The sequence below is a fragment of the Pseudoalteromonas sp. J2K-J599 genome, from assembly GCF_059295115.2.
The window spans coordinates 2,422,205-2,479,875 of the sequence record NZ_CM200271.1 but is presented as its reverse complement, the minus strand read 5'-3'; the positions used below and the strand labels follow the sequence as shown (position 1 = coordinate 2,479,875).

The window sequence follows — 57,671 nt, the reverse complement described above, 5'->3', positions numbered from 1 at the left end:
GTGCTGACTTATTAGCATCTAGCAGCGAAAGTGCTAAATTAGATGCACAAGTTTTACTTCTTCATATACTTCAAAAACCTCGCAGTTACCTTTTTACTTGGCCAGAACATGTGCTTAGTGATGAGCAACAATCGCAATTTAATGTATTTATCCAAAGACGTTTAAAAGGTGAGCCCGTAGCCCATATAACTGGGCTGCGTGAATTTTGGAGCTTATCGCTTGAAGTTAACGCAACGACCCTAATACCTCGACCAGATACTGAAACATTAGTCGAGCAAGCACTTGAAATAGCGCTACCCGCTACAGCAAAGGTGCTTGATTTAGGCACTGGTACTGGTGCAATAGCGTTGGCACTGGGTAGTGAAATGCCTAGTTGGCAAATTACTGCAGTAGATAGAGTAAGCGATGCAGTTGCACTTGCTACACGTAACCAGCAGCGATTAGCGATTAATAATGTACATGTTAAACAAAGTAACTGGTTTAGTGAGTTGCATGGCGAAAAATTCAATTTAATTGTCACGAACCCTCCTTATATAGAAAGTAGCGATATACATTTAAATCAGGGTGATGTGCGCTTTGAGCCTTTATCGGCATTAGTGGCTGATGATTGCGGAATGTCTGATATTAAACAAATAATTACACAATCACGTGACTATTTGTCATCTAATGGCTATCTTTTAATAGAACACGGTTTTGAGCAAGGTGAAGCTGTACGTCATTTTTTTGAAAAAATGGCGTTTGTTAATATTAAAACAGTGAAAGACCTTGGTAACAATGACCGTGTAACACTTGCACTGTGGCCCTAGAGAATAATAATTGCCTACTAGTGCGTTAAATAATGCCATGAAGGAATTTCGACTATGATGGGTGATTTTTTATTTTCAGATGAACCAGAAGAAACAATCGATGAGATTGAACACGGTACCTGGAAAGTATTAATCGTTGATGATGAACCTGAAGTACATGCTGTTACAAAACTAGCACTGAGTGATTTTGAATTTCAAAATAAACGCTTAGAGTTTATTAGTGCCTACTCAGGTGCTGAAGCGAAAGAGCTCATAAAAGAGCATCCAGATGCCGCTATTGTGCTACTTGACGTGGTAATGGAAACCGACGACGCTGGTTTGCAGGTTGCTAAGTTTATTCGTGAAGAAGCTAAAAATAATCATATACGGATTATTTTAAGAACAGGCCAACCTGGCCAGGCACCTGAACGTCAAGTCATTATTAATTATGATATTAACGATTACAAATCGAAAACGGAGCTAACGGCTCAAAAATTATTTACTGTTATTATGTCGAGCCTACGCTCGTATCGGGATATTATTTCGATTGAGCAGTCACGCGAAGGGCTTGAGAAAATAATTATAGCGTCTCGTGATATTTTTTCTGCGCATTCAATAGAGCACTTTATTGAAGGCGTTATGCAGCAATTAACATCTTTATTGGGTATTGCTGATCAAGCTATGTATGCCACCACTTTAGTTGCACAAAATCCAGAACATGAAAAAAATAAAAAACTAATAGTTTGCTCTGGCACTGGCGATTTTGAAAAAAGTGAAGGTAAAGAGCTTGATGAGGTATTACAAGCTGAGCAGTTAAGTGCGTGTCATCAGGCGCTTAATGATAAAAGTATCATTTATAAAGATAATTACTTATTTGCGTACTGCAGTAGTGAGTACAATCATAATTCAATGCTGTTCATATCAGGTGTCCCAAAGGATTTAACGGATACTCAGCGTCATTTAATCAAAATATTTTCTCAAAATGTGCAACTTGCCTTTGAAAATGTGCAGCTTCAGTCTGAAATAGAAGCGACACAACAAGAGCTTGTTTATAGGTTAAGTGAAGCAGTAGAGCAGCGCTCAACCGAGACAGGTAATCATGTTAAACGTGTAGCACATATTTGTCATATTTTAGCTGAGGGCTATGGTTTATCTAAACATGATGCAGATTTAGTAAGGTTGGCGTCTCCTCTTCATGATGTAGGTAAAGTGGGTATTCCTGATGCGATTTTAAACAAACCAGCAAAGTTAGAACCTCAAGAATGGGAAGTGATGAAAACCCATACTGATAAAGGCTATACTATTTTAAAAGACTCTCCCCATGAAATTGTGAGTACAGGTGCAATTATTGCAAAAGAGCATCATGAAAAATGGGATGGGTCTGGTTACCCACAAGGTCTAAGCGGAAACGCAATTAATGTATTTGGTCGCATAGTCGCACTTGCTGATGTATACGATGCACTTCGCCATAAACGGTGTTATAAAGAGCCTTGGACATTACAAAATGTGGTTGATGAAATTAATGCTGAAAAAGGCACACATTTTGAACCAAAAATGGTTGAAGTATTTAACGAAAAGCTTGATGAGTTAGAGGCGGTTCTTAGCCGTTTTCCTGATTAAATTTTTATAAAACAGAAGTACAGGGGCATATGGATTATTTAGCAGTAAAGCACTCGCACATGGCAATTGCGATGTTAAGTGTAATATTATTTTATGTTTGCGCTTTTTCGCGAATGGGCAGTGGTAAATTAGCAAAAAATAAAGCGGTAATGATTGGTAGTCACAGTATAGATACTTTATTGTTAGTGTCTGCACTTACGCTTATATTTATGGCTAAAATTAATCCGTTTGAACAATATTGGCTATTAGAAAAAATAGTTTTAGTGGTTATATACATTGGTATTGGGGCTAAAAGCGCCAGACAAACTAAAATGGCGGCTAAAGTTTCTTACGTTTTAGTTAACACTGCTGTTATTTTAGCGATAGGTTATTTAGCGACGTCTAAATCAGCTTTTTTGCTTTAAGTAATACCTGACTATTTGAGCTTTATAGTTGTTTTGTAAAGCTCAAATACAACTCCCTCTCAGAAAATATTCAAATACACCTCTATATTGGTATATAGCTTTAAAGTTAGGTAAACTACGCCTTCGTTTTCTAAAATGTTGCAGTATTAATGACTACCCTCGGGTTTGACGAACACGATGAATCTTATCTTGATGATGCTTACGATGAATTTACACCTCCAGCGATTTACCGCTGTATTAAAGCAGAGTCAAAGTGGGACCCTCAGATAGATTTAACACCATGTTATGAAACTTTAACTGACTTTGAACAGCAAATTTCAGCGCTGTGTTTAAAAGTGAGTGATGAGCACGATCGCCTCGAAAAATTATTAGATATGTTTTACAGTGATTGGCTATTTAGTGCATCAGGTTTAAAAGTGCCTGAATATAAATTAAATACATTAAGCTATACGCTTTCTATGCGCAGTGGTTCACCTACAACACTGGCAATTATACTTTGTCATTTTTTACAACAAGCTAACTGTGACGCGAACCTTAGTCTTACCCAAGGTGATGTTGGCGTACATGTGGCGATTAGTGATGAAGAAGGCTACATAATAGAGCCAAGCAGTGGACAACAAAGTTGGTATATTATCCCTGAAAACGCAGATGAAGATGATGGTCAAGAGCAAGAGCCACTAGAACTGATTTTTGATGACGAAGTATATAAGTTATTTTTAGCTCAGCAAAAATGGTCTTTCATTAGCGAAAATAAATTTGGTCATGCTTTAACCTGTGTAGAGATGCTAATGGAGTTAATAGGCGACGACCCGTATGAGAGACGCGACAGAGGTTACTTATTAAATCAGCTCGGTTGCCCTAAAATGGCACGTGATGATTTACAGTTTTTTGTAGATGAGTGTCCGGACGATCCTGCAATAGAGATTATTCAACACCAAATAGAAGAACTAGAAGATAATAATAAAACGCACCATTAAGAATAGGAATAATTATGGTTGAAACTCAAAGCGCATTAATTACAAATGATGCCGTTGTGCTTGGTTTGCTTGCTATTATTTTGGGGTTTATTTTTAAAACCTCAAACAGTGAGCGTCCAGCTTTAAAACGATTTTATAAATACGTACCTGCTTTATTGCTGTGTTACTTTTTACCTTCGTTATTAAATACCTTTGGTATTGTAGATGGTAATAAATCTAATGTTTATTATGTGGCTTCGCGCTACTTACTACCTGCCTGTTTGATACTACTTACCATTAGTATTGATTTAAAAGCGATTATTAACTTAGGACCTAAAGCACTTATTATGTTTTTAGTGGGTACTTTAGGCATTGTTATTGGTGGGCCATTAGCTATTTTAGTAGTGAGCGCATTTGACCCAAGTATTGTTGGTGGGCATGGACCAGATGCCGTATGGCGCGGTATGACAACTGTTGCAGGTAGCTGGATTGGCGGTGGTGCTAACCAAGCATCAATGAAAGAAATGTTTGAAGTTGGTGGTGATATATTTTCTGTAATGATTACAGTCGATGTAATTGTCGCTAATATTTGGATGGCTGTTTTATTGTTAATGGCAGCAAATCATAAAAAGATTGATGCAGCGACGGGTGCTGATACAAGCGCAATTGAAGATTTGAAAAAGCGTGTGGAAGAATATCATGCAGAACATGCACGCATTCCAACTCTTAATGATTACATGACGCTGATTGCAATTGCATTTGGTATAACTGGCTTAGCACACTTTTGCGCTGACTTTTTGGGGCCGTACTTTGGCACTACTTATGAATGGGCAAAAGAATACAGCTTAAACAGTAAATTCTTTTGGCTAATTGTTATATCAACAACGATTGGTATAGGCTTATCGTTTACTAAAGTGAGGCAAATAGAAGCGTTTGGCGCTTCAAAAGTAGCTTCTAGCTTTTTGTATATTTTGGTTGCATCGATTGGTTTACACATGAATGTAACCGCTATTTTCAATAACCCTGGGCTATTTTTAGTGGGTGCAATTTGGATGTTAGTGCATGCAAGCATCATGTTAATTGTGGCTAAACTGATTAAAGCACCGTTATTTTATATGGCTGTGGGTTCTCAGGCTAATGTGGGCGGCGCAGCGTCAGCACCTGTTGTAGCATCAGCGTTTCATCCGTCATTAGCGCCTGTTGGTGTCTTGTTAGCTGTACTGGGCTACGGTGTGGGTACTTATATGGCTTATATTTGTGGATTAATGATGCAAGCAGTTGCACCTTAAGGAATTTAAATGAAAGACCAAATTATTAAAATTAATGAAATTGAACTTGCAAACAATAAACCGTTTGTATTGTTTGGTGGTATTAACGTATTAGAATCTCGCGATTTAGCAATGCGTGTTGCAGAGCATTACGTAGAAGTTACGACGAAACTAAATATTCCTTATGTATTTAAGGCCTCATTTGATAAAGCTAATCGCTCTTCAATCAATTCGTACCGTGGTCCAGGTATGGAAGAAGGTTTAAAAATATTCGAAGAAATTAAAAACACGTTTAAAATTCCACTAATTACTGACGTACATGAACCGCATCAGGCTGCACCTGTTGCAGAAGTTGTTGATGTAATTCAGTTACCTGCTTTTTTAGCGCGTCAAACAGATTTAGTTGTGGCGATGGCTAAAACAGGTGCAATTATTAATGTGAAAAAACCACAGTTTTTAGCGCCACATGAAATGCGTCATATCATTACTAAATTTAATGAAGCTGGTAATAACAACGTAGCTCTTTGTGAGCGTGGTTCTAGCTTTGGTTACAACAACCTTGTGGTTGATATGCTGGGTATGGATGACATGAAGGCAATGGCACCTGTTATTTTTGATGCAACACATGCGTTACAACGCCCTGGTGGACGAGCTGACTCTGCTGATGGTCGTCGTGCACAAGCTGCAGAGCTTGCTCGAAGTGGCATGGCGCTAGGTATTGCAGGTTTATTTATTGAGGCGCATCCAAATCCTAACGAAGCTAAATGTGATGGCCCATGTGCGCTAGCGCTTAGTAAGTTAGAAGGCTACTTAACGCAAATGAAAGCGGTTGATGATTTAATTAAAAGCTTTGCCCCACTTGATACAAGTGCAAGCGATTTATAATTAAGCATGATGTTTATTAAAAGGCGACTCAGGTCGCTTTTTTTATGCCTTTAATATACACAAACTTATATGATGTATATAATCTCACGCATAAGAAAAACTAATTCTAAGCTTGGTTATTATGTCAAGACGGGTACCTCCATTAAACGCATTAAAAGCCTTTGAAGCGGCTGCTCGCCATTTAAGTTTTACAAAAGCAGCAGAAGAGCTCTATGTAACGCAGGCGGCAGTAAGTCATCAAATAAAAACACTTGAAGAGCATTTAGGTTTGAAGCTGTTTTTACGTAAAAACCGCTCTTTATTATTAACTGAAGAAGGCCAAGGCTATTTTTTAGATATTAAAGAGATTTTTACTCAGCTTATTGATGCAACTGAAAAGCTATTAGCTCGTGGCGCTAAGGGCTCCCTAACGGTAAGCCTAACCCCAAGTTTTGCTATTCAGTGGTTAGTGCCTCGTTTGAGTTTGTTTAATGAGTTACATCCAGAGATAGATGTGCGAATAAAAGCTCAGGACCAAGATGAAAACTCACTCACTGATGACGTAGATATTGCTATTTATTATGGAAGGGGTCATTGGAATGGCGTACAAGCGTACAAGCTTCATACCGAATATTTAGTACCACTTTGTAGTCCTATGTTATTAAGCGGGTTAAAGCCGCTTGATCAACCTAGTGATTTAGCGCATCACACACTATTACACGACACTACACGTAAAAACTGGAAAACGTGGATGAAAACCGCAGGCGTGCGTAACATCCAGGTAAATCAAGGGCCTATATTTAGCCACTCCTCTATGGTGTTACAAGCAGCGGTACATGGACAAGGTGTGGCAATTGGCAATAGTGTATTAGCTAAACCCGACATAGACGCAGGGCGTTTGGTAATTCCGTTTAATCATAGCCTAGAGAGTAAAAATGCGTATTACTTAGTGCTTCGTGAGTCGCAAACAGAGCTTGGTAAAATAGTTTCGTTTAAAGAGTGGATGCTGAGCTTAGTAGAGCATGAGCAAGAACATGAGTATTAATAATGATTGAATGGTTTAAAAGCACGGAGCAACCTGCAATAGCACAGTTTATATTTGCACATGGCGCAGGTGCTGGTAGCGATTCTGACTTTATGCAGCACATGGCAAAATTAATAAGCGAGCAGGGTGTTGATGTTGGTTTATTTGATTTTGAATATATGCAAATCGCTAAACAAACTAATAAACGCAGGCCTCCTGAGCGAGCACCAAAGTTACTTATTTATTATGAACGAGTGCTAACGAATGCGCAGCCAGATTTACCGTTGTTTATAGGTGGTAAATCGATGGGCGGTCGCATGGCATCAATGCTTGCATGTAGTACAGAGCAAAGCCTTTCAGGTGTTATAGCATTTGGTTATCCATTTCATCCGCCGGGTAAGCCAGAAAAATTACGCACCGATCATTTTGCTGATATTGTTTGCCCTTTTTTAGTATTACAGGGCGAGCGAGATACATTTGGTACACGTGAAGAACTTCTTACTATGAAAATGCCAAAGCAGCCTTTGTTTACTTGGCTGAGTGATGGCGATCATTCATTAAAACCACGTAAAAAAAGTGGCGTAACTGAGCTGCAAAATAGAGAAACAGCAGCGTTAAGTGCCGTTGAATTTATTAAGCAACAAATTGAGATACGTTAAGACTTGAGCAGGGGGTTAGATGATTAAATTATTTTTAATGACCGGTAGTATTTTTTGTATGCTTTCGGTGATGTTAGGTGCATTTGCTGCCCATGGTTTAAAAAGCCGCTTATCGGAGTATTCATTAGGCGTTTTTAAAACGGCTGCTGAGTATCAAATGGTACATGGACTTGCACTTATTGCGGTGGCTATTTTAATTAAATGGGGCATAAACCTGAGTTGGGCTGGTGGCTTTTTTATAATGGGCACACTACTTTTTAGTGGTAGTTTATATTTACTCGCTCTAACAGGAATGAAGTGGCTTGGGCCTATAACACCGCTTGGTGGGCTGTGCTTTATTATTGGTTGGATTGTTATTTTAGTGCAAGTTGCACGATTTAAGTTTTAAAGAGTTTAAGGGTTAATATGTCTAGTGTTGTGATTTTTTGTCGTAGTGGTTTTGAAAACGATGCCGCTGCTGAAATAACGTTTCATGCTGCAGAGCAAGGTTTTGCAGGGTATGTAAAAGCAAAACCAAATACAGGTTATGTTGTTTACGAATGTTTTGAAGCGCATCACAGCGACGAAATAATCAAAAAAGTTGATTTTAAAAACATGGTGTTTGCACGTCAATGGTTTGCCGGCACATTACTTGAAAACATGCCAGTAGAGGACCGTGTGAGCGCAGTAGTTGAAGCTGCTAAAGATTTTACATTATGCTCAGAACTGCGCGTTGAAACGCCAGACACAAACGAAGGCAAAGAGCTTTTAACGTTCTGTAAAAAAATCTCAACACCGCTTAAAAAAGCCCTCGAAAAACAAAATACTGTACTACGTGAGCCAAAAGCAAATCGCCCAGTAATGCATGTCATGTTTTTAACAAACAATACGGCTTATGTTGGTTACTCGTATAGCTTTAATAATTCTCCATTTTTCATGGGTATTTTGCGCCTTCGTATGCCAAGCGATGCACCGAGTCGCTCAACGTTAAAACTCGATGAAGCATTTAACGTATTTATACCTGAGCAACAACGCGAGTCACGCGTAGCTGCCGGTATGCGCAGTGTTGATTTAGGTGCATGCCCAGGTGGTTGGACTTATCAGCTTGTACGCCGTGGTATGTTTGTAAGTGCGATTGATAACGGCCCAATGAATGACGATTTAATGCAAACTGGGCAAGTTAAACATTTTAGAGCCGACGGTTTTAAATATCGCCCAGAAAAAAGAAATATTACTTGGTTAGTGTGCGATATGGTGGAAAAACCGACCAAAGTGACTACGCTAATGATTGACTGGGCAGTAAATGCATACGCAAAAGAGTTTATATTTAACTTAAAGCTGCCTATGAAAAAACGCTTTGATAGTGTTTATGAATGTCTTTCGATGATCAGAAAAGAGCTTGAGAAACAAGGTATCAATTACGAGTTGCAAGCTAAACATCTATATCATGATCGTGAGGAAATAACCGTTCATTTAAACGTTACTAAGGTGCCACAAAATTTGTATAGTTAATATGTAGAGGCTAAAAGTGGTAAAAAACAATATTAATAAATGGCTAAGTTTACTTTTTTTATCACTTTTAATCACAGGTTGTGGCGGGGGAGGCGAAAGTAGTGATACAACTACGCCCTCTGGTAACGCTGCGCCCAGTGTTACGCTTTCAGTTAGCAGTAACGTTATTACTTCTAATCAATCATTTACTATTACAGCGCTTGCAAGAGATAGCGACGGACAAATTGCCAGCTATCAATGGCAACAACTTAGCGGGCCCGAGTTTACGTTTACCTCTAACGGTAACACGCTTACAGCCACTGCACCTAGTGTAACAACCGATACGACCTTTAGCTTTTCGGTTACAGTTACTGACAACTCAGGTGCTACTGCACAACAAGTTTTTTCAGGCACTATCACCTCTCAAAATAATGCTCCTACAGTTAATATAACAGGCCCAAGTAGTGCACTTGCCAGCACACAAGTTAGTTTAGTTGCTAACGCTCAAGATACAGATGGCACTATAAGTAATATTAATTGGATTCAGTCTGCTGGGGACAACGTTGAGTTTTCACAAACTGATGGAGTCCTTAGTTTTACCGCCCCTAATGTATCTGAAAATACAACACTAGGTTTTAGCGTAACCGTAACTGACAATGCAGGTAAAAGCGCTCAAGCGAGTAAAACGGTTTTAATTAATCAAGTAAATAGCGCGCCAACAGTCATTGTTACAGGCCCTGAAGAAGCTGAAAAAGGTGACAGTGTAACCTTAGTTGCAGATGCACAAGACAGCGATGGTAGTATTAATAGCATAACTTGGCAGCAAATAAGTGGTCCTGTAGTTGAACTTACTCAAACACAAACAAGCATTAGCTTTAATGCGCCCACTGTTTCACAAAATACCAATGTTACATTTGTGGTTACTGTAACCGATGACGATAACGCTACAAATAGCGCTCAAAAAACAGTTGTAGTATTAGCACCAAACAATCCACCAACTGCAGATGATGTAAGTATTAGCGTGCAATATAATCAAGCCACAGAATTTAGTTTAGTAGTTAACGATGCCGATAACGATACCGTTCAGATTGATTTTGGTGATGATTTAAATGGTGCACAAATTAGTGTTATTGATGCACAAGCCTTACTTTTTAGCTACACGCCTCCTGCAAACAGTATCACTTCACAAAGCTATACGTTAACTGCGTCTGATTCAAAAGACACAACCGAATTTACCCTGAATATTACTGTGGTTGATTCAACGCCCGCTACAATTAGTAATGTAACACCCCAAAGTAATAATGACCCAGTTCTTGTAGATAGCCCTGTTAGTATTACATTTTCAGATATTATGCTAACGAGCACTTTAGCAGTTAATTCTAGTAGTGGTGCTTGTACAGGAAGTGTACAAGTGTCAGCAGATGATTTTACTACTTGCTTGGCCTTAAATATTGAAAGTTTGTCGGGTACTACTAGTGACACAAGTACTTATTTTCATACTGTAAATGTAAGCGCAAGCTTTAATGAAGATACCCAATATATTGTCCGTGTTACAGCTGATTTAACTAATTTTGATGATACGGCCATTGAAACGCAAACAGCTACTTCTTTTACTACCTCTAGCCAAGATATAAAAATAACGGAAGTTTCTTCTGTGCAATTTAGTAACGACTTACCTTGGATTGAAATTTATAACGGCACAGGGGCTGCTGTAAACTTACAGAGTTATTCGCTTAAATCCCGCAGTATTAATATGATTAATAGCTCGACTAGTGCGCAGACAACTTTTTCACTGCCCAATAAAGAGCTTGAAAATGGTGAGTACCTTATTTTACAAAGTAAGTTTGGAGATGATTTTTTAGTAAATGCGTCAGTTAACAACCCTAAAATAGCGCTTGTAGGTAATGCTAGTGATGAAATTAGACCTTATTGGTACATAAACGGTTTTGTAGAATTACTTAATAGTGCAGGTACACAAACAATCGACTTTGTAAAATTTGGTAACTCAGTACAAGAACCAGTAACGCCATCACAATGGCAAGGTAGTAACGCAGAGCAAATCATCTCCGAGCAAGGAGGCAGCTTAAAGCGCGATCTTAATGCGAAAGACACTAATCAAAGTACTGATTGGAGTTATTCTGTGTTTAACACACCCGCTGGGCCAAACAATATCAATTGCACAATAGATGATGATGAGGATGGTATTCCTGATTGCGCTGAGCAACAGGGTACAACATTCGCGGGTTTACCACTTTATGAGTGGGGGGCGCGTACCGCACAAAAAGATATATTTATTGAAGTTGATTATATGGACAGCAGTGATGTAGGTATTACTCCACATCGAACAGCACTTGAAAAAGTAGCCACTGTTTTTGCAGAAAAAGGCTATACAGTCCACTTTGACGTAGGTGATTTGTTTGATCAAAATACAAATACAGCACCGCAAAACTTTGATTTAGGTGGCGGAGATCTTGTCCCTTTTAATAGCTATACCCCGTTTGAATACGATTTAAGTAGCCCTAATTTATTTGCTTATAAAATGGAATATAGCGATATAACTCGCAGGCCCATTTTCCATTATTTATTAATGGCAAGTAGTGGTAACGAAGACGGTAGTATTAGTGGTTCGGGTATTGCTGAGATAAGCGGTAATGATTTAATGGTAACTATGGGGGGCTGGGGTTTAACGCTTGATACGCAAGTAGCAACCAATGTAACTTATAATTATCAAGCATCAACAATATTTCATGAGTTAGGTCATAACTTAGGTTTATACCATGGCGGTGATGAAGAAGTTAATTTTAAGCCTAATCATTTAAGCTCTATGAATTATTTATATCAATTAGCGGGTTTATCAACAATAGGTAATAACGAAGGCGATCGCTACTATGAGCGTTTTTACCCAGGCAATGCTAGTTGCGATATTGCACCAAATACTAATAGTCATTTAGGCTCTACGGATGATTTTATTATTGATTATTCAAATGGTAGTTCAGCAGATTTAAATGAAAGCACCATACTTGAAGTACAGGGGTTAAATAGAAATAGCTCACTACCAGTTGATTTTAATTGTAATGCAATTAACACCGAAAGCTTAACCAGCTTTGATACTAACCAAGATAATACAATATCAATACTGAGTGATGTAGATGAGTGGAGCATGCTTAATTTACAGTTTTATATGCAAAGTGCAGGTAATCGATTTGGCGTGCCAAATACAAATAACAGTAAGGTGCATAATTTACAAAGCTCGCCTGCTAATATTGAAACGCTGCCCAGTTATATAAAAGAAGCACAGCCAAGTAGTGCAATTATTGCTGAGTTAAAAGCAATTAAAGAGCAATAGTATGAAGCCAATGCTAAGCACTAAGTTTATTATCTTGAGTAGTTTTTTTAGCTTACTAATAGCGTGTAGCGATACTAACAATGCACGTGAGTGGTTACTAAAAAATGATAATTTGTATTATAAAAATACAGCTGTTGACTGGCGAATTGAATCAGTAAAGGGCTGTAATACATGCGTTATAAGCCAAGATGTTGTTTATCAGCCTGAAGGTATTAGTCGTTATAATACGTTAATGCAGAGCCAGAATTGGGTCGCGGTACATGAACTAAGTAAAATCAATGTCATTCGTTTAAAGATGCCAGACCAAACACCTTATTTATACGTAGAGCGTGTAAAAGGTCAAATACTAAAGCTGTTTGATCAGCAGCAAAACTACAGTATAAAAATTGGTGAAGTTACAGCCGTTAATATTAATAATCAGCGCTTTAGTATTTTGATTAAAAAATTTGAAGAAGTAGATAAACAAAGCGATGCATTACCAAGGCGTGCATCGCTTGAGTTTATTGCTTTAAAAATAGATTAAAAAGCACCTTAGGTGCTTTTTAATCTAGAATGCGGTGTCCTTCGGATATTGAAAAAGTTAGCAACCTTTTAATTAACTGCGATATTTTGGACGATAGTTATCTACCCATAAACGTGTTGCACCGCACACTGCGACTGGCATAACTATTAAGTTTATAAAAGGGATAGCAGTTAACAACATAACAGCAAAACCAAATCCGTATGACAAACCTTGCTTAGATTTTAAATCGTCTTTCATTTGCTTAAAGTCAATTTTATGATTATCAAACGCATAGTCTTCGTATTGAACTGCGTACATCCAACAAGTAAATAACACCCATAGTATTTGACCAATGACCGGTAAAACCCATAACAATATAAAAAAGCCAATTGCGCGAGGAAGGTAGTAGCATAGTTTTGTCCACTCACGGGCAAGCATGCGAGGTATATCTTTAACTAGTTCGGCAAAGCCGTCATCGTTAATTTTTTGACCTGTTAGGTAAAGCTCAACTTTTTCACTCAAGAGCGCATTGAAAGGGGCTGCAATAAAATTAGTGATAACTGTAAAGAGCATACTATAGCTAAACAAAACAACTAATACAGCAATAGGCCACATTAGCCACTCTAACCAGCTTAACCACTCGGGGAGCATGTTGTTTATGTAGCTAAAACTATCACTTAACCAGCCAACTAAAAAAAACAGCGAGCTACCAAACAGCAAAATATTAATTAATAGCGGAATAAGGACAAAACGCTTTAGCCCTTTTTGGCTAATTAATTTAAACCCCGAAAAAAAGTATTCCATACCTTGTGTGATCTGCACTGTAACCTCAAAAAATATTTACCATTACTTATAGTATAAATAGCTTAAAAATTTTGAACAGTACTTTTAAGTAACAAAGTGTTAGCTTTAATATTGTGGTTTTGTTTATATAGTAACAATAGGTGTTCAGTAATATGCAACTATGATTATTTAAGACAGGCCCGATTATTTTTTGCCAATAAAATAAAAAACTTACTAATCATGACTATACTGAACTTTACTGCGTAAGAAAAAAGCGCTTAATTAAAGCTTTTGTTGTTTCAATGTGTATAAATAATACGGGTAAAGGAAAATGGGTACGGATAGGTTAAAAAAGTTATTATCTCACCAGCAAGGCATTTTATCTAAAATTGCATTAGGGGTACCTTTAAGTGAGGTGCTTACTGAAATTTGTTCATCAATCGAGCAGATTATTGATGATGAATCCGCTAGGTGTTCAATCTTATCAGTTAAAGGCCAGCAGCTTTTTCATTGCGCAGCTCCTAATATTCATCCAGAGTACTGTAGTTTGCTTAATGGAGTCTATATAGGGCCAAAAGTGGGCTCATGTGGTACTACTGCATTTTCGAAATCGCGCACTATTGTTGAAAATATCGAAACTTCACCGCTGTGGGAGGACTTTAAAGACTTAGCACTAAAGTTTGGTCTTAAGTCATGTTGGTCAACGCCTATTTTCTCAACTCAAGCCGATTTATTAGGCACCTTTGCTATCTATCACAGCACTCCTAAATCACCATCAAAGCAAGATTTAGAGTTAATCGATTTTTTTGTGCACTTTTCTAGTATCGCTCTTGAAAAAAGTAACGAATTTAACAAAGCAAAACAGCTTCTCGCGAATTTACAGCAAAGTAATGAAAAGTTTAAAGCCTTCACTAAAGTAATGCCCGATCTCATCCTTATTTTAAGTGAAGAGGGAATTTATACCGATGTGTATGGTACTTCTAATGAGTTACTGCTTGATTCAAGCAAGGACCTTATTGGTCAAAGTGTTAAGGACCTGCTTTCTCAAGACGATGCACAAATGATAATGGACGTTATTAAAAAAACACTCTCGACCAACGAGACGCAAATTTTTGAATATGAATTAGCTGTACCAAAGGGCAATATAGTTTTTGAAGGCAGGGCTGCTGCATTAGATCATTACCACCCCAATAGTCCTACAAAAAGGCACGTAGTATGGATGGCCAGAGATATTTCAATAAAGAAAAAGGCCGAACAAGAAGTACATAAGCTTGCCTTTTACGACCCATTAACGAATCTTCCAAATAGAAGAATGCTTAGCGACAAATTAAGCATGTGTGTGGAGAGTGTTAAGCGTGATAAAAATATAGGGGCGTTATTATTTTTAGACCTAGATAATTTTAAGCGTATTAATGATTCACTTGGGCACAGTGCGGGTGATGAAGTACTTGTGGAATTATCAAAAAGGTTAAGCGCAATAATAAAAGGCTCTGATACGTTGGCCAGAGCGGGTGGCGATGAGTTTATTATTTTACTAAAACACGTTGGAGAAAATACACAGCAGGCGAGCATCGAGTGCAAAATAGTAGCCAAAGAGATTCAAAGAGCTTTTCATGATAAATTTGAAGTGGGCAACCTTGCATTTCAAGTAAGCTGCAGCATAGGTATTTGTCTAATTGATAGCGTAAATGCGCAGGCAGGCAATATATTAAAATTTGCAGACACGGCTATGTATCGTTCTAAAAATAAAGGGGGGAATAGCAGTAGCTTTTACGATCCAGCCTTACAAACACTGCTTGAAAAACAAACTGAACTAGAAACCGATATAGTCAGAGCGATTGCATCTGATGAGTTTTGTGCTTATTTTCAGCCTCAGGTAAATACGTATGGTGATGTTATTGGTGCTGAAGCACTCATTAGGTGGAACCATCCTCAAAAAGGGTTAATAGCGGCAAACGAATTTATACCAATTGCAGAGCAATACGGGCTTATTCAAAAACTACAAAATATTGTTTTACATGATATATGTATTTTAATAAACGAACTTAAAGCAGATAACATAATTGACGATTCGTTTAGTGTTTCAATTAATATTAGTCAAAGCCAGTTTAATTCATCAAATTTAAAAGGAGAGCTGTTTAGCACTATCAATAAATTTGATATTCGAGCGCGGCAAATTAAGTTAGAAATAACTGAGTCAATGCTCTCAAGCGATATAGATTATACAATTAGACAAATGAAAGAACTCATTGCCGCTGGCTTTTTATTTTCGATTGATGATTTTGGAACCGGTTACTCCTGCTTAGCGTACTTAAGTGCGTTTCCTGTTAAAGAATTAAAAATAGATAAAAGCTTTATTGATAAAATTTTAGATAGCACGGTTGGCTTTAATATTGCGCAAACAATTATCAGCCTAGGAAAAAGCTTAAACTTAGAGGTAGTTGCTGAGGGCGTAGAAACAACAGAACAATATGACTTACTTAAAAAAATGAATATTGACGCCATGCAAGGCTACTTAATTGCAAGGCCGATGGATAAAGAAGGCTATGCAAAATGGCATAGCGCTAATACTAATGCGCAATAATACTTGAACACTACTATTTATTAATTAGTAATAATTTAGCAAATTTACACACTTGCTAGGCCACTTTTGCTCTTTTAGCTGGTGAAATGTCATAACCCATATGCTAAATAAGGAGTAAAGATTTTTTAATTAAACAATGCTAAGCTATGACCGCTTAAATATATTATTTAAAGCTTAATAAACTTATAACAATGAATGGAAGCTTTATGCAGTTAGTCGATTTGAACCCGAATGATCCCGACGTGGTAAATGTATTTGATGATATAGACCGACTTATAAATTCTTTATATCCTGTGGCTACCGCACAGTCTTTGGAGTTAAACGAATTAACCTTACCTAATGTGTACGCTATTGGTTTAAAAACTGAAGAAGGTATTATTGCCTGCGGTGCGATTGTAGAGAAATTTGATACCCAGCCTTACGGCGAAATAAGACGTTTATATGTAAAACCAAGTCATCGTGGTAAAGGGCTATCAAGACGTATTATGCAGATTTTATTGCATCAAGCTGGCGAAAAACAAATCCCGTTAATACGCTTAGAAACAGGCCCAAAACAAATAAAATCAATCAATTTATATGAAAATTTAGGCTTTAAACGCTGTAGCAGTTTTGGCTCATATGTAGATAATCCACAAAGTGTTTTTATGGAATTAGGGCTTAGTAAATAAGTTCATTAACGCTGCGACATGTTAAAGCTTAATGTGTCGTAAATATCTGCCTTCATTATTATCTTGTAATAAAAGTCATACTCAAACTAGTAACTATAAAAGCAGCTTTTATAGTGATGCAAAAATACTTCACTGTTTTTAACACCTGTCTTCGTATAAAATCTGCCTCGATAATTAGTGACTAACTTACAAAGCGAGAATTTTTATCTTTTCTAAAAGTAGCAATAAACAAATGAGCGAAATAACAGTAGTAACCCACAATGGTAATTTTCATGCAGATGACGTTTTTAGTATTGCGGTACTTAAACATGTTTTGCCAACGTTTAAATTGGTACGCACACGCGATAAAGCGCTTATAGAAAGTGCCGACTACGTAATAGATGTAGGTGGGGAATACGACCCTGAAACTAATCGCTTTGATCATCATCAACGTGGTGGTGCAGGCGAGCGAGAAAATGGCATTCCTTTTTCATCATTTGGTTTAGTGTGGAAAAAATACGGCTTAGCACTGTGTGATGATAACCAGGCCGTTGCTGATAGAGTGGATTCAGGCTTAGTTTCAACTATTGACGCCATTGATTGTGGTCATGTTGAAGGTGTATCGAAAGGGATAAGCTTGAGCCAAACAATTTCAATGTTTAACCCTACATGGGAAGAAGAAAGTAACTTTGATACCTGCTTTGATGAAGCCGTTGAATTTGCAGCACGTATGCTCATTCGTTTTATCGCCTCAGCTCACGGTAGTGTTAATGCAAAAGAGATTGTCGCCAAAGCAATTGAAAATGCAGAAGATGCTAGAGTAATCGTGCTTGAAAAGTACACACCGTGGAAAAAAACAGTGCATATTTTATCAAGTGAGGCGCTATACATGGTTTACCCATCACATTCTGGGCAATGGATATTACAAACAGTACCCGTTGAGCCTGGCTCGTTTGAAGATAGAAAACCGCTTCCTAAAGCGTGGTCTGGTTTATCTGATCAAGCGTTCGTAGATGAAACAGGTATTGATGATGCAGTGTTTTGCCATAATGGCTTATTTATAGCGGGCACTAAGTCGTTTGAAGGCACAATGAAACTTGCCACCATGGCGCTTAGCGAATAAAAACGCAGATTCATAACGAATACTAAGCATAACAATTTGTATTGATTGTTATGTTTGTTATTTTTGCGCGGAGCATTATGTTTGAATTAAAAACAATCGCACTTTTTACTATTACAGCCTTAGCAGAAATAGTGGGTTGCTATTTGCCCTACCTTTGGCTTAAGCAAGATAAGAGCATTTTACTTTTAATTCCTGCAGCGTTAAGTTTGGCACTATTTGCATGGTTGCTATCTTTACATCCTACTGCAGCAGGGCGTGTGTATGCTGCTTATGGCGGCGTATATATTTGTGTTGCGCTATTATGGTTATGGGTTGTAGATGGCGTAAAGCTTACTATGTGGGATATTATTGGTGGTTTAGTTGCACTGCTAGGTATGGCTATAATTATGTTCGCCCCAAAAAGTGCATAGCTAGCTTATACTCAATTAATCGAATTCGCCTATACACTACTGCAATTTCCCACTTTCAATACCACAGGCAATACCTAACGCTACGTATGCGCCAAGTATTGATTGAAGCTGGTGGATGTATGCTAAGCGTTTTTGACGTGCAGTTTTTATTCACTTTTCAGAATACATAGGTATTACTTGGCCACAACACGTTGGCTAAACTGTAAGTAATTGAGGTGTTGAGAACGCCTTGCTCTAATCCATCACAAGTAAATTTTATAAACAAAGTAACTCAAGATGAATTTTATTGAATGAGCTAACTCATTTATTGCTAATAAAATTTATAATGAGTCATTTAAAAACAGCCATTTTTTATAACTTTTCTTATCTTTAAAAATCATCAAAGTCCTGTTTTATATATGCTAGCGGGCAATAGTTGTTTGGTTATTTTTTTAACATCAAAAATCACTCGTTACGAGTAAAAATACTTGTTGGACTTGAATCTCTATTTTTCTTTTAATGCGCGGCACTAGCCGAGTCGGCATTAATTAAACAAAAGAGAAAGATAAATGAAAGAGACAACATCACTAGAACAAGCTCGCACGAGCTACAATGTTCGTCATTGGAGCCAAGGTTTTTTTGGTATTAATGATCAAGGTGATGTGTATGTTGCGCCCAAGGCTCATGCCCCAGAGCAAACCATTGCACTAACAGATATCGCAAAGCAACTACAAGATAAAGGTTTAAGCTTACCTGCCTTAGTTCGTTTTCCGCAAATTTTACACCATCGTGTACACAGCTTATGCGGCGCATTTAATACTGCGATTGAAAACTATGGTTACCCTAAAGACTACCTATTAGTTTACCCAATAAAAGTAAACCAACAACGTGAAGTGGTTGAAGAAATAGTAGCAAGCCAAGCACAAGTAGAAAAAAAGCAACTTGGTTTAGAAGCCGGCAGCAAGCCTGAATTACTAACGGTACTAGCACTGGCTGAAAAAACCAGCGCTGTTATTGTATGTAATGGCTACAAAGATAAAGAATACGTACGTTTAGCACTTATTGGCGAAAAGCTAGGTCATAAAGTGTATATCGTACTTGAAAAGCTTTCTGAGCTAGACATGGTCCTTAGCCAAGCAAAAGAGCTTAACGTAAAACCACGCATTGGTATTCGTGTACGTTTAGCGTCGCAAGGTAAAGGTAAGTGGCAAGCGAGTGGCGGCGAAAAATCAAAATTTGGTTTATCTGCATCGCAAGTTTTACATGTAGTTAATCGTTTAAAAGGCGCAAACCAGCTTGATTTATTGCAGCTTGTGCATTTTCACTTAGGGTCACAAATGGCGAACATTCGTGACGTACGTTTAGGTGTAAGCGAAGCTGCGCGTTTTTACTGTGAGCTACGTAAACTAGGCGCAGAAATTGATTGCCTTGATGTAGGTGGCGGTTTAGCTGTTGATTACGACGGCACGCGTAGCCAGTCGCATAACTCTATGAATTACAGCTTAGCTGAATATGCGAATAACATTGTGTACACCATTGGTGATACATGTAAGCAATATGAGCAACCAATGCCGACTATTATTTCTGAGTCGGGTCGTGCGCTTACGGCGCATCATGCTGTGCTTATTTCTAATGTTATTGGTACTGAAAGTTACACGCCAGAAGAGTTAGTAGCGCCAGCGGCAGATGCACCCCTGTTATTAAAAAACATGTGGGCATCGTTTGTACAGTTAACTGATTTAACGGATGACCGTGCATTAATTGAGATTTATCACGACAGCCAAGGTGATTTAGCTGAAGCGCATAACCAATTTGCACTCGGTTTATTAGACTTATCGCAGCGTGCATGGGCTGAGCAAATTAACATTCGAATTTGTTATGAACTCAACAAGCACATGGATAATAAAAACCGTTTTCATCGTCCGATTATTGACGAGTTAAACGTACGTTTAGCCGATAAGTTTTTTGTAAACTTCTCGTTATTTCAATCGCTTCCAGATGCATGGGGCATTGATCAAGTGTTTCCGGTATTGCCATTAAGTGGCTTAACTGAAGCACCAAAAAAACGTGCTGTATTACTTGATATAACCTGTGATTCAGACGGCGCACTTGAGCATTACGTAGATGGACAAGGTATTGAAAGCACACTACCAGTGCCAGAGTTTAGCGCTGATAAACCTTATTTAATGGGCTTTTTCTTGGTGGGTGCTTATCAAGAAATTTTAGGTGACATGCATAACTTGTTTGGCGATACGCACAGCGCAATTGTCAATATGGATGAGCAAGGCGTTGCAAGTATTACCGAGATAAACCAAGGTGACACTGTTGCCGATATGATGCGCTATGTACATTTAGATGTTGAAAGTTTTCAGCAATCATACGAGCAGTTAGTAAGCACTAAAATTGAAAAACACGAACAGCAAAGCGTTTTAGACGAGTTGCAAAGCGGCCTTGATGGCTACACTTATTTAGAAGAGTTATAAGCAATGTCGACTTTGTTTGGTCACGCAGATCACTCATTGTACTCAAATGGGATGACGTTTTTACGTCGTCCTATGGTGCAAAACATTAATGCAATTGATGCAGACGTAGTGGTTTTAGGCTTACCATTTGATTTAGCGACCTCGGGCCGCCCTGGTGCGCGCTTAGGCCCTGATGCAATTCGTCGTGCATCGGTTCATTTAGCATGGGAAGACACTAAATACCCGTGGACGTTCCCGTTGTTTGAGCGCTTAAAAGTGGCAGACGCAGGGGACTTTACTTACCCTGTCGGGGATCCTGAGTATTTTACTGCGCAACTAGAAATGGCTGCGGATCAAATACTTCGCCAAGGTAAAACACTATTAGGTTTAGGGGGCGATCACTTTGTAACGCTTCCGCTATTACGTGCTCATGCAAAAATACATGGCAAAATGGCGTTAGTGCATTTTGATGCGCACACCGATACTTATAGCAATGGCTCGCGATTTGATCACGGCACTATGTTTTATCATGCACCAATGGAAGGGCTGATTGATGTTGAGCACAGTATACAAATAGGTATTCGTACCGACTTTGATCAAAGTAAACATGAGTTTGCTGTGATTGATGCAATGCAAGCCAACGATTTACATGCTAATGATATTGCAGCGCAAATACTTGAGCGAGTAGGTGACCTACCTGTTTACTTAACGTTTGATATAGATTGTTTAGACCCTGCGTTTGCGCCTGGTACAGGCACTCCTGTGTGTGGTGGTTTAACGTCAGATAAAGTACTTAAAGTACTGCGTGCGCTAAAAGGCATAAACATGGTAGGTATGGATGTAGTAGAAGTATCACCTTCGTACGACCAAAGTGAGCTTACCGCTATTGCCGCAGCAACCATTGCGAGCGAATTACTGCATTTGTGGACGCATAAAAATAAGTACTAATTATATAACTTAAGTACTACAAAAAAGGGTATGCGCTTGCATACCCTTTTTTTATTTAGAGGTATCGATTATTCAACTGCTTAATTTCTTTTAACCAAATAACGCTTAGACCAATAAGAGGCAGGTTAGTAGTTACAGGGTTAAATGCTTCAATAAGCAATTGTGGCTGCATTACAACTACAGCGAGTAAAAGCCCCATAAGCGCCAATATATTTAAAGCTACCAAATGCTTATGTTTATAAAATACAAATAAACACACGCCAAATATAATTTCACCAACACCCGCCGAACGTGTAATTAAATCAGACACTTCGGCTGAAAAACCAGCACTGCCAGTCATTAATTTTTCAAGTGGTGCTACGTGATAAAGCTTTGGGAAAAAGCCGTGATATATCCAACTTAAACTCACTATGTAGCGAGCAAGTTGAATATAACCGCGATTATTTCCTAGCATTGTCAATACGCTCTTGCGCACTTGGGTGGCTAGATAAGTACTCTAATAAGTCATTTACTTTTTCTAGGTGTTCGTTTTCGCTGGTATGGCTTTCTTGCAGCGCTTCTATTGCATCAGCAAAATCATTACTCGAATACCCAAGTGACTCTAATTGAGTGAGTGCAAAGGTATCTGCCTCGCGTTCCATATCTCGTGAAAACCCTTGCTGAGCAAATGATGCACCCGTACCTAATGCAACCTCTGCAACTCCCTCTAAATCACCAAATACAACCGCTAGTACAATCGTACTTGCGGCAGATTGTGCTGTAATACGTACGCTATGCTGGTGGACTACATGGCCCATTTCGTGTAGCAATACCGCTTTTAGTGCATTGGGTTTATCGGCAAGTAAATTTGCTAAATCATCGGTTACCACGATACGACCATGGGGTAGTGCAAACGCATTAGCACCAAAGCTGTCGGATTTATAAAACGATAATCTATACACCGATTGATCAAGCGATAAAGCATTAAGCATACTTGTAAAATGCGCTTGTACTTTAGTTTGCTGCTCTGCGGGCAGCTCACTTGGGTCAAGCGCAATCTTTTTAATTAGTGTAAAACTTTGCTCCCCCATTTGTTCTACAACATTACGTGGCAGGGTATCAACACTGTAAACAGCAATGGCGGGTACTGCTTTATAAAGTACTAACCACATAAAAAGCGGTGTAAATATTACTGCGGCTAAAATTGCCCATTTACTTTTTTCAAGGCGTTCCATTACGTGGTGGTTATTTTCTTTAAATGGCCATCTGTAACTTACATCTTGAGGAATAAAACGACTGCCATCTTCAAAGTTTAGTTCGTCGGCAAGTCCTGCCATCCCCGAACTTAATTTTAGACTTGAGATTGCGTGGCGAGCTATAACGTGTTCATCGTTGATAACTTCAATGTGTGTGTCGCTAATAGTTGCAACACACACTTGATAGTTACTCGATGCGATGGGGAAAAAATGTCCCTTTACATGCATAGTGAGCTCTTAAGTTAGAGAAAGGTCAATATCAAATACGTTTGCAGCTTCTTCAGCAAATGATGATTGCTGTTCTTGCGCGGTATCGATTAGGTTTAATGCACCAGGATAAATAGTGACGTTAGTTACATCAGCGAGCATTTTTGATGTACGTACTTTTGTCCATGGGTATGCAAGCCCTAAAGAAAATACAATAGCCAACATATTAGTTAATAGTAAAACAGCGAAAGGAATTGGTTTTAGCTCTGATTTAAATGTAGCAACGCCTTCAAAATGGCTGTTATCAAAAATGTGATTTCTAATGGCGGCGTGCCATACAGCAGAAACAATGGCAATCATTAGCACATAGGCGATCATCATAAAGATAGGAAGCATAACCATCGCTGCAGAGTTTTCTAAATTTTGTTGGTTTTCAATATCTACTAAGTTGAGGCCAAATAACCCTAAAATCCCCATAAATACCACCATGGTGATAGAGCTCACTACAAAGCAAATAAGCGCTGTTAAGTAATAGGTTTCGCCTTTAAGATTTACAGTAAGCGGTTTGTCACCATAACTAATATTGCTATGGATATAGCTATCAATACGTTTTATAACGTAAGGCATTAATAAATAAAGCGTAAATATGCTGGCAATAGGTAAAAGTATAAAGTTAACAAAGGCTTCGCCATAGCTGCCTTTAAAAGCAAAGCGAACATTACGATGGCGGGTCATGCGCAGATTAAAACGTAAACCTTGGTTAATAATCCATGGCATTAAAAAGATAAAACCAAGAGCAATAAACAGGCCTAAAATAGGCATAAAGCTAATTGAGAATGTGTAAATAAAAAATACAACAACCGCTAAAATCCGACCTTTTAAAATTTGTATTGGTGTTGCTAGGTAGTCAAAACTATGGCCATCTATACGGGTGTGGCCGTAAAAATAGCGATGCGTACGTACTTTAGCCCACGCCGAATATATGCCAAGCGTAATAACGCTGAGTAATATATTTACAATCCAAATTCCAAAAAACTCACCACCTTTACCACTAAATTGCACTTTTCCGCTAAAAATTGGTTCAGCAGGTTCATTTATTGGTGGGGTTGTTTCAGATGGGGTAGGGTGTATTGATTCCATTAAATTATATCCATGTTGTTTTTTTGTTAATTTACCCATTTTTAGTGCAAAATTCAATGTTTATAATTATCCAACCCTTCTGCAAACAGCTATAAATAGGCGTTTTAAATATTGAGTTAAATACTCTAATACTTTTTTATAAATAAACCTCGCTGGTTTATTTATTTGGCTGGTAACTGGGGTCTTTAGCTTATTAATATACGATTTAGCTACTATACATACATAGTGCTGCTTAAATGTAATGGCATTAATTATGTATTAAGTACACCTACGTACAATTAAGCTAATTGATTTATATGCCAAAATAATAGATTGTAAGAGTAGTGCGGATGTAAATTTATTTAGGTTTTACAGCTTTTATCACCGCTTTAAATAACATTAGGATATTTATTATGTTCCAAGCAGTCGTGTTAGGGGGATTAGAGTTTAGCCCGCTGATTGTTTACTTCCCAATAGCATTTATTTTAACGGCGTTGACTCGTTTTGCTTTGCATCGACTAGATTGGCATGACCGTATTTGGAAAGTGGCTTGGTTTGAGGTGTCACTATTTGTTTGTTACTTGGCACTCGCCGTCTATTTATACCAATCTGTTTAATTAATTGAGCTATTTTGAGGCAAGAAAACCGTGTCGATAACAAGGCAAAAATTTCGTTATTTAGTTGTTCTATATCAGAAATTTTTAACACAGTTAGCGTCAGGTTTAAGCCCTCAAATTACTCAAGTATTATTGCGGGTTGGTATTACTAAGTGGAAGATAAATTGAATGATTAAATATCTGCGTATTACTTTTACTATCTTGGTTGTTATAGCTGCGGTTTTTGCTGGGCATTGGGTATGGACTGACTACATGCATACTCCTTGGACGCGTGATGGGCGTATTCGAGCCGATATTGTCACGGTTGCTCCAGACGTGTCGGGTTGGGTAATTGCTTTAAATATTAAAGATGGTCAAAACGTACAAAAAGGCGAAGTACTTTTTAATGTTGATAAAAAGCGTTATCAAGCAGCGCTTGATAAAAGTAAAGCAAACACAGAAAACGCATTGTATACATGGGAACTTGCTAAACATAAATACGAAAGACGTGTTGAGCTAAACACTCAACAGGCAATAAGTGAAGAAACTTTAGAATCAACACGTATCAATACTAAAATTGCTGAGGCAAATTATAACCTAGCTAAGACAGAGCAAACAATTGCGCAGTTAAATGTTGATAGAACTAAAATTGTTGCGCCTGCATCAGGGCAAATAATTAATTTGAATTTACGCCAAGGCAACTATGTAGCTCAAGGCACACCTGTTTTTGCTATTGTTCAGTCAAATTCATTTTATGTAACGGGTTACTTTGAAGAGAGTAAAATACCGCTTATTTATCCTGATCAAAAAGCTAAAATAGCCCTTTTAAGTGGTGGTAAGCAATTAATAGGGCATGTAGTAAGTGTAGGCAAAGCCATTGCAAATACGAATACACAAAGTAACGGGCAGCTTTTACCACAAGTACAACAAACATTTAATTGGGTGCGTTTATCACAGCGTATACCTGTTGATATTAAGTTAGATTCATTGCCCGAAAATACACCGCTTAGCGCAGGAATGACCGCCACAATACATCTCGCTACACGTTAAGGGGAATACAGTGGGCGTTGTATTACAAAATTTGTTTTTTCCAAAAAAACAGGCAATTATTTTTGCGACTAAGGGCGTTATAGCTATGGTAATGGCACTTACTATAGCTATGTGGCTAAATCTTGAAAGACCTTATTGGGCCTTAGTCTCGGCTATATTTTTGCAATTACGCCCGCAAAGCGGATTAGTTATTGAAAAAGCAATTTGCCAAATAATAGGCACCATAGTGGGTGGTTTATTTGGCATATTGCTTTTAACTCAGTTAATTCTCTACCCTTATTTAGCGCTCGCTGCACTGGCATTATGGTTGGGAGTAAACTCTGCGTTATCGGCAATGGTACGCCAAGCAAACTTTGTTTATGCGTTTGCTATGGCAGGTGTAACAGCCGCTATTATTGTACTTTTAGTCATGGTTACTCCGGCAATGGTGAGCAGCCAAAGTATATTTGATATTGCACAAGCGCGAGTAAGCGAAATAATAATAGGCTCTGTATGTGCTGGGCTTGTGAGCTATCTATTTTGGCCTGTAAAGGTCAAACATTTACTGCAAACACAAGCGCGGTCGGTTATAAATCAAACGCTGCATTATTTAGTAACTGAGCTTGATTCTAAAGGATCTCACGAAAACCGTCATCAGCAAATAGATGGCATTATGGCTACATTGGGATCAATAAACGAAGATTCCAGCGCAGTAAGGTACGAAGGGCCAAAAGGTCCAGGGCGCTCGCGTGCTGCAAATCAGTTGTCGCAAAAAGTACTTTCTTTATTGGCCTTAATTCAAATAATTGGCCGTCTACAGCGAAACCACGAAGATCTTATTACACCTACTTTAGAAAAATTAATAAGTAAACTTAAGCACGTATTTGCGCAAATTAAAGAATCTGACGATTTTGATTACTGCGCCGAACAAGTTAAAACGCTACGAAAAGAGCTAACCGACTATAGAGCAAATACGGTGTGTGATTCGCCATTTGAATCTCACATGCTCAATGTGAGCTTAGAAGTTGCAGCCGACTTAACAATTTTACTGCGCGCATACAGAGCGTTAGAAGAGCGTGATAAAACATTATTAAATGCACCGAGTATGCTTACATATCGCGACCCATTAGCTGGCATTATTGTTGGATTTAGAACTGCTTTGGTGTTTTCTATCGGTGCATTTATTTGGATTAATACAGGTTCTTCAGCTGCATTATTAATTATGATTTTACCGGTCATATTTTCGATAATGCTGGCGCGAATACCGTTAGCTATTTTGCAGGTTGTAATAAAGCGTTTATTGGCAGGTATAATTGTTGCTACTTTTGTAACTATTTTTTACGCACTCAATTTATTATCACAAAGTGGTGGGCAATTAGAAATATTGCTACTTGTGTTAGCAGGGCCTTATTTTCTGGGTTTACTACTGCTCGCTGATCAACAAACATTGCCATATGGTTTGGGGTTTTGTATCCCATTTACGATTTTGGTAAGACCCAGTACAGATATGAGTCTTGCGTTTTCAATCGATTACACACTTAGCTCTGCAATGGCAATTTTTGCGGGGGTAAGTATTTTATTTTGGATTTTTCAGTTATTTACAGGACCAAGTGTTCAATTACTTGTTCATCGTGTTTTTAAGGCTACCTATAAAGATTTACTCGAAATAAATAATCATCCAACCCCAAGTACTTGGTATAATCGCCGCATGGCCGATAGGTTAATACGCTTAACTAATTACGATCAAGGTTCACACTCACGCGTTGTTACTGATCTTGCACTAACCGCTCTAAATTTAGGGCATGCGTCGGTTCGATTAAACTCAATTTGTGAAAATTTGGCTGGTAATACAAAGCTAAAGTATTTAAATGAGTGGCAACGCACGTTGGCTGATGCATTTATGTTGGCAACCAAGGGCAAGTTTAATAATAAGTTTAAGCAAGCGTCAGACAATCTTTATGAGGAATTGGCTCAGACGGTTGACGATTCAAATCAATTAGAAGCGATAAAAGGCATGTTTATTCGCATTGATCTGACCTTTGAAAGAAGTGCGAGTAAGATAAATTAGGCCCATTCGCTGCTTTTCGAGTTCAGATGTTATAGCTAAATCTGTTATACTTGATGGATAATTTTATGGGGCTGTTATGATTTCAAAAAACCAACTCAAACTTATTCGCCAACTTGGCCAAAAAAAGTACCGAAAGCAATATAATCAATACCTTGTACAGGGTGAAAAAAACGTACTTGAGTTATTAAACAGCCCATTAAATGTGGTTAATATTTTTGCTACAAACGAGTTTATAAATGCGTACCAAGGTAAATATCCGCAAGCTAATTTTATTGAAGCTGATGAAGAAGCCCTCACTAAAGCCAGCACGCTAGTTAGCAATAATGCAGCCATTGCTATTGTTGATATGCCAAAGGCGGCTTTACCACAAGCAAGTGGTTTAATACTCGCACTTGATGGCGTATCAGACCCTGGTAATTTAGGCACAATAATAAGAGTGGCAGACTGGTACGGTATTAAACATATAGTAACTAGCACCGACAGCGCAGACGCTTACAACCCAAAAACAATTAGCGCCACGATGGGCTCATTTGTAAGGGTATCGGTAAGCCAAGTTGATTTACCTGATTACCTACAGTCTTTAAATTTACCTGTTTACGGTGCTTTTTTAGATGGGCAAAGCGTGCATAAAACCCAATTTACGGGCTCAGGCGTTTTACTAATGGGCAGTGAGTCGCATGGAATAAGCGAGACATGTGCAAAGTTAGTAACTAATAAAATCACCATCCCCGCATTTGGTGGTGCAGAGTCGCTTAATGTGGCAATGGCGACCGGTATTATTTTAGATAATTTTAAACGTCAAGCTTAACAATTTAACTGTTAATGAGTTAAATTGTTTGTAATCAATAACAATAATAATCGGTAATAACAATAAGATGCGCTTAAGCACTATTAAATTAGCGGGCTTTAAATCGTTTGTAGAGCCCACTAAAATTCCATTTCCTGATCAAATGACGTGTGTTGTTGGCCCCAATGGCTGTGGCAAATCTAACGTTATTGATGCAGTACGATGGGTGCTAGGTGAAAGCTCTGCTAAAAACCTGCGTGGCGATGCCATGACCGACGTTATTTTTAATGGCTCAACTAATCGAAAAGCCATATCACAAGCCTCTGTAGAGCTTGTTTTTGATAACGATAAAGGAAGTCCTTCAAACACATTTGCCGATCGAAACCAAATTGCTATTAAGCGTTTAGTAACGCGCGACGGACAGTCACTGTATTTTTTAAATGGCAGTAAATGCCGTAAGCGCGATATTACCGATATATTTTTAGGCACCGGTCTTGGTCCACGTAGTTACGCAATTATTGAGCAAGGGATGATCTCGCGCTTAATAGAGAGTAAACCACAAGAGCTGCGCGTATTTTTAGAAGAAGCCGCAGGCGTTTCTAAATACAAAGAGCGCCGCCGCGAAACACAAACTCGTATAAAAAGCACTCGCGAAAATCTTGAACGTTTGTTAGATGTGCGTAAAGAACTACAAAGCCAGCTCGATAAATTGGCTGTGCAGTCGGTTGATGCAAAAAAATACCGCGAATTAAAAGCACAAGAACGCATGCTAAAAGGCCAAATTGCCGTTTTAAAATGGCAAAAGTTACATCAGCAGCAACTTGAAAAAAGTGCCCAAATTAAAAAACTTAATGATCAAATTTTGTTTTTTAAAACCGCTAACTCAGGGCATGACGATGTACTTGCAAGCTTAGAAGGGCAAGTACAAGCCCAGCAAGATAAACTAAGCGATGCACAGCATCAGCAACATGTAATACACACCGAGCTTACTCGCGCTGAGCAACAACAAATCAATGTAAAGCAGCAAACCCAAACGCTTAAACAAAGTTTAATTAAATTACAGCAACGCCAAATCCAAAGTGCTGAGGTAAAATCGCAGCAGCAAATTGTGTGCGAGCAACTTAATGAAGCCCTGCAAGAGGCAAGTGAAAACGCCTTAGTATGTGAAGAGCAAGTTAGTGGGTTAACGCATGAACTTGAGGAATTATTAGCACTTAAGCAGCGCCACCATACTCATTGGCAAGCTTTGTGTGAGCAACAGCAACAGCTTAATAATAACGTGCAACTACATAGTAGTCACATTAAACAAACTCAGCAGCAAATTGATCATGTTAACGAACAAATTGATCAGTTAACTGTTCAGCTTAACGAGCTACAAAGTAGTGATGTAGAGCAACAGTTAATACAGCAAACACAGCAAACACAAACATTAACTCAAGAGCTTGCCGCTAAACAAACAGCACATACGAAGTGCACTGCTAAGCTTGAGGTGCAAAATGAGCTTGTTAATAACTCACAAAAACAATATTCGACGCTCACTCAAACAATAAACGAGTTAAAAGCCAGTATAACGGGGCTTAAAAGTACATTAGGGCTTGATGAGAAAAGTGAACGTACTAATGGTTTGTTTAATCAGCTAAGTGTTAAAGAAGGCTTTGAGCTTCTAATAGAGCAAGCACTTAAATCTTTAGAGCATTTAAATGTAAGTGAGCAGCAAGCTGATAACAGTGTTTGGCCAAATAGTGATAAAAGTGTGCCAACAAATAGCTTAGCTACATATATAACAAGCGGTGTTTATCCAGAGCATTTAGCACGTATTGCTTATAGTGAAAGCGGTGATTTAGAAATACTAAAAGATAGTTTTTATACAGCCGTTATGGATAAAAACGGTGCTTTATATGGTCGTAATTGGCATGTAAGTGCTGAAAGTAATGCAGAAAACTCATTACTGTTAAAGCATAAGCAATTGCAAGATAAAGCGCAGCAATTAAATAATACCGAGGACGAGTTACAACAAGTAACACACACTCGTGACGAACATACAGCTGAGCAAATAAAGTTAGTTAACGAGCAAAGCGAGCTAAAAGAAGCCATACATGAGCTTGCGCAAAATATAGCGGTAGCCAGTACGCGCAGCGACATGCTTGTGCAGCAAGTAGCACAATTTAAGTTACAACTAGAAAAGCTACAGCAACAAAAACAGCAATTAACCGCTCAGCTTTTACAATTAAATACCGTGATTGATGAGCAAACAGAGCAATTTGAAGTGTTAAATGAGCAGCAACTTAACTTAGCGGATGAAGTAGACGCTGCAAATAGCTTGCGCTCACAAAGTGATAAAAGTTATAGCGAAGCATTAAGCATGCTTGAGCAATATAAAACACAAGCACATAAGGCAACGCTCTCAGAGCAAAAGGCACGCAGTGAATGGCAGTTAAGCCAAACCAAATTGAGCCATGCAGAGCAAGAGCACGTTAGTGCATCAGAAGGTGCGCAAGAACTACTTAGTGAAATAGAAGAGCTGCTGATACCAGAGCAAGAACTTAGCGATAAAATTACGCAGCTTTTAGCACAGCATCAAAAAGGTGAGCAGGCATTAGTATTGCTACAAAAAGAATTAGCTCAGGCGAAAGAGAGCTTAAACACTAAGCAAATAAGCCTTAAAAATTCACAAGGTGAGCTGGTGGGCTTGCAAGAGCAGCACCAAAAGCTAACAATTGAAGAACAAAGCTTAGTAATAAAAGCGCAAGTTGCGCTTGAGCCATTAGAAGAGTTGAGACAAAGCTTAAAAGCAATACTTGATGAATTACCAGATTCATTAAATTTAAGTGCAGCACAAAATCAGTTAACAGGATTTACTAATCAGTTAGATAAATTAGGTGCAGTAAACTTAGCGGCAATAGAAGAGTTTGATTTAGCCAAAGCACGTAGTGATTATCTTGATAATCAATTAGATGATTTAACAAAAGCGTTAAGTACCCTTGAAGGTGCAATTCGTAAAATTGATAGTGAGACCAAAACACGCTTTAAAGCGACGTTCGATCAAGTTAACGAAGACTTTGCTGAGCTATTTCCTAAAGTTTTTGGTGGTGGGAGCGCGTATTTAGAATTAACCAGTGACGATTTACTCGAAAGTGGTGTTAGTATAATGGCACGACCACCGGGTAAGAAAAATTCAACAATTCATTTGTTAAGTGGTGGAGAAAAAGCGCTGACCGCATTATCATTAGTGTTTTCTATATTCAGGCTCAATCCAGCTCCTTTCTGTATGCTGGACGAAGTAGATGCACCACTAGATGATGCCAACGTTGTGCGTTTTTGCCGTTTGGTTGAAGAAATGTCACAATCAGTGCAGTTTATTTATATTAGTCATAATAAAATTGCGATGGAAATGGCAGGTAGATTAACAGGTGTTACTATGGCAGAACCTGGCGTATCACGTATGGTTGCTGTAGATATAGAGCAAGCTGTGCAACTTGCACACGCATAAATTTTTATAACAAGTGTATTAGTTTTTCATTAATATACAGGTTTTAGGCATATCAAATAATAAAAGGTGAGGGGATGGCCGAACAATTAAGATGGGTTTTAATCGTTATCAGTGTAATTGTCATTGGTGGTTTATTAATACATGGATTGTGGTCAGTTAGAAAAAAAGACCGCCCAGAAGTATCGGATAATGAACGGGTTGAGCCATTACAACAAAGTGCACCAGCTTCATCTAAACCGTTTCGTACTGAGGCTGAGCCAAAAGAGCCAATGCAAGACGAACGTGATGAGCCACAATTTGGCGAGCTTAACTTTGATGCAAATGAGCCGCAAATTGATACAAGCGTGCCAGAAACACCGATTGAAGATGACTTAGAAATAGTTGATGATCTTGAAACAAAAGATCAAAGTGCTGAAGAAGCGCCTGCTCAAATGTCTGACTTTGTTATTGTGCATATTCAAATGCCAGAAGAGCTTAGTATGCAGGGCAGTAAATTATTACCAGCAGTTAATACTTTAGGTTTTAAATATTCTGAGGAAGGTTTTTTTAATCGCCACTTAGATCCGGCTGGCCAAGGCCCTGTTTTATTTAGATTAGTAAATATGTATAACCCAGGTACGTTTGATATTGATAATATGGAACAGTTTAGTACCGCTGGGGTAAGCTTATTTATGACGTTACCGTGCGACGGCGATGGTCTAGCGGCATTTAATATGTTGCACAGCGCAGCTAAAAAGTTAGCGGATGAATTTGGTGCACAAATTTTAGATGCTGAGCGAAATGAAATGACAGTAGAGCGCATCAGGCAATATGTTGAACAGGTTCGTTCTTTTTCAGCGTAAATAACGCATACATTATATTTTTATAAGCCACTGGACGGTGAATCGTCAAAGTGGCTTTTTTTATGTTTATTGAGGTTTAAATGTCTAGCAGCATTAGTGAGCAAATTAATCATCTTCGTACTACATTAGAGCAACACAACTATAACTATTATGTGCTCGACACCCCCAGTATTCCTGATTCTGAATACGATAGGTTATTACGCGAACTAAGCGCACTAGAGATGCAGCACCCTGAATTTTTAACCGCCGACTCTCCGACACAAAAAGTAGGCGGTGCCGCATTGAGTAAATTTGAGCAAGTAGCGCACCAAGTGCCCATGTTATCGCTTGATAACGCGTTTAGTGAAGAAGAATTCACTGCGTTTAATCGTCGTATAAAAGAGCGCTTAATGAGTACTGATGAGCTTACTTTTTGTTGTGAGCCAAAACTTGATGGATTAGCCGTATCAATTATTTATCGTGATGGTGTGCTTGTACAAGCGGCTACGCGAGGTGATGGTTTTACCGGTGAAAACATTACTCAAAATGTTAAAACCATTCGTAATGTACCGCTTAAGTTACGTGGTGATTACCCAAAAGAGCTTGAAGTGCGCGGCGAAGTATTTATGGACAGCGCTGGCTTTGATAAATTAAATACTGAAGCGCAAAAACGCGGTGAAAAAGTATTTGTTAACCCGCGTAATGCAGCCGCGGGGAGTTTGCGTCAACTCGACTCTAAAATTACAGCTAAACGCCCACTCATGTTTTATGCCTATAGTACCGGGCTTGTAGCTGATGGCAGTATTCCTGAGGATCACTATCAGCAGTTAGAAAAGTTAACTGACTGGGGGTTGCCACTGTGCCCAGAAACAAAATTAGTTGAAGGTCCTAAAGCCGCTCTTGAGTACTACAGCGATATTTTAACGCGCCGTGGCGAGCTTAAATATGAAATTGATGGCGTAGTAATAAAAATAAACCAAAAGGCCTTACAAGAGCGTTTAGGCTTTGTGGCACGAGCTCCCCGCTGGGCTATTGCGTATAAATTTCCGGCGCAAGAGGAAATAACCCAACTACTTGATGTTGATTTTCAAGTCGGTCGTACTGGCGCCATTACACCGGTTGCACGTTTGAAGCCTGTTTTTGTGGGTGGCGTTACCGTATCAAATGCAACGCTTCATAACAGTGATGAAGTTGCACGTTTAGGCGTAAAAGTAGGTGATACAGTTATTATTCGCCGTGCTGGAGATGTAATCCCACAAATAACGCAAGTTGTACTTGAGCGCCGCCCTGATGATGCCAGAGATATCGAATTTCCAGTAACTTGTCCTATTTGTGACTCTCATGTTGAAAAGGTTGAAGGCGAAGCTGTCGCTCGTTGTACGGGTGGGCTTGTATGTCCTGCACAACGCAAACAAGCAATTAAACACTTTGCGTCACGCAAAGCGCTGGATATAGACGGCCTTGGCGATAAAATTGTTGATCAGTTGGTAGACAGAGAGCTTATAAAAACGCCCGCTGATTTGTTTATTTTAAAACAAGGACATTTTGAATCACTTGAACGCATGGGACCTAAGTCAGCCAAAAATTTAGTAACAGCCCTTGAAGAGGCGAAAGGCACTACGCTTGCTAAGTTTTTATATTCATTAGGTATTCGCGAAGCAGGTGAGGCAACAGCACAAAATTTAGCTAATCACTTCCTTACCCTTGAAAATATAATAAATGCCAGCATTGATAGTTTAACGCAGGTAAGTGATGTAGGCGAAATAGTTGCAACACATGTTCGAGGCTTTTTTGATGAAGAGCATAATTTAGAAGTTGTTAATGCGCTTATAGATCAAGGCGTAAACTGGCCAGCGTTGAGTGCACCTTCTGAAGAAGAACAACCGCTTGCTGGGCTTACTTATGTACTTACTGGTACGCTAAATACGCTTAATCGTAATGACGCAAAAGCACGCTTACAGCAACTAGGTGCTAAAGTATCTGGTAGCGTATCAGCGAAAACTGATGCGTTAGTCGCGGGTGAAAAAGCGGGTTCAAAACTGACTAAAGCCCAAGATTTAGGTATCGACATACTCACGGAAGATGAATTAATTGAGCTGCTTAAAAAGCATAATGGTTAGGACGCAACAATGAGCCGATACGGTCCAGAATACTGGGATAAGTACGGAAGTTACCGAACTCCTATTGCATTTAATTTAAGTTTGCTTGTGCTATTACGTGGCTATTTTATTTGGGTGATTGCGGCTTTAAGTCGCAGGCCTGAACTTGATTTAATGTCGTTATTTTTTAAAAATAAAAATGACTTTTTTATTGCAATAGCAATTGGAAGTATCGCAATAATACCGACTATTTTATTTTGTTTACGCAGACCACGAGATTCACACAGTGCAAGCGATAAGTTAGCAAAAATATGGCGGCATATGCGCTGGCCCCTTATTGTATGTGCTGTTGTTGATTTAACATGGTTAAGTATTCAAGCCGCGCATAGCCATTATCGATTTTCATCATTTTTAGCAGTACAAATGATGATTGTTTTATGGGTATTGTGGTATTTGGTGAAAAGCCGTTATTTAACTGTTTTTTTTAATGATTGGCCTGAGCCGACAGAAAAAGCATCAGAAGAAAAAAAGCGACTTAAAAGGGATTAGTTGTGGACGCTGTAAATAAAAAAATAGCGATAGCTATATCGTTAATAGGCTCAGTGCTTATTATTTTAATGATTAGCACTGAGCTTTTAGAGTCTATGTGGTTTAAAGCGCTGTTTGGGTTGTGGGTATTTGTTTTTTGCTCAAGCGTTTATAGGCTAACGCCCTTATTTAAATCAAGAAACAGGCTAGAGGATTTTATTCAGCGAGATGCCCAACATTTACTACTTTTTAGTTTGATGGGATTTTTTGATAAAAAGCATGGTCCAAATTGGTTAGTTATTGAGAGTATTGAACGCATAACAACAAAGGATGATGAGCTAATTATTTACAGTAATAACGAGCGCCAAATGAGTGTTAGTTTACCTGTAAAAAAAGCAGAGCTAGATAGTTTTATTAAACGAATACTTACCGACTCAGAAAAACAAAATATTACCTTTAGCTGAGGAGATTACCTTTAAGATTGAACGAGTTTTAGTCTTAAACTGTCAACACTCCTTAGCTGATCTTTAGTGTATTAAATAACGTAATAATTAGCCGTACTTTTTATGACTTTATAAAGTATAGCTAATCAACTATTCAATGAGGCTATTATGTTGAAGTGGAATGATGTTATTAACTTTGCCACCAACGGCAATCCTACCCCAAGTGAAAAAGTAGTCAAAACTGACGAGCAGTGGCGGATGCAACTATCAGAAGATGAATATTACGTAACACGTAAGAAAGGAACAGAGCGCCCAGATAGCTCGGGTAGTTGTACATTACTCGAACCTGGCAAGTATGTGTGTATTTGCTGTGATAACCTATTGTTTGATGCCGATGAAAAGTTTGATAGTGGCACTGGTTGGCCGTCATTTACGCAACCTGCGACAATTGAAGCGATTGGTTATGTAAACGATACAAGTCATGGTATGGAGCGCATAGAGGTGGTTTGTAATGTGTGCGATTCGCACTTAGGCCATATTTTTCCAGATGGCCCATTACCACCAGGTTTACGTTATTGCGTTAATGCCGCAGCAATGAAAAAGCTCTAATATTTTATTTACTAGCGCTTTGAATATCTAAATTCATTTCTTTTGCTATATGCAAAATCTTATCTAAACGCTGCGTCTGATCTGCTTGTAATTTAGCTTTATCAAGAAGGGCGTAGCATCTTCTAGCAAGATCCATATTAAATGAGCTGCCAGATTGCTTGGTTGAATCAAATAGGCACTGTAATAAATTAAGTGCAATACTCTGATTGCGAGGCATGACTCTAAACGCTTGTGTAAAAGCTTCCAGCGCAGTATTTAATTGCCCTTTATTAAATTGATTAACGGCATGGTTATTAAGCTCTTTTGGACCCATTTTAATATCGCGTCGCTCACTTTGTTGCTGCTGAATATAACGCAAGTAAGTTGTGTCGCTAACTGCAGGGTGTCTTTCACAGTGGCTAATTATTTGTGTGAATAAGGTTTGCGCCTTCTGATGAAACCCCAGTTCATGAAATGCTTTTGCTTTATCAAGTGCTCCATCAACCGATCGGATATGAGTATCGTCGTCATCAAGCTGCTCAATTAGCTTTTTCGCTTTTTGATGCTCGTCTTTTAAGTAATGAAGTCGTGCATTTAGTACATCAATTTGAGCTTGATTTGCATTATTAGGAAACTGTTTTTTTAAATCATTAATGTACTGATTTGTTTGTCTAGAAATTCGTTGAATTTGATCAGTTTGATCAGTCGTTAACGCAAAGTCGATACCGGCACGTGCTGCATTCAAATATACATCGGGGTGGTCGTGTATTGAGTGCTTTGCAAAGGAGGCTATATCTTTTTGAGTTAAATAGCTTTTTTCGTAGTCGTGATTAATTAGCGACACATTACTTAACGATTTTTGGCGTGTGATGTTTCGCGGTGCAATGTCTGCTGCTTGACTTAAAAAGCTTTGTGCTAGCTCAAACTGATTTAGCTTTATTTCTAATCTGCCCAACAAATCAAGGGCTACTAAACGAGTTTCTTGGCGCTCTAACATTGTCTTGAGCATTCGCTGCGCCAAAATATGTTCGTTATTCGCTATAAGTGCCTCTACTAAACCTACTTTTGCCCAAGCAAATTTTTGAATATCGAGAACAGACTTAAAAAAGTCTTTTGCATCTTGAGCACGCTTTAAGCGAAGTAGGGCATCGCCTTTTAAGCGAAGTAGGATAGGACTGTAATTATTATTTTTTTTATCCAGAGCGGTATCAATAAATTTAATAGCTTTTGAATCGTTACCATCATCAATTAATGAATACACTGTTTGTAAGTCGTGTTTACGTTTTAAGATTCGTTCAATGCGTGTTTTAAGCTCTTGTACTGTAAAAGGCTTAACTAAAAAGTCATCTGGCTGCAGCTCAAGAACACTATGAACGAGTGAGCCACTTGTTTCTGCTGAGATAAAAATAAAGCCAGTCGAACTTTTTATGAGCTGCTTTACACGTAGCTCTTCATAAAGCTGGTATCCATCTTGGTGTTTGTTTAAGTTGAATGAGCAAACTATTAGATCAAATTCTTCACTTAAACACTGCTCTTTTGCAGAGTTTGCATGATCAGCAAAGCGCAACTGCCGAAAGCCTAGCCTTTCTAACGATTGTTTCATATAGCTTTGAGCAAGTGGCTGCTCCTCTACTATAAGTATTTTTGCTTTTGAATAGATCTTAGTTGGCATTGGCTTAAGCGTAATTGTATTTAACACAGACTATAATCAACAGTTTAACTCCTTACAAGGGAATTTAAATGATAGCTGTATTTATTAGGTACTTAACTTTGTCTAATACGTTTATCTAACTTCGAAAGTACTGAGCCGAATAGCATAATTAAAAACTAAATAAGTAAAATGGAAACGCTATATTTGATGAGTGCTTTGATATGGAAATTTAGATTTTAATAAAAATATGAAATATATTTAAGGTAAAAATAGGAGTTAAACGTATTTAATATGGGAAAAAGTTATTACTAGAGAAATTGTTTAATGGTATTTATATGTGGTGGGTGATTACTTGGCTTGATACCAGTGACCCTCGCCATTATTTGTAAAGGGTGGTGATGCTCTTTTTCTTACGGCTAAGTTAATTACATACGATTTTTATATTGAGTTTTATAAAGTTCTTAAATGTATTTAATATGAAAAGAAAGAGTTATTACTAGAGAAGTTATCTGATGGTATTTATATGTGGTGGGTGATACTGGACTTGAACCAGTGACCCTCGCCATTATTTGTAAAGGGTGGTGATGCTCTTTTTCTTACGACTAAGTTAATTACATACGATTTTTATATTGAGTTTTTATAAAGTTCTTAAATGTATTTAATATGAAAAGAAAGAGTTATTACTAGAGAAGTTATCTGATGGTATTTATATGTGGTGGGTGATACTGGACTTGAACCAGTGACCCTCGCCTTGTAAGGGCGATGCTCTCCCAACTGAGCTAATCACCCACATATAATAGGTATGCCTGTTATTTAATTCTTTATTATCAATTAACCGCTTGATGTAATTTGGTGGGTGATACTGGACTTGAACCAGTGACCCTCGCCTTGTAAGGGCGATGCTCTCCCAACTGAGCTAATCACCCAAATTACATTTTAATATGCACCATTCTAGGAATGGTGGGTCGTACTGGACTTGAACCAGTGACCCTCGCCTTGTAAGGGCGATGCTCTCCCAACTGAGCTAACGACCCATATTAAATTTTAAAACGCGACTATTGATATAATAATAGGTTTATATGTGGTGGGTGATACTGGACTTGAACCAGTGACCCTCGCCTTGTAAGGGCGATGCTCTCCCAACTGAGCTAATCACCCACATATAAATTAAAACGCTACTATTAAAATAAATAGTACTGGACTTTAACCAGTGAACCTCGCCGTTACTTGTAAATAGCGGTTATGCTCTCTTTTTCTAACTGAGCTAACGACCCATTTAGATTTTTTTGTAATATGCACCATTCTAGGAATGGTGGGTCGTACTGGACTTGAACCAGTGACCCTCGCCTTGTAAGGGCGATGCTCTCCCAACTGAGCTAACGACCCATATTACAATTTTAAAACACGACTATTAATATAGTAATAGGTTTTATATGTGGTGGGTGATACTGGACTTGAACCAGTGACCCTCGCCTTGTAAGGGCGATGCTCTCCCAACTGAGCTAATCACCCACATATAATTTAAAACGCTACTATTAAATAAATAGTACTGGACTTTAACCAGTGAACTTTGCCGTTACTTGTTAGTAGCGGTAATGCTCTCTATTTTCTAACTGAGCTTAGGACCCATATAGAATTTAGATGTGAACACTTTAATTAAAAAGTGGTGGGTGATACTGGACTTGAACCAGTGACCCTCGCCTTGTAAGGGCGATGCTCTCCCAACTGAGCTAATCACCCACATCTAAACAACATTGCATTGCTGCGTTGTTGTGGGGCGCTATTATAGATAGAGTTGGAAATGTGTCAACACTTGAATGATAAAAATGTGCTGAATGAAGGTTTTATAAACAATAGGATATGGTTGAAGTCTATTTTATCATCAAATTTGATATTGCAGTTCAATTAAGCACCTAAAAGTGAGTAGGGAATTGTATTTTATTAATCTTAAATTTAGCTTCACGATACTTATTGTTTTTTTACTGGAGTCGTTTTTATGATTATGAGCAAGATGGATTAATATTAGGGCGAGTTATTTAGTGAATAGAGCGGTCCTTTAAAAATGAATTTAATCTAAACTCCCCAAAACAAATGCTATATTCAGCATTCTAAACTCTATTTTTGTACTTACTTTATTTTTATAAGCCAACCTAGCCATCTCGTAAATACGTATTCCTCGCTACTAGCCTTCGGGTTATGACTAAATAGATCACATATAACTAGGGCGTGTTGACCTTTGTGGATTCAAATTTGTTCAATCCAGGACGATTAAATCGCGGCGCGAGGTTTGTAACCTAGTGGGCTCGGTAACTGCTCCTGCGTTACCCTAATGGCTTACATCCATGTAAGAATAAGTAAAAACCGAGCAAAGCTTCCGCTTCACCCACCAAAGATCAACACGCCTTGAAGTTTTATACATAGAATTACGAAGCAACAGTGCTCTTTTAAAAATGCTCTTCAAACAATAATCGAATTTTTTAGTGCGAGTTACGCTGGTTATTAAGCAAGTAAAGGCTGCGGGTACTCTCAAACCCACATTTAAGTTTTGGTTATTATAAGCAATTGTAACTTTTAAAAGATTAAAGCGATTGGCGGGGCCTTAATTGGTAGTTTTTTAGATAAGTTTAATTTGCATATAAATGTATACCTTTGCTTTGATGCAATTTTGTTGCATTAAATAGGGGAGTAGGGTGTTGTTAAGTATTCGCTGCAATATAGTGATGTTATTATAAGCAGTAGGGCTAGAATCTTATTCAAATTGTATTTTTTAGCACGCTTGATAGCCAGTTTGTTGAAAATTAAACCATTTAAATAAAGCTAGGTAAAAAACTGTTGACTTTATTTTGGGTGGTGCATAGAATGCGCCCCGCACTAAGCGATACACGATGTGTTTATCACGGCGGGTATTGATTAAGTTGGGGCCATAGCTCAGCTGGGAGAGCGCTTCGCTGGCAGTGAAGAGGTCTGCGGTTCGATCCCGCATGGCTCCACCAAAAATTAGTGTTTTGTCCTAGGGTAGCAGTTTTCTGTGTCCCCATCGTCTAGAGGCCTAGGACACCGCCCTTTCACGGCGGTAACAGGGGTTCGAATCCCCTTGGGGACGCCACTTAACTTTTATTAGTTAAAGGCGGTTTTACCGAGAAAATAGCGTCACAATTAAAGCTCGAGTCTTTACTTGTATTAAACGCAATTACCTTAAAGCTCATGATGTGAGTTAAACTTATCAACTGTCCTAGTGACACATTTATGTGTCCCCATCGTCTAGAGGCCTAGGACACCGCCCTTTCACGGCGGTAACAGGGGTTCGAATCCCCTTGGGGACGCCACTTACTTATTTTAATAGGGAAGTGTAGTGTTATTAAGAAAGCTCGCCTGAAACGAGTCTAAAAATTCAGTTGTCCTAGTGACACATTTATGTGTCCCCATCGTCTAGAGGCCTAGGACACCGCCCTTTCACGGCGGTAACAGGGGTTCGAATCCCCTTGGGGACGCCACTTACTTATTTTAATAGGGAAGTGAAGTGTTATTAAGAAAGCTCGCCTGAAACGAGTCTAAAAATTCAGTTGTCCTAGTGACACATTTATGTGTCCCCATCGTCTAGAGGCCTAGGACACCGCCCTTTCACGGCGGTAACAGGGGTTCGAATCCCCTTGGGGACGCCACTTACTTATTTTAATAGGGAAGTGAAGTGTTATTAAGAAAGCTCGTCTGAAACGAGTCTAAAAATTCAGTTGTCCTAGTGACACATTTATGTGTCCCCATCGTCTAGAGGCCTAGGACACCGCCCTTTCACGGCGGTAACAGGGGTTCGAATCCCCTTGGGGACGCCACTTACTATTTTAATAGGGAAGTGTAGTGTTATTAAGAAAGCTCGCCTGAAACGAGTCTAAAAATTCAGTTGTCCTAGTGACACATTTATGTGTCCCCATCGTCTAGAGGCCTAGGACACCGCCCTTTCACGGCGGTAACAGGGGTTCGAATCCCCTTGGGGACGCCACTTACTTATTTTTTAATAGGGAAGTGAAGTGTTATTAAGAAAGCTCGCCTGAAACGAGTCTAAAAATTCAGTTGTCCTAGTGACACATTTATGTGTCCCCATCGTCTAGAGGCCTAGGACACCGCCCTTTCACGGCGGTAACAGGGGTTCGAATCCCCTTGGGGACGCCACTTACTTATTTTAAGTATTGTGTAAAGCAGTGTGACACCGCACTCTCTATGCACGACGTTATCAAGAGTACCAATCTCTTAGATATGTCATTTACTACTTAGATAGGAAAGTGCAGTGTTATTAGAATAAAACCACAAATTAATACCCTCATTTATACCTCATTTTTATATCAATCTATTTACACTTTGTTACAAAACCAAACCCATAATCGCTCCATATTCCTTGTTGTACTTTTAATTAGTCTTTAAACTCATTGAGTTAATTTAAATATGGACTAAAAAATGAAACTCACAAAAATTGCACTTGCTGTTTTACTTGCATCAGGGTTGGCTGCATGTAATAGCTCAACTCAAGCTATTGAGAAAAATATTGTTACAGAAACATCAATTCCTGGCGTTACACTTATTGAATCAGTGAAATCTAATGCAGGTGAAATCAACATACCGTATAAAAAATATAAACTAGATAACGGTTTAACTGTAATTGTGCATGAGGATCATTCAGATCCCTTAGTACACGTTGATGTAACATACCACGTTGGTTCTGCTCGCGAAGAGTTGGGTAAGTCAGGCTTTGCTCACTTTTTTGAGCATATGATGTTTCAAGGTTCAGAAAATGTTGCTGATGAGGAACATTTTAAAATAATATCTGAAGCAGGCGGTACTTTAAATGGTACAACTAACTCAGATAGAACAAATTATTTCGAAACAGTACCTGTAAATCAATTAGAAAAAATGTTGTGGCTAGAAGCTGATCGAATGGGCTTTTTACTCGATGCTGTAACCCAAGAAAAATTTGAGGTACAACGCGAAACAGTAAAAAACGAGCGCGGCCAACGTGTTGATAATCGCCCCTATGGTCGCTTAGGTGAACGTGTTGCTCAAGCGATGTATCCAGACGGCCATCCATATTCATGGCCTGTAATTGGTTTTATGGACGATTTAAATCGCGTAAATGTAAATGATTTAAAAGCATTCTTTTTAAAATGGTACGGACCAAATAATGCAACGCTTACCATTGGTGGTGACATCAACGCTAATGAAATACTACCATTAGTTACTAAATACTTTGCACCAATCCCAAAAGGTCCTGAAATACCTAAAGTTGAAAAAACAGCTGTAATACTAGATGCTGATAGATATATTTCAATGGAAGATAAGGTTCACTTACCTTTATTAAGTATGAGTTTCCCAACGACTTATGCTCGCTCTGAAGATGAAGCACCTCTTGATATACTTGCTGAAATATTAGGTGGAGGTAATAATTCACTACTATACAAAAACCTAGTTAAAACTCAACTTGCTGTTCAAGCAAGTGCAAATCATCCATGCCAAGAGTTAGCGTGTTCAATTAGTCTTTATGCTTTACCAAATCCTACAGCAGGGAAAACGTTAGCTGATATGGAAAAAATCATTCGTGATTCATTTGTTGAATTTGAAGAGCGTGGCGTTACACAAGATGATTTAGATAAAGTAAAAGCTAAAATAGAGTCAGGTGCAATTTTTGGTCTGCAAAGCGTATCAGGAAAAGTCTCTCAACTAGCCGCATCTGAAACGTTTACAGGTAACCCAAACTCAGCTAAAGATGAGATTGCACGTTATAACAAAGTTACAAAAGCTGATGTTATGCGTGTTTTTAATCAATATATCAAAGGTAAATCTGCCGTTATTATGAGTGTTGTGCCAGAAGGTCAAACTCAACTTATAGCTGCCCCAGATAACTTTACGCCTAAAGCGCATAATTTTGGAGGTCCATCTACAACTTCAGCTGATGATTTAGTAGCACGAAGAGCTGTTGATACATTTGATCGAAGTATTCACCCTGTAGCCGGCGCAAATCCTGCTGTTGATGTTCCTTCTCTTTGGCAAACTAAGACCGAAAACGGTATTAAAATATTAGGTACGCAAAGTACAGAAACGCCAACCACCGCTATTTTTATTAAAGTTCCGGGTGGCTTGTATAATGAGCAAGCTAGTAAAGTGGGTTTATCGTCAATGACTGCATCGTTAATGAGCGAGTCAACGCAAAACTACACTACAGAGCAAATGAGTAACGCGCTTGAAAAACTGGGTAGCCAGGTAAGTATCTACTCAGATAAAACACATACAAATGTGTATGTTTCTAGCTTAACCAAAAATGTAGATGCAACGCTAAAGCTTGTTGAAGAGAAATTATTTAAACCTGCATTTAATGCCGATGACTTTGAGCGTAATAAAAAGCAAATCATTCAAAATATTCAACATTCAATGAAGGATGCAGGGTATTTAGCATCTAATACATACAGCAAATTACTATATGGCGACAATATAGCTGCACTTCCAAGTACTGGAACGCTTAATAGTATTGAGGCTATTACATTAGATGACGTTAAAGCTTTTTATAACGCAAACTTTAAACCACAGGGCGCGCAAGTCATTATTGTTTCTGATTTAAAAGAGTCAAAAATTGAGCCAAAGGTTAAAGCTACACTTGCAAACTGGCAAGGTAAATCGAGCCCAGTAGCGGTTGATTTCAGTGAACCTAAAGTAGAAACTAATGTCATTTATCTTGTAGATAAACCAGGTGCCCCTCAATCAGAAATTCGTATTGGTAAACGCGATATGGTTGAAGACATTACTGGTGAGTTTTTTAAAGCCAACTTAATGAACTTTGCATTTGGTGGCACGTTTAACAGCCGTATCAATCTAAATTTACGAGAAGATAAAGGCTACACTTACGGTGCTCGCTCTCGTTTTTGGGGTGATAAAACATCAGGCGGCTTTACAGCTTCTGCAGCGGTGAGAGCCGACTCTACTGCAGCATCTATTACAGAGTTTACTAATGAGCTTAATAACTATGCTCAAAACGGTGTCACTGATGAAGAGCTTATGTTTATGCGTAAAGCTATCAATCAAAAAGATGCGCTTAAATACGAAACGCCTAATGCAAAACTTGGCTTTTTAGCACAAATATTAGAGTTCGATTTAAAACCTAGCTTTGTAAAAGAAAGAAATGAGATTGTTAGCAATATTAGCAAAGAAGAAGTTAACGCCTTAGCTAAAAAACACTTAAACACTAAAGATATGATTTATTTAGTAGTGGGTGATGCTAAAACACTTCGCCCAGAGCTTGAAAAATTAGGTATGAAGGTTGCTGACTACAGTCTTTAACATTTAAATAATTAGAATTACAAAGCAGCTTTTTTAGCTGCTTTTTTTTGCCTGATTTTAGAGTGTTGATCTTTTTGAAAGTAGATTACAAGGAACAACTACAGCGTCTTTTTTTTGATATAAAATATAATTTTGTAGTTTAAGCCTTCAAATAACACCCCATTCCTAGCTTTATTATTCAGTACTTATAAAGATTCAATTTGGTAGCATAAATTTAGACATCCAACTTTATTAGGAGGATTTATGGCAAGTGGGTGGGCACGAGACGGTGCAATTCAAGATCAAATTGATGCAAGTGTTAACGACGCCGTACAGTATGCAAGAAGCAATTTAATATCTGGTGCAAGTGCTGAGCTATGTGACGAGTGCGATGAAAAAATCCCACAAGCACGAAGGCTCGCGCTACCAGGAGTTCGCTACTGTGTTGCATGCCAAGCTGCAATAGAAGGTAATGGTGCCAGCGCTAAATCGTTTAATAGGCGTGGTAGTAAAGATAGTCAGTTGCGTTAAAAAAAGGTGCTGCAAAGCACCTTTTATTTAGTACCAATCTGCATAACCATTTGAACAATATATAAAATTAAACCCCTCCATAGTTATACCAACCAGCATAAATCTTTGATCAATTTAACGAATTAAATTGCACTATAACGTCGTTAAAAATTTTTTATTTAGAACAACTAGATACAAAAATTTTGGCCTAGTTCTAGCGTAATTTTCTTAACGTTAAATAGACCCCATATATAAGCAGATTGGCATTAAGCAAATTGTTATAACTTAAATTAGTTATTAAGTAATTTAAAATTTACTCATGTCTTCTTTTTTCTGAATTAACTCAATTGCATAGCCATCTGGGTCTTTTACAAAAGCAATTTCAGTAGTACCGCCTTTTACAGGCCCTGGTTCACGGCTTACATTGCCACCAGCAGCTTTAATATCTGCACATGCTTTGTAAATATCATCAAACTCAATAGCAATATGACCATATCCATTACCTAGGTCGTAGCTATCCTCGTCCCAGTTATAAGTTAGCTCTAATACTGTGTTATCTGCTTCGTCGCCATATCCAACAAAGGCAAGAGTGTATCTGTATTCACTGTTATCAGCTCTGCGTAATTCTTTCATACCTAATATTTCAGTATAAAAAGCAATTGATTTATCCAAATCGGCTACACGAAGCATAGTATGTAATAAACGCATTTTTAGTTCCTTTAGTTATTTATTCAAAGTTAAGGGTATTTTTAACTAAGCGCTATTATTAAGCGCGTTTTAGGGGGGTTATATGTATTAGCCATATATGTAGGCATTATATATAAATCACAACCTTAATATGAGAGTGGGCTTAAAACAGTTTGAGTTCGACCTTTATAAATTACCAATTAATGAATCATTTTATTAAATTTTGGATATTTAAATAACCAGTACTCAATTATTGGTCAACCTATTAGTATAAAAAAAGTTACTGATTGTTCAACAAAAGTTAACCTTTGCTTAATTGTGCTATTGCTATGTAACTATCTGTTTTTATAGATTATTAAATTTATTATTGTGTAATTTGTAAAAATGTGGCGTTTGCTTGGTTAACTTATTGGTTGACAAAAAAGTCGTATGGTAATACAGTTTTTGCATACCAATTGGTAAGTTGCTTGGTTTGAGTGAATACAATGTATTGGTAATTAATCAGAGTTACGTTTTGCACAGGTTAATTAATAAATAACTCAGGCTTAAAGTTACTCTACAAATTGAAACAAAAGACACAGCGTATTTATAGAGTAAATTTTACTTGTTCTTATAAAAGTATGCGCCACATATTTAGGAGTTATTCATGTCAAAACCAGTCATCGGTTTCATCGGCTTAGGCTTAATGGGCGGCAACATGGCCGAAAATTTACAAAACAAAGGCTATGAGCTAATTGTTATGGACCTTAGCAAAGATGCGGTTGCAGCATGTGTTGCTAGAGGCGCAAAAACAGCAAGCACTGCAAAAGAGCTAGCTGAAGGTTCAGATATTGTTATGTTTTGTCTTACAACGTCTGCCGTTGTAGAAAAAATTGTTTACGCAGAAGACGGTATCCTAGCGGGTATTAAAGAAGGTGCAGTATTAGTTGATTTTGGTACTTCTATCCCATCATCTACCAAAAAAATTGGTGCTGATTTAGCAGCTAAAGGCGCAGGCATGATCGACGCGCCACTAGGTCGTACACCGGCACATGCTAAAGATGGTCTATTAAACATTATGGCTGCAGGCGATATTGATACATTCAATAAAGTTAAACCAGTACTGGAAGATCAAGGTGAAAACGTTTTCCATCTTGGCGAGCTAGGTGCAGGTCATACAACTAAGCTTATCAACAACTTCATGGGCATGACGACAGTATGTGCTATGTCACAAGCATTTGCAGTGGCAGAGCTTGCTGGTGTTGACCGTCAACAACTTTTCGACATTATGTCGACTGGTCCATCTAACTCACCGTTTATGCAATTTTGTAAAAATTATGCAGTTGATAATGTTAGCGACCTTGGTTTCTCGATTGCTAATGCAAACAAAGATTTAGGCTACTTCCTACAAATGGTAGAAGACCTAGGTACTGAATCAAAAATCGCTGAAGGTTCATCAGCTAACCTACAAGCAGCGTTTGACGCTGGTATGGGTCAAGGTAACGTTCCTGAAATTTTTGATTACTTCAAAAAGTTAGAAAAGTAATACTTCTCGACCTTATTGAGCGCTTTGAGCTTTAACTTAAAGCGCTTTAACACACATGACACCAATTGACTAAAGTCTTTGTGCAATGTCAGCTTTTTTTAATTCTGATGAAGCACTACTTTCAGTCACAACGAAAAAGAGTTAACTATGCGTTTGATTAATACAATAAAGCTTAGTCTAGTTCTCATCGGTTGCATATCCACACAAGTAGCGGCCAAAGATTATTTTATAGAAAATAAACAAGCTTTTAATGATATCGCAGCTAATCTAGTTGCTGGCGACAAAGTAGTACTTAAAAATGGTACTTGGTCTGACTTCGAAATTTTACTTGAAGGCCAAGGTACAAAAAACTCTCCTATTATATTAACCGCTGAAACTAACGGAAAAGTAATTCTATCAGGTCAATCTAACCTAAGACTTGCAGGTAAATACCTTGAAGCTTCTGGTTTAGTATTTAAAGACGGCTACACACCGAGCTCAGCTGTAATAGAATTTCGTAAAAATAAAAATGAATTAGCCTACAATTCACGAGTTACTCAAACAGTAATCGATAATTACAGTAATCCAGACAAGCGAGAGTCTGATTATTGGGTTGCCTTATATGGACAACATAACCGCTTTGATCATAGTCATTTAGTTGGCAAACGAAATAAAGGTGTGACAGTTGCTGTTCGTTTAAACACTAAAGCAAGCCAGGAAAACTATCATCGTATAGATAACAACTATTTTGGCTACCGTCCTACTTTTGGTTCTAACGGTGGTGAAACACTGCGTATTGGCACAAGCCATTACTCACTAACTGATTCGCATACATTGGTTGAAAATAATTACTTTGAACGTACCAATGGTGAAGTAGAAATTGTTTCGGTTAAATCAGGTAAAAACATCCTTCGTAATAACGTATTTTATGAAGCGCGCGGTACATTAACGCTGCGCCATGGTAATGGCAATCTTATAGAAGAAAATATCTTCATTGGTAATGGTGTTGATCACACAGGTGGTATCCGCGTTATCAATAAAGATCAAATTGTAAAAAATAACTACCTACAAGGCCTAACAGGCTATCGTTTTGGCAGTGGTTTTACTGTGATGAACGGCGTACCAAATTCATCTATTAATCGTTATCACCAAGTAGAAAATGCGACGATTGAAAACAACACATTTATAAATGTGCGTCATATTCAACTTGCTGCAGGTAGCGATGCTGAGCGTAGCGCAGCCCCAAAAAATAGCGTAATGAAAAACAACTTAATCATAAACCAAAATGGTGAACAGCCATTTACAACATTCGACGATGTAAGTGGGTTAGTATTAAGTAACAACATTGCAGATACAAAAGTGCTTTCTGAGCTAACGTACGGTGTAAAAAAAGATAAAATCACGCTGGAAAAAGCAAGTAATGGTCTACTTTACCCAACATCTAAAAGTTTAAATGTAGGTGCAAAGCGCGATTTAAAAGTACTTAAAAAAGAAGATACCGGTGTTAGTTGGTATGCAAAAGTACCTGCTTTAGTTGATTTTGATTCTGGTAAGACACATTCTGTTAAAGCTGATGTAAGTGCATTACTAGATGCTATTGATAATGCAGAGTCGGGCGATGTTCTAGAACTAGCGTCTGGCCAGTATGATGTGTCTAAACTGGTTAAAATTGATAAAACGTTGACAATTAAAGCAAAGCAGAGCGCAAAGGCTAAACTTACTTTTCAACGCTCTACCTTGTTTGAAATACATGATGGCGGCAGCTTAAAACTAGATGGTTTATCAATTTCAGGTGAAAACGCGCCAGATGCAATAGGTAACAGCATTGTTCGTACGCAAAAATGGGGTATGGTTGATAATTACCGCTTTGTAATGATCAACTCAGAGTTAAATGCTTTAGATATTAATCATTCATTCCATTTCTTTATCACTGGTAAAGGTGCAATGGCTGACGAAATTATTGTTACAGGTAATACCTTTAATACAGTAACAGGTGACATTTTACGTCTAAATACTGAAATTGAAGACTTAGGTGTTTATAACGCGGAATACGTTATTGTCAATAATAATACATTTAATGATGTAGAAGGCGGTGTACTTAAGCTTTACCGTGGTGGCACTGATGAAAGCACATTTGGTCCTCATTTTGAAATGACAAATAACACGCTTAATAACGTTGGCCTTGGTAAGCGTAACAAAGAGCAAGCGAGCATTTATGTTCACGGTGTTCAGGTTACTAATATTAAAGATAATAAATTTGTTAAATCTGCTCCTATTGTTGTAGAGCACACAGTAGGCGAGCCTAAAACTGAAATCTCAGGCAATACATTTGATGCAACTAAAGCACCAAATGTTAAAGAGTTAAGAGTTAAAGGCCCACACACGGCAGTATTAAAAAATAACAACATTTTAAATAAGGCAGGGTAAATACTATGTACTTATTAAAATGCCAAACACGTTTTAAAATAGCTGCTGTAGCTGCAATTACATTACTTACATCACTGGGGGCGCATGCAGCGCACCCAAACTTAGTGATTACTACTGATGATGTTAAGCAAATGCGCCAAGCAATAAGTAGCAACGGTAGCACAAAGTTTGCTACAGCGTTTGAATCGCTAAAAGCGCAAGTAGATGAACAAATTGCACAGCCTATCACTGTACCCGTTCCAAAAGATGGCGGTGGTGGTTATACACATGAGCGCCATAAGAAAAATTATCAACTTATGTACAACGCGGGCATTATTTATCAATTAAGCCAAGATGATAAATACGCAAACTATGTACGCGATATGTTGCTTGAGTATGCAAAATTATACCCAACGCTTGGTCTGCATCCAAAACGTAAAATGGATTCGCAAAATCCAGGTAAGTTTTTTTGGCAAAGCCTAAATGAAGCAATGTGGCTTGTGTACACAATACAAGCTTATGATCTAATTTATGACTCGTTAAATGCCGATAATATTAAAACAATCGAGAATGACTTACTCCGTCCTGTTTCGTTGTTCACATCTGTAGGCCAACCGTCTACATTTAATAAAGTACATAACCATGGAACATGGGCAACAGCGGGTGTTGGCATGGCAGGGTATGTATTAGGCGAACCTGAGTGGGTAGAAAAATCATTATACGATTTAGAAAAGTCGGGTAAGGGTGGCTTTATTAAGCAGCTAGAGATGCTGTTTTCACCACAAGGTTACTATAACGAAGGTCCTTACTATCAACGCTTTGCACTATTACCATTTGTAACGTTTGCTAAAGCGATTGAAAACAACGAACCACAACGAAAAATCTTTGAATATCGCGATGGCATATTATTAAAAGCGATTGATACGACGATTCAACTTAGCTACAACGGTTTGTTCTTCCCAATTAACGATGCAATAAAAAGTAAAGGCATCGATACCATTGAGTTAGTAAATGGGGTAACGGCAGCGTATGGCTTAACCAACGATGCAGGTTATTTAGATATTGCTAAGCAACAAGACCAAATAATTCTCTCTGGTGATGGGCTAAAAGTAGCTCAAGCACTTGATAACAACATGGCAAAACCTTATTCGTTTAAATCCGTTGCCTTCGGTGATGGTAATGACGGTAAACAAGGTGCTCTAGTTGTAATGAGAACGCAGGTAGGTGGCGATCAAGCGCTACTGTTTAAACCTGCTGCACAAGGTTTGGGCCATGGTCATTTTGATAAATTAACATGGCAGTTTTACGACCACGGAAATGAAATTGTATCTGATTATGGCGCAGCACGTTTTTTAAATGTAGAAGCTAAATACGGCGGTCGTTATTTACCTGAAAACGAAACTTACGCTAAACACACTGTTGCGCACAATACGGTAGTGGTTGACGAAACAACGCATTTTAATGCAAATGTTGAAGTAGGAAATAGTAATTACCCTGCACTTAACTTTTTCGAAACGAATGAATACGGCACGGTTTCAAGCGGCGAAATAAGCACAGCTTATAAAGGCGTTGATCTTGAGCGTACGCTTGCACTTATTAACTTACCTGAACTACAAAGCACAGTTGCACTTGATATATTTGATGTTGCAGCAAATAAAGCACATCAGCTTGATTTGCCTTTGCATTATAAAGGTCAGCTTATAGATACCAGCTTTGAGCTAAAAGCGAATGCAACACAACTGTCTGCATTAGGTACTAAAAATGGCTACCAGCATCTATGGCTTAAAGCTCAAGCGCAACCTCAAAGTGGTTTAGCTAAAGTAACGTGGCTAAACGAAAATGGTCGTTTTTATACGCAAACGAGCTTGGTTAAAGGTGATGAGTCTTTCTTGTTTACTCAAATAGGCGCAAATGACCCTCACTTTAATTTACGCAACGAAAATGGTTTTATTCGTCGTGTTGAGGGTCAAAAGCAACATAAGTTTATATCTGTATTAGAGCCACATGGTGAGTACAACCCAAGTAAAGAATATACCCTAGAAGCTGTTAGTCGAGTTACAAAGCTTGAATATAGTCAGCAGGGCGATTTAACACTTGTTGAACTTGATATTAAAGGCAACTCATATTTAGTGGCAATTAATAAAGCACAAACATCAGCTAAAAACACATTCAATTATCAAAATAAAGAGTTCACTTTAAATGGCCGATTAGGCGTTTATATGATGAACAATAATCAGGAGTAAATAGGATGCAAAAGCAAAGCGCAAACTTTTCATTTGGTAACGAGACCGAAATAGAAGACTTAGGAAATGGTCTAAAACGTCAAATGCTAGGTTATAACGAAGAGCTAATGGCTGTTAAAATTTGGTTTGAGAAAGGGGCTATTGGTTATAACCATGCTCACAGACATTCTCAAGTAACGTATGTTGTTGAAGGTGAGTTTCACTTTAACATTGATGGCGTAACTAAAATCTTAAAACCGGGTGACAGCTGCTTAATCCCACCATTTGCTGATCATGGAGCTACCTGCCCAACAGGCGGAATCCTGATTGATACTTTTAGCCCAGCGCGTGAAGACTTTCTTGAGGATTAATTATGCAACTTAAAGGCTTACGTTGGTGGGTTATAGCGCTAATAGCGCTAGCTACCATTATTAACTATATCGACCGCCAAGCACTTAGTGTGCTTTGGCCGGACATTGTTGAAGATTTATTTCCTGATGAATCAGCGCTAGAACGCAAACAAATATACGCTAATATTTCTATTGTGTTTGTATTTGCTTATGCATTTGGTCAGGCAATCTTTGGTAAAATATTTGACTGGGTGGGCACACGCTTCGGTTTTGTACTATCAATAGGTGTTTGGTCTATTGCAACCGTTGCGCATGCATTTGCACAAGGTGTACTCAGTCTTAGTATTTTTCGCGCAATCTTAGGTGTAGCAGAAGCCGGTAACTGGCCTGGTGCAGCTAAAGGTAACGCAGAATGGTTCCCTACTAAAGAACGTGCTTTAGCACAGGGTATTTTTAACTCTGGCGCCGCAATTGGTGGCATTATTGCTATTCCTTTAATTGCTTATTTAACTATCTACTTTAGCTGGCAAATGGTGTTTGTTTTTGTTGGTGCATTAGGTTTCCTTTGGTTAGTTCCATGGTTAATTTTAGTTAAAGCACCGCCTAGCTCACATCCTTGGCTAACTGCCGAAGAACGTGAATATATCTTAACGGGTCAAAGACGTGTTGATGACAACGGTGATGTAACTGGTGAAGACGAAGAGGAATATAACCCTACAACTGCTGAGTTACTTTCTCGTAAGCAAAGCTGGGGTGTAATCATTGCCTCTGCCGCAATTGACCCAATTTGGTGGTTATTTGTTTTTTGGATCCCTATTTACCTAAATGAAGTATACGGTATGGATGTTAAATCTATTGGTATATACGGTTGGGTACCTTATGTAGGCGCTATGTTTGGTGCTTGGTTTGGTGGGTTATTGGCTCAAAACCGACTCAAAGCAGGTTGGAATACAGATAAAACACGTAAGCTTACTATTACGCTGGGTTGTTTAATTATGTTACCAGCGCTACTTGCAATGGCAAATCCAGGCGGACCAACAACAGCGGTACTAATTATGGCTGTTATCTTATTTGGTTTTCAAACTGCAATTGGTAACGTGCAAACACTACCAAGTGATTTGTTAGGTAAAAAAGCAGTGGGTACATTATCAGGTTTTTCTGGTATGGCGGCAAAGCTTGGTGCTGTAGGTCTTACATCGCTAGTACCTTTTCTTACTGCTGATGGTAACTACACACCAGCATTTGTAATTGGTGCTTCTTTAGCCATCATTGCAATGGCAGCTGTTTGGATTTTAATTCCAAAAATAGAACCTCTTAAAAAGCCTCAATAATCTAGATAATAACTGCTATGCCAACATATTTTGTATATGTGCATAGCAGTTAACTACATAGGGTAACTTCCAAGATGAAAAATATTTACTTTATCGGTGAATGCATGGTCGAGCTTAGAGCTATGAGCGCGGCAACACTGCACCAATCATTTGCAGGCGATGTTTATAATTCTGCAGTGTATTTAAAACGTTGCTTCCCGCAGGTTACTACTTCGGTTGTTACGGCTTTAGGTCAAGATAATTTAAGTAAAAAAATGCTAGAACGCTTTGAGAGTGAACAAATAAATACGCAACTTGTATTTGCTCACGACACCAAAGTACCTGGTATGTACTACATAGAAACTGATGAGCATGGTGAGCGTAGCTTTATTTATTGGCGCAATGATTCTGCAGCTAAAAAGGTTGTTGATTTTTTAGATGCTAATGCACTCGAGCAGCTTAGCCAAGGTGATATGTTTTTCTTTTCAGGAATTTCATTAGCAATAATTGAAGAAAGTGCACGTGAAGACTTTTGGAAAGTTGTAAAGCAGCTTAAAGATGCTGGGGTTAAAATCGTTTTTGATCCTAACTACAGAGCACGTTTGTGGAATAGTGTAGAGGAAACAAAAGAGCAGTATCATTTAGCCTTTACGTTTGCAGATATTACCCTACCAGGCGTTGAAGATTTAACAACACTTTATGACGTTCATAGCGTAGAAGCAGTTGTTGAATATTTAAAGCCTTACCAAATTGAAGAAATTGTTGTTAAAAATGGCCCTGAATCGGTAGTGACAAAAGAGGGCGATACGCTTCAAAGCCACACCATAATACCGGTAACAAATGTTGTAGATACGACATCCGCAGGCGATGCTTTTAACGGTGTTTACTTAGGTGCACGTTTATCTGATAAATCAATTTCAAGTGCTGTACAACTTGCTGCAAAAGCGGCAGGGACTGTTATACAGCAACCAGGTGCTATTGCTCCAAAAGATATATTTCAGCTAGCAATGGCTGAAGCTGGGATTTGATACCAATTTTATTAAAAACATGATCACCTTAGCGTATTAAATAACTCACTAACTACGTTAAAAATTATTTATATAGAGCAACTATGTATCATAATTTTAGCCTTGTTATTGAGCTATTTTCTTGTCGCTATAATAGCTCATTAATTTAATGCAATTGGTATAACAAAATAATTAACCTGAACTCTGGTTAAGAGATTTACTAACATATTGAATCATGGTGATATTTAAAATTATTTTCTCTAGCTAGAGATTGTCAGTGAAAACAAGGCGAATTTACGCGTCAATAGCGGGCCTATTGCAAGTAAATTCAACGCAGTTAGCGCTGAAAATAGCTGCTTGAGATAGATTTATTATCTAGAGTTCAGGTTAATCAAACATTAAAGGCCGCCATACCTCGGCCGCATTACTTTTTATAAAGGAACAACGTTATGACTCGCTTTTCTGAACTTATGGCAGGACAAACACTGCTACCTATAATTCAAGCAGATACTCCAGAGCAAGGTGTTCAAATAGCGAAAGCTATGGCCAATGCTGGGCTTACTTTAGTTGAAGTAGTGCTAAGAACAGAGGCATCAATAGAGGCATTAAAAGCTATTAAAGCACAGGTGCCTGAGCTAAAAGTAGGTGCAGGGACAGTCATCAATACTGATATTTTGGAGCAAGCACTTGAAGCGGGTTCTGATTTTATTGTAACCCCAGCGGTGTCTCCTGCGTTACTTGAAGCACTTGCTAAATGTAATGTGCCGGTACTTCCTGGTGTATCAAACACCGGTGATATTTTAATGGCGCTTGAGTATGGCTTTGAAGAGCAAAAATTATTCCCAGCATCGCTTGCTGGTGGCGCTCCTTTTGTGTCAGCTGTGTCGTCAGTATTTAGAGCAGTCAGCTTTTGTCCTACAGGTGGCGTTAGCGAAAGTAACAAAATGGACTATCTTTCTTTAAATAATGTATTCGCCGTTGGCGGTACTTGGATAGCGAAAAAAGAATGGGTTGAACAAGAAAATTGGCAAGCAATTACTGATTCTTGTATCCAGGCTTTAAAATAGAAAGGATTTCATAAATGAATTATTTAGCCCCAACAATACTACCAGGCGTAATCGTTGGCGACGAAGTAAGTGCTGTGTACGAGCATGCACGTACACATCAATATGCGTTGCCAGCGGTAAATGTTGTTAGTACAACATCTATAAATGCGACGCTAGAAGCTGCTAAAAAGAAAAACTCGCCCGTTATTATTCAGCTTTCTAATGGTGGAGCACAATTTTTTTGTGGTAAAAGCTTATCTTTACCAGAGCAACAATCAGCTGTGCTTGGGGCGGTAAGTGCTGCAAGATATGTACATTCAGTGGCAGCACATTATGAAGTAGCAGTGATGCTTCACACTGATCACGCAGCTAAAAAGCTACTACCTTGGATTGATGGTTTGCTTGATGAAGGTGAAAGACACTTTGAACTGACTGGCAAGCCATTGTTTAGCTCACATATGATTGATCTGTCAGAAGAGCCTTTAGAAGAAAATATCGAAATTTGTGAACGTTACTTAACGCGTATGGCAAAAATAGGTATGACGCTTGAAATTGAGCTTGGTTGCACGGGTGGCGAAGAAGACGGTGTTGATAACTCACACTTAGATAGTTCTGCTTTATATACTCAACCTGAAGATGTTGCATTTGCTTACGAACGCTTAAGTCGTATTAGCCCTAACTTTATAATTGCAGCCTCTTTTGGCAATGTTCATGGTGTATATAAACCGGGTAACGTTGTTCTTACGCCAACTATTTTAAAAGATTCACAAGCTTACGTATCAGAAAAATTTAATCTACCAAGCAACTCAATTAACTTTGTTTTTCATGGTGGTAGTGG

At 38.4% G+C, this 57,671-nt stretch carries 44 protein-coding genes and 15 tRNA genes (2 of these 59 running past the window's edge); 46 read left to right on the top strand and 13 right to left on the bottom strand.

Translation table 11 applies throughout. The features are described 5' to 3' along the window. From prmC to AC5NT5_RS11165, 12 genes are all read left to right on the top strand, one after another. Positions 1-806, top strand: the 3' portion of a protein-coding gene (gene prmC, locus AC5NT5_RS11220) for a peptide chain release factor N(5)-glutamine methyltransferase (RefSeq protein ID WP_149602955.1). 34 nt of this gene lie to the left of the window's left edge; 806 of the gene's 840 nt are visible here — the last part of the coding sequence; the start codon falls outside the window, past its left edge; the stop codon is at positions 804-806. Positions 807-860: 54 nt separating this feature from the next. Then, positions 861-2,405, top strand: coding sequence for a response regulator (locus AC5NT5_RS11215; protein ID WP_024595292.1), 1,545 nt, complete (start codon positions 861-863; stop codon positions 2,403-2,405). Positions 2,406-2,434: 29 nt separating this feature from the next. Continuing rightward, entirely contained in the window at positions 2,435-2,809 is a 375-nt protein-coding gene (locus AC5NT5_RS11210) for a SirB2 family protein (RefSeq protein ID WP_494514090.1), read from the top strand. A 149-nt stretch (positions 2,810-2,958) separates the two neighbouring features. Beyond that, positions 2,959-3,786, top strand: a complete 828-nt coding sequence (locus tag AC5NT5_RS11205; protein ID WP_002958558.1) for a tetratricopeptide repeat protein — start codon at positions 2,959-2,961, stop codon at positions 3,784-3,786. Between the two features lie 14 nt (positions 3,787-3,800). Next, positions 3,801-5,054 (top strand): DUF819 family protein, encoded by a 1,254-nt coding sequence (locus tag AC5NT5_RS11200; protein WP_024595290.1) that lies wholly within the window; start codon positions 3,801-3,803, stop codon positions 5,052-5,054. A 9-nt stretch (positions 5,055-5,063) separates the two neighbouring features. Further along, complete coding sequence (gene kdsA / locus AC5NT5_RS11195) at positions 5,064-5,918, top strand: 3-deoxy-8-phosphooctulonate synthase (RefSeq protein WP_002958560.1); 855 nt, start codon at positions 5,064-5,066, stop codon at positions 5,916-5,918. A gap of 121 nt (positions 5,919-6,039) precedes the next feature. Continuing rightward, positions 6,040-6,942 carry a transcriptional regulator GcvA gene (locus AC5NT5_RS11190; RefSeq protein WP_002958561.1) on the top strand — a complete coding sequence of 301 codons (903 nt, stop codon included), beginning with the start codon at positions 6,040-6,042 and terminating at the stop codon, positions 6,940-6,942. A 2-nt stretch (positions 6,943-6,944) separates the two neighbouring features. Next, the gene (locus AC5NT5_RS11185) at positions 6,945-7,580 is read left to right on the top strand and encodes an alpha/beta family hydrolase (RefSeq protein WP_024605424.1); all 636 of its coding nucleotides are present in this window, start codon (positions 6,945-6,947) and stop codon (positions 7,578-7,580) included. 19 nt (positions 7,581-7,599) lie between these two features. Continuing rightward, on the top strand, positions 7,600-7,968 hold the full coding sequence (locus AC5NT5_RS11180; RefSeq protein WP_024595287.1) for a DUF423 domain-containing protein: 369 nt from the start codon (positions 7,600-7,602) through the stop codon (positions 7,966-7,968). A 17-nt stretch (positions 7,969-7,985) separates the two neighbouring features. Continuing rightward, entirely contained in the window at positions 7,986-9,071 is a 1,086-nt protein-coding gene (gene rlmM / locus AC5NT5_RS11175; protein WP_024605425.1) for a 23S rRNA (cytidine(2498)-2'-O)-methyltransferase RlmM, read from the top strand. A gap of 16 nt (positions 9,072-9,087) precedes the next feature. Beyond that, positions 9,088-12,396: a PKD domain-containing protein gene (locus AC5NT5_RS11170; RefSeq protein WP_494514091.1), complete on the top strand. Its 3,309-nt coding sequence runs from the start codon at positions 9,088-9,090 to the stop codon at positions 12,394-12,396. A gap of 1 nt (position 12,397) precedes the next feature. Beyond that, positions 12,398-12,919, top strand: a complete 522-nt coding sequence (locus tag AC5NT5_RS11165) for a hypothetical protein (RefSeq protein WP_278382449.1) — start codon at positions 12,398-12,400, stop codon at positions 12,917-12,919. A gap of 72 nt (positions 12,920-12,991) precedes the next feature. On the opposite strand, the gene cysZ is transcribed toward AC5NT5_RS11165, so the two are convergent. Next, positions 12,992-13,702: a sulfate transporter CysZ gene (gene cysZ / locus AC5NT5_RS11160; protein ID WP_182671383.1), complete on the bottom strand. Its 711-nt coding sequence runs from the start codon at positions 13,700-13,702 to the stop codon at positions 12,992-12,994. Positions 13,703-14,012: 310 nt separating this feature from the next. On the opposite strand from cysZ, the gene AC5NT5_RS11155 reads away from it, so the two are divergent. From AC5NT5_RS11155 to speB, 6 genes are all read left to right on the top strand, one after another. Beyond that, positions 14,013-16,265, top strand: a complete 2,253-nt coding sequence (locus AC5NT5_RS11155) for a sensor domain-containing phosphodiesterase (protein WP_494514092.1) — start codon at positions 14,013-14,015, stop codon at positions 16,263-16,265. A gap of 206 nt (positions 16,266-16,471) precedes the next feature. Continuing rightward, positions 16,472-16,933: a GNAT family N-acetyltransferase gene (locus AC5NT5_RS11150; protein WP_002958569.1), complete on the top strand. Its 462-nt coding sequence runs from the start codon at positions 16,472-16,474 to the stop codon at positions 16,931-16,933. Between the two features lie 232 nt (positions 16,934-17,165). Continuing rightward, positions 17,166-18,035 carry an MYG1 family protein gene (locus tag AC5NT5_RS11145; RefSeq protein WP_494514093.1) on the top strand — a complete coding sequence of 290 codons (870 nt, stop codon included), beginning with the start codon at positions 17,166-17,168 and terminating at the stop codon, positions 18,033-18,035. A 77-nt stretch (positions 18,036-18,112) separates the two neighbouring features. Then, a complete protein-coding gene (locus AC5NT5_RS11140; protein WP_007378102.1) occupies positions 18,113-18,445 on the top strand; it encodes a YnfA family protein in 333 nt (110 codons plus the stop codon). A gap of 548 nt (positions 18,446-18,993) precedes the next feature. Then, positions 18,994-20,907 carry a biosynthetic arginine decarboxylase gene (gene speA, locus AC5NT5_RS11135; protein WP_002958572.1) on the top strand — a complete coding sequence of 638 codons (1,914 nt, stop codon included), beginning with the start codon at positions 18,994-18,996 and terminating at the stop codon, positions 20,905-20,907. Positions 20,908-20,910: 3 nt separating this feature from the next. Next, the gene (speB, locus tag AC5NT5_RS11130) at positions 20,911-21,834 is read left to right on the top strand and encodes an agmatinase (protein WP_024597470.1); all 924 of its coding nucleotides are present in this window, start codon (positions 20,911-20,913) and stop codon (positions 21,832-21,834) included. Positions 21,835-21,889: 55 nt separating this feature from the next. Here speB and AC5NT5_RS11125 read toward each other — a convergent pair whose 3' ends face one another. The 3 genes from AC5NT5_RS11125 to AC5NT5_RS11115 are packed head-to-tail and all read right to left on the bottom strand — an operon-like array spanning position 21,890 to position 24,416. Beyond that, positions 21,890-22,288, bottom strand: a complete 399-nt coding sequence (locus tag AC5NT5_RS11125) for a DoxX-like family protein (protein WP_494514094.1) — start codon at positions 22,286-22,288, stop codon at positions 21,890-21,892. Continuing rightward, positions 22,275-23,297 carry a M48 family metallopeptidase gene (locus AC5NT5_RS11120; RefSeq protein ID WP_494514095.1) on the bottom strand — a complete coding sequence of 341 codons (1,023 nt, stop codon included), beginning with the start codon at positions 23,295-23,297 and terminating at the stop codon, positions 22,275-22,277. The genes AC5NT5_RS11125 and AC5NT5_RS11120 overlap by 14 nt, the downstream gene beginning before the upstream one ends. Before the next feature lie 9 nt (positions 23,298-23,306). Continuing rightward, the gene (locus tag AC5NT5_RS11115; protein WP_002958576.1) at positions 23,307-24,416 is read right to left on the bottom strand and encodes a YjgN family protein; all 1,110 of its coding nucleotides are present in this window, start codon (positions 24,414-24,416) and stop codon (positions 23,307-23,309) included. A gap of 392 nt (positions 24,417-24,808) precedes the next feature. Here AC5NT5_RS11115 and AC5NT5_RS11110 point away from each other — a divergent pair, with 392 nt between their 5' ends. The 10 genes from AC5NT5_RS11110 to msrB all read left to right on the top strand — a co-directional run bounded on the left by AC5NT5_RS11110 (position 24,809) and on the right by msrB (position 36,865). Further along, positions 24,809-25,012, top strand: coding sequence for a DUF1656 domain-containing protein (locus AC5NT5_RS11110; protein ID WP_024605434.1), 204 nt, complete (start codon positions 24,809-24,811; stop codon positions 25,010-25,012). Between the two features lie 168 nt (positions 25,013-25,180). Further along, the gene (locus tag AC5NT5_RS11105) at positions 25,181-26,041 is read left to right on the top strand and encodes an efflux RND transporter periplasmic adaptor subunit (RefSeq protein ID WP_494514096.1); all 861 of its coding nucleotides are present in this window, start codon (positions 25,181-25,183) and stop codon (positions 26,039-26,041) included. Positions 26,042-26,051: 10 nt separating this feature from the next. Beyond that, positions 26,052-28,088, top strand: a complete 2,037-nt coding sequence (locus AC5NT5_RS11100; RefSeq protein ID WP_494514097.1) for an FUSC family protein — start codon at positions 26,052-26,054, stop codon at positions 28,086-28,088. 76 nt (positions 28,089-28,164) lie between these two features. Continuing rightward, positions 28,165-28,896: an RNA methyltransferase gene (locus AC5NT5_RS11095; protein WP_494514098.1), complete on the top strand. Its 732-nt coding sequence runs from the start codon at positions 28,165-28,167 to the stop codon at positions 28,894-28,896. A gap of 67 nt (positions 28,897-28,963) precedes the next feature. Next, positions 28,964-32,365, top strand: a complete 3,402-nt coding sequence (locus tag AC5NT5_RS11090; RefSeq protein ID WP_494514099.1) for a chromosome segregation SMC family protein — start codon at positions 28,964-28,966, stop codon at positions 32,363-32,365. Positions 32,366-32,439: 74 nt separating this feature from the next. Beyond that, positions 32,440-33,207, top strand: a complete 768-nt coding sequence (zipA, locus tag AC5NT5_RS11085) for a cell division protein ZipA (protein WP_024596342.1) — start codon at positions 32,440-32,442, stop codon at positions 33,205-33,207. An 80-nt stretch (positions 33,208-33,287) separates the two neighbouring features. Continuing rightward, on the top strand, positions 33,288-35,306 hold the full coding sequence (ligA, locus tag AC5NT5_RS11080) for an NAD-dependent DNA ligase LigA (RefSeq protein WP_494514100.1): 2,019 nt from the start codon (positions 33,288-33,290) through the stop codon (positions 35,304-35,306). A 9-nt stretch (positions 35,307-35,315) separates the two neighbouring features. Further along, positions 35,316-35,834: a DUF2919 domain-containing protein gene (locus tag AC5NT5_RS11075; protein ID WP_138489372.1), complete on the top strand. Its 519-nt coding sequence runs from the start codon at positions 35,316-35,318 to the stop codon at positions 35,832-35,834. A gap of 2 nt (positions 35,835-35,836) precedes the next feature. Next, positions 35,837-36,277 carry a hypothetical protein gene (locus AC5NT5_RS11070; RefSeq protein ID WP_494514101.1) on the top strand — a complete coding sequence of 147 codons (441 nt, stop codon included), beginning with the start codon at positions 35,837-35,839 and terminating at the stop codon, positions 36,275-36,277. Positions 36,278-36,424: 147 nt separating this feature from the next. Further along, the gene (gene msrB, locus AC5NT5_RS11065; RefSeq protein ID WP_494514102.1) at positions 36,425-36,865 is read left to right on the top strand and encodes a peptide-methionine (R)-S-oxide reductase MsrB; all 441 of its coding nucleotides are present in this window, start codon (positions 36,425-36,427) and stop codon (positions 36,863-36,865) included. Between the two features lie 4 nt (positions 36,866-36,869). On the opposite strand, the gene AC5NT5_RS11060 is transcribed toward msrB, so the two are convergent. From AC5NT5_RS11060 to AC5NT5_RS11025, 8 genes are all read right to left on the bottom strand, one after another. Beyond that, on the bottom strand, positions 36,870-38,516 hold the full coding sequence (locus AC5NT5_RS11060) for a response regulator (protein WP_188162061.1): 1,647 nt from the start codon (positions 38,514-38,516) through the stop codon (positions 36,870-36,872). 692 nt (positions 38,517-39,208) lie between these two features. After that, positions 39,209-39,284, bottom strand: a tRNA-Val gene (locus tag AC5NT5_RS11055). Positions 39,285-39,345: 61 nt separating this feature from the next. Next, positions 39,346-39,421, bottom strand: a tRNA-Val gene (locus tag AC5NT5_RS11050). Positions 39,422-39,453: 32 nt separating this feature from the next. After that, a tRNA-Val gene (locus AC5NT5_RS11045) sits at positions 39,454-39,529 on the bottom strand. A 48-nt stretch (positions 39,530-39,577) separates the two neighbouring features. After that, positions 39,578-39,653, bottom strand: a tRNA-Val gene (locus AC5NT5_RS11040). Between the two features lie 152 nt (positions 39,654-39,805). Further along, positions 39,806-39,881, bottom strand: a tRNA-Val gene (locus AC5NT5_RS11035). A 50-nt stretch (positions 39,882-39,931) separates the two neighbouring features. After that, positions 39,932-40,007: transfer RNA gene (locus AC5NT5_RS11030), tRNA-Val, on the bottom strand. A gap of 152 nt (positions 40,008-40,159) precedes the next feature. Continuing rightward, positions 40,160-40,235: transfer RNA gene (locus AC5NT5_RS11025), tRNA-Val, on the bottom strand. Positions 40,236-41,412: 1,177 nt separating this feature from the next. Between AC5NT5_RS11025 and AC5NT5_RS11020 the strand changes: the two genes are divergently transcribed. From AC5NT5_RS11020 to AC5NT5_RS10975, 10 genes are all read left to right on the top strand, one after another. Further along, positions 41,413-41,488, top strand: a tRNA-Ala gene (locus tag AC5NT5_RS11020). Between the two features lie 37 nt (positions 41,489-41,525). After that, positions 41,526-41,601 (top strand) — tRNA-Glu (locus AC5NT5_RS11015). A 144-nt stretch (positions 41,602-41,745) separates the two neighbouring features. Continuing rightward, positions 41,746-41,821, top strand: a tRNA-Glu gene (locus tag AC5NT5_RS11010). Positions 41,822-41,913: 92 nt separating this feature from the next. Then, a tRNA-Glu gene (locus tag AC5NT5_RS11005) sits at positions 41,914-41,989 on the top strand. 92 nt (positions 41,990-42,081) lie between these two features. Further along, positions 42,082-42,157, top strand: a tRNA-Glu gene (locus AC5NT5_RS11000). Between the two features lie 92 nt (positions 42,158-42,249). Beyond that, positions 42,250-42,325, top strand: a tRNA-Glu gene (locus tag AC5NT5_RS10995). Between the two features lie 91 nt (positions 42,326-42,416). Further along, positions 42,417-42,492 (top strand) — tRNA-Glu (locus AC5NT5_RS10990). A 94-nt stretch (positions 42,493-42,586) separates the two neighbouring features. Continuing rightward, positions 42,587-42,662 (top strand) — tRNA-Glu (locus AC5NT5_RS10985). A 282-nt stretch (positions 42,663-42,944) separates the two neighbouring features. Further along, positions 42,945-45,812, top strand: coding sequence for a M16 family metallopeptidase (locus AC5NT5_RS10980; RefSeq protein ID WP_494512818.1), 2,868 nt, complete (start codon positions 42,945-42,947; stop codon positions 45,810-45,812). 243 nt (positions 45,813-46,055) lie between these two features. Next, positions 46,056-46,322: a DksA/TraR family C4-type zinc finger protein gene (locus AC5NT5_RS10975; protein ID WP_002962957.1), complete on the top strand. Its 267-nt coding sequence runs from the start codon at positions 46,056-46,058 to the stop codon at positions 46,320-46,322. 285 nt (positions 46,323-46,607) lie between these two features. On the opposite strand, the gene gloA is transcribed toward AC5NT5_RS10975, so the two are convergent. Beyond that, complete coding sequence (gene gloA / locus AC5NT5_RS10970) at positions 46,608-47,009, bottom strand: lactoylglutathione lyase (protein WP_024594782.1); 402 nt, start codon at positions 47,007-47,009, stop codon at positions 46,608-46,610. Positions 47,010-47,634: 625 nt separating this feature from the next. On the opposite strand from gloA, the gene AC5NT5_RS10965 reads away from it, so the two are divergent. The 8 genes from AC5NT5_RS10965 to fbaA all read left to right on the top strand — a co-directional run. Further along, positions 47,635-48,513: an NAD(P)-dependent oxidoreductase gene (locus AC5NT5_RS10965; protein WP_002962960.1), complete on the top strand. Its 879-nt coding sequence runs from the start codon at positions 47,635-47,637 to the stop codon at positions 48,511-48,513. Between the two features lie 147 nt (positions 48,514-48,660). Next, entirely contained in the window at positions 48,661-50,919 is a 2,259-nt protein-coding gene (locus AC5NT5_RS10960) for a polysaccharide lyase 6 family protein (RefSeq protein WP_494512819.1), read from the top strand. A 5-nt stretch (positions 50,920-50,924) separates the two neighbouring features. Further along, a complete protein-coding gene (locus AC5NT5_RS10955; protein ID WP_494512820.1) occupies positions 50,925-53,141 on the top strand; it encodes a heparinase II/III domain-containing protein in 2,217 nt (738 codons plus the stop codon). A 5-nt stretch (positions 53,142-53,146) separates the two neighbouring features. Next, the gene (locus tag AC5NT5_RS10950) at positions 53,147-53,491 is read left to right on the top strand and encodes a cupin domain-containing protein (protein WP_002962963.1); all 345 of its coding nucleotides are present in this window, start codon (positions 53,147-53,149) and stop codon (positions 53,489-53,491) included. A 2-nt stretch (positions 53,492-53,493) separates the two neighbouring features. After that, entirely contained in the window at positions 53,494-54,801 is a 1,308-nt protein-coding gene (locus AC5NT5_RS10945; protein ID WP_002962964.1) for an MFS transporter, read from the top strand. Between the two features lie 74 nt (positions 54,802-54,875). After that, positions 54,876-55,808: a sugar kinase gene (locus AC5NT5_RS10940; protein WP_494512821.1), complete on the top strand. Its 933-nt coding sequence runs from the start codon at positions 54,876-54,878 to the stop codon at positions 55,806-55,808. Positions 55,809-56,236: 428 nt separating this feature from the next. Further along, the gene (gene eda, locus AC5NT5_RS10935) at positions 56,237-56,854 is read left to right on the top strand and encodes a bifunctional 4-hydroxy-2-oxoglutarate aldolase/2-dehydro-3-deoxy-phosphogluconate aldolase (protein ID WP_002962275.1); all 618 of its coding nucleotides are present in this window, start codon (positions 56,237-56,239) and stop codon (positions 56,852-56,854) included. Between the two features lie 14 nt (positions 56,855-56,868). Next, positions 56,869-57,671 carry the 5' portion of a class II fructose-bisphosphate aldolase gene (fbaA, locus tag AC5NT5_RS10930; RefSeq protein ID WP_002962276.1) on the top strand. The gene runs 280 nt beyond the window's last position, so 803 of the gene's 1,083 nt are visible here — the first part of the coding sequence; it begins with the start codon at positions 56,869-56,871; the stop codon falls past the right edge of the window.

Bases quoted from the DNA above. Each gene is read 5' to 3' on its own strand.
- AC5NT5_RS11215 (WP_024595292.1), top strand. From the start codon at position 861: ATGATGGGTGATTTTTTATTTTCAGATGAACCAGAAGAAACAATCGAT.
- AC5NT5_RS11210 (WP_494514090.1), top strand. From the start codon at position 2,435: ATGGATTATTTAGCAGTAAAGCACTCGCACATGGCAATTGCGATGTTA.
- AC5NT5_RS11205 (WP_002958558.1), top strand. From the start codon at position 2,959: ATGACTACCCTCGGGTTTGACGAACACGATGAATCTTATCTTGATGAT.
- AC5NT5_RS11200 (WP_024595290.1), top strand. From the start codon at position 3,801: ATGGTTGAAACTCAAAGCGCATTAATTACAAATGATGCCGTTGTGCTT.
- kdsA (WP_002958560.1), top strand. From the start codon at position 5,064: ATGAAAGACCAAATTATTAAAATTAATGAAATTGAACTTGCAAACAAT.
- AC5NT5_RS11190 (WP_002958561.1), top strand. From the start codon at position 6,040: ATGTCAAGACGGGTACCTCCATTAAACGCATTAAAAGCCTTTGAAGCG.
- AC5NT5_RS11185 (WP_024605424.1), top strand. From the start codon at position 6,945: ATGATTGAATGGTTTAAAAGCACGGAGCAACCTGCAATAGCACAGTTT.
- AC5NT5_RS11180 (WP_024595287.1), top strand. From the start codon at position 7,600: ATGATTAAATTATTTTTAATGACCGGTAGTATTTTTTGTATGCTTTCG.
- rlmM (WP_024605425.1), top strand. From the start codon at position 7,986: ATGTCTAGTGTTGTGATTTTTTGTCGTAGTGGTTTTGAAAACGATGCC.
- AC5NT5_RS11165 (WP_278382449.1), top strand. From the start codon at position 12,398: ATGAAGCCAATGCTAAGCACTAAGTTTATTATCTTGAGTAGTTTTTTT.
- cysZ (WP_182671383.1), bottom strand. From the start codon at position 13,702: ATGGAATACTTTTTTTCGGGGTTTAAATTAATTAGCCAAAAAGGGCTA.
- AC5NT5_RS11155 (WP_494514092.1), top strand. From the start codon at position 14,013: ATGGGTACGGATAGGTTAAAAAAGTTATTATCTCACCAGCAAGGCATT.
- AC5NT5_RS11150 (WP_002958569.1), top strand. From the start codon at position 16,472: ATGCAGTTAGTCGATTTGAACCCGAATGATCCCGACGTGGTAAATGTA.
- AC5NT5_RS11145 (WP_494514093.1), top strand. From the start codon at position 17,166: ATGAGCGAAATAACAGTAGTAACCCACAATGGTAATTTTCATGCAGAT.
- AC5NT5_RS11140 (WP_007378102.1), top strand. From the start codon at position 18,113: ATGTTTGAATTAAAAACAATCGCACTTTTTACTATTACAGCCTTAGCA.
- speA (WP_002958572.1), top strand. From the start codon at position 18,994: ATGAAAGAGACAACATCACTAGAACAAGCTCGCACGAGCTACAATGTT.
- speB (WP_024597470.1), top strand. From the start codon at position 20,911: ATGTCGACTTTGTTTGGTCACGCAGATCACTCATTGTACTCAAATGGG.
- AC5NT5_RS11125 (WP_494514094.1), bottom strand. From the start codon at position 22,288: ATGCTAGGAAATAATCGCGGTTATATTCAACTTGCTCGCTACATAGTG.
- AC5NT5_RS11120 (WP_494514095.1), bottom strand. From the start codon at position 23,297: ATGCATGTAAAGGGACATTTTTTCCCCATCGCATCGAGTAACTATCAA.
- AC5NT5_RS11115 (WP_002958576.1), bottom strand. From the start codon at position 24,416: ATGGAATCAATACACCCTACCCCATCTGAAACAACCCCACCAATAAAT.
- AC5NT5_RS11110 (WP_024605434.1), top strand. From the start codon at position 24,809: ATGTTCCAAGCAGTCGTGTTAGGGGGATTAGAGTTTAGCCCGCTGATT.
- AC5NT5_RS11105 (WP_494514096.1), top strand. From the start codon at position 25,181: ATGATTAAATATCTGCGTATTACTTTTACTATCTTGGTTGTTATAGCT.
- AC5NT5_RS11095 (WP_494514098.1), top strand. From the start codon at position 28,165: ATGATTTCAAAAAACCAACTCAAACTTATTCGCCAACTTGGCCAAAAA.
- AC5NT5_RS11090 (WP_494514099.1), top strand. From the start codon at position 28,964: ATGCGCTTAAGCACTATTAAATTAGCGGGCTTTAAATCGTTTGTAGAG.
- zipA (WP_024596342.1), top strand. From the start codon at position 32,440: ATGGCCGAACAATTAAGATGGGTTTTAATCGTTATCAGTGTAATTGTC.
- ligA (WP_494514100.1), top strand. From the start codon at position 33,288: ATGTCTAGCAGCATTAGTGAGCAAATTAATCATCTTCGTACTACATTA.
- AC5NT5_RS11075 (WP_138489372.1), top strand. From the start codon at position 35,316: ATGAGCCGATACGGTCCAGAATACTGGGATAAGTACGGAAGTTACCGA.
- msrB (WP_494514102.1), top strand. From the start codon at position 36,425: ATGTTGAAGTGGAATGATGTTATTAACTTTGCCACCAACGGCAATCCT.
- AC5NT5_RS11060 (WP_188162061.1), bottom strand. From the start codon at position 38,516: ATGCCAACTAAGATCTATTCAAAAGCAAAAATACTTATAGTAGAGGAG.
- AC5NT5_RS10980 (WP_494512818.1), top strand. From the start codon at position 42,945: ATGAAACTCACAAAAATTGCACTTGCTGTTTTACTTGCATCAGGGTTG.
- AC5NT5_RS10975 (WP_002962957.1), top strand. From the start codon at position 46,056: ATGGCAAGTGGGTGGGCACGAGACGGTGCAATTCAAGATCAAATTGAT.
- gloA (WP_024594782.1), bottom strand. From the start codon at position 47,009: ATGCGTTTATTACATACTATGCTTCGTGTAGCCGATTTGGATAAATCA.
- AC5NT5_RS10965 (WP_002962960.1), top strand. From the start codon at position 47,635: ATGTCAAAACCAGTCATCGGTTTCATCGGCTTAGGCTTAATGGGCGGC.
- AC5NT5_RS10960 (WP_494512819.1), top strand. From the start codon at position 48,661: ATGCGTTTGATTAATACAATAAAGCTTAGTCTAGTTCTCATCGGTTGC.
- AC5NT5_RS10955 (WP_494512820.1), top strand. From the start codon at position 50,925: ATGTACTTATTAAAATGCCAAACACGTTTTAAAATAGCTGCTGTAGCT.
- AC5NT5_RS10950 (WP_002962963.1), top strand. From the start codon at position 53,147: ATGCAAAAGCAAAGCGCAAACTTTTCATTTGGTAACGAGACCGAAATA.
- AC5NT5_RS10945 (WP_002962964.1), top strand. From the start codon at position 53,494: ATGCAACTTAAAGGCTTACGTTGGTGGGTTATAGCGCTAATAGCGCTA.
- AC5NT5_RS10940 (WP_494512821.1), top strand. From the start codon at position 54,876: ATGAAAAATATTTACTTTATCGGTGAATGCATGGTCGAGCTTAGAGCT.
- eda (WP_002962275.1), top strand. From the start codon at position 56,237: ATGACTCGCTTTTCTGAACTTATGGCAGGACAAACACTGCTACCTATA.